This window comes from Acinetobacter sp. CY81 (assembly GCF_059515925.1).
The window spans coordinates 1-57671 of the sequence record NZ_JCAKNC010000007.1 but is presented as its reverse complement, the minus strand read 5'-3'; the positions used below and the strand labels follow the sequence as shown (position 1 = coordinate 57671).

Sequence of the window (57671 nt, the reverse complement as noted above, 5' to 3'; positions counted from 1 at the left end):
ATTTCTTGTGAGAAGATATAGGAAAATGTTTGAATTTATGATCAATAATACAAACACACTATTAAAAAATTTAAAAATAATCTAGAGGTTTAAAATGGCGGAAATTTTTGTTTATTCTAAAGAAACTCATCAAGTCATTCAAAATATTAAAGGTAATGGGGTTGGGATTTCTGAAAATTCTGTGATTGTTTTAAATATTAAAAAGGATGATGTTCTTAAAATTGAACGAATAGGAAACAATGTCGTTATTCATTTAAATAGTGGGGAGTTAATTACAATTGAAGACTATTTTAAATTTAATGACTGTAGTTTAGTTTTACATGATGATCAGCATAATATTTTGCTTGTAAATTTTACTGATAGTTCAGGTGCAATTATTGACCCTATCATTTATGAACCAATAGAAAATATCGAACCTTTATTATATGACGATAATTTTGCAGGACTCATTTTACCTTGGGCTGCTGGTGGAGTAGCTGCTGGTGGACTAGCTGCATTAGGAGGTTCTTCAGGTTCTAATGATTCTCAATCTGAAAATAAAGATGAAAATTCAATTACGGGTAATTTTCCCTCAAGGTTATCGGCTAAATTGAATTATGATTCAGGCACATCTGATAGCGATTCTATTAGTAATAAAGGTCAAATGGATATATCCGGTTTAGATGCTGACGCAATTTGGGAATATAGTATTGATGGTGGTAAAACTTGGATCAAGGGTATTGGCAGTAGTTTTGATTTAGCAGAAGGGCACTATGCCGCTGGTAAAATTCTTATTAAACAAACCAATACGAGTACAAATGTTAGTGTGATTACAACATTAACTGAAATTATCATCGATAAAACAATTGATCCGTTAACGGCTAGGCTGATTCAAGACACAGGTCCAAGCAATAACGACAATATTAGCCAAGATGGTACGATTAACGTGTCAGGAATCGAAGCTGGTGCAACCTGGTCATACAGCACAGATAATGGTCAAACTTGGGCAACTGGTACTGGTAATAGCTTCACTTTAGCTGAAGGTACGTACACTGCTGGACAACTACAAATCAAACAAGTCGATGTGGCGGGCAATGAAAGTCCAGTGACTAAGCTACCTGACATTACCATTTCATCCTCAGAAATTATCGCAGTTGATGATGCTCACAATACACAGCCATTTTACGAAATCGAACAAGAGTATTTCAACTATTCTGGAACCGATACTCAATCTTTAATTGTCAGTAAAGATCAATCAGGAAATGATTTAGCTAAAATTGATTTCAATCAATCTGAATTGGTAGGTTCAGCGCCAGATGGAGCAATAGAGCTTAACTATTCAGAATTAACCGTAAAAGCGAATACGTTGTTGCATTTAAGCTATTACTTAACAGAACCAGCAGGTGAAGTTTATCTAACCGTTGAAAAATTTGAGAATGGGGCTTGGGTTGTTGTATCTACAGGTCAGAAGTATACAAAAGCTGATTTCCCTTCATCCGATCAACCAGCAAAAATCGCTGTCTATAATAGTGAAAATGATGCAGGTCAGTTCCGTTTAGTGCTGAATGTTGATGATCAAAAAGCACCTGGTATTTCGATTGATCCACCTATTACAGGTGATGGTGATGATGATTGGTGGAACATGGCATCGGCCTCTATCACTCCAATGATTGCAAGAATGATGACACCTGCAGCTGCACAAGCGGAAGAGGATACAATACTTCCAGATGCACCATCAAATATATCTTTCAATGCTGACGGTACAGTATTAGAGGGTAATGCAGAGCCGGGTAGCTTGATTGAAGTACGCGAATATCCTCAAGGTAAGGTTGAAAAGACTATTACAGATCCAAATGGTAACTTTAGCATTGCTCTCTATAGAGCATTTACGAATGGGGAAGAGTTTGAAATAACAGCAACAGATCCTGCAGGTAATACATCACAGAAAAGTGTTATTATTGCACCAACTGGACCAAGTATTTCATCTAAAATTGATCAGGAACTCGGTGGTATTGTGAGCGGAATAACTGAACCGAATGCAAATATAGAAGTCAGAGATAAAGATTACAATTTGATCGATAGTGGTAAAGCAGATGAAAATGGTTTATTTACAATTCATTTATCACAGCCACAAGATAAAGGTCAGGAACTACAAGTAACGGCTACCAATGTGAGTGGATTGTCTTCATCTCCTGCTTTGATTCAAGGACCTACCATTAATAGCGTAATTTTTAATGATCAAAACAATGCGAGTAGTGCTTTATTTACCAACTATGAAATTAATGTTAAAGCGACAGATCTCAATTCTACAGGTACTGGAATTCAAGGGAACATTTTATTAAATGATGTAAATCTCGGTCATAACATCATTTTAACGCATGTTGGCAATACTCCAATAAGTGGTTCTACAGTCATTCCCTCACAACAAAATGCGGGGACTTTAATTATTAATGAAAAAGGTGAATATATTTATACAGGGATTGATCGCCAAGATTTGGGGAAAACAGAAACATTTAGCTATACCATTGCTGATGCAAATGATCCGACTCGTACAGCTCAAGCAGAGTTAAAAATTATGATTTCTGCTGAAGGCGTGATTATTGGAACAGCAGATAGTGGAGATGTAACCCTTGCGATAGGTGCGGATCGTGCTTATGCAAGTAGTTCTACTGATCAATATGTTTCAGGGGATGATATTTACGTCAGTCGTGGCGCAAATGAAACGATAAAATCAGGTTCAGGAAATGACACCCTCATTTTAAATTTATTGAATCAAACTGATGGTACTGGTGGAAATGGTCAGGATGTTTGGGAAAACTTTACACTTTATGATGCAGCAAGTTCAAACACAGATATCGACTTTATTGATGTACGCGGTTTACTAGAGAAAGTAAATGCAAATGAAAAAGAACTTCACATCAAAGATTATTTATCGACCAGAAAAGAAGGAAACGATACTGTTCTCTATGTGGATTTAGATGGATCGGGCTTTGGTCATGAAAGCACTAAATTACTGACACTTAAAAATGTAGATACGACGATTGATGACCTAATTAGTAATCATCAAATTTTATTTTAAATAATAGTTCATGAATTAAGAAAGAAGCCTCAGGGCTTCTTTTTTTGATGATATTTTAAGGGTATTTTAAGCTGTGTATTTTTAAATTGGAAAATCAATTCAAAAGTTAAACAGATGAATCATAGTCTCTTTATAAAAAAACAATTGCTATTACTGATAACTTCTTTTTTGATTTTAATCATCTTTTTTCCAATTTATGGCGAAGTAGACCTAAACTTGATCCAACCATGGATGAGTCCTCATGGTGAGTTTTTCTTAAAAAGTAATTGGTATTTAGACACTCTCAATCATCGCTATGTAAAACAACTGTTGATCATGGCTTATGTGAGTTTTCTTGGGCTTTGGATCGCTTCTTTCAAGTTCAAACAGTTTCAACAACATCGCACAACTTATCTTTATCTATTTCTCATGATCATTTTGTCGACGTCGGTGATTGGGATTTTAAAATCACAATCAGATCATGCATGTCCTTGGGACATGGTCGTTCCTTCAGGTAATTCATATACATGGCAATTCAATCAAATTGGAGGGCATTGCTTCCCAGGAGGTCATGCATCTACAGGTTTTGCTTTGTTAGTCGGTTATTTTGTTTATCGTGCCAAAAATCGTAGCCGAGCAATTTTTTACCTTGTTGCTGCATTGATTTTAGGGTTGGGTATGGGATGGGCACAAATGATGCGTGGTGCTCACTTTTTCAGCCATAACTTATGGACTGGCTGGATTATTTGGTTCATCAATGTATTGGTTTATACCTTAACGTATAGCTCTCTCAAAAATTCAGTATTTGAGAATAAATAACCGAAAATTTTATTTAAATGAAGGTTTTAAATCAATAGATTCATCACTAATCATGGTCAATTACTGATGAATCTTGAAATAAAATTAGGTGCCTTGATTTTAGGATACTGAGCTTTGTATAGATTGATTCTTTAAAGGAATCTGTACTATGACGTGCAGACCACCCAATTGTTTGCTCTGCTGAAAAATGATTTTGCCACCTAAACGCTCAGTTGCTTTATCAACAATTGAAAGCCCTAAACCGCTTCCAGTTTCTAAGTGCTGATGTACTCGATAAAAACGTTTCAGAATTTGATCATACTGTTCAGGTGGAATGCCTGGCCCGCTATCTTCAATATGAATTGTCGCTTGATCTTGTTCTAGAAATGCTGAAACGTTGATGATGCCTTGATTCGGAGTGTATTTAATCGCGTTATCAATCAAATTATAAATAATAGAATGCACAGCGGATTCTTGACTGAGTATTTTGACATCTTCTTGGCGCTCCATACCCAGATCGATTTCTTTTTCAATAGCAAGGTGAATCAGTTGTTCAACACACTGGACAGCCACTTCATTGATTAAAAAGTATCGTTCATGTTCTTGATTGAGTACAAAGGCATCTTGCTTGGCTAGACTTAAGAGTTGACTCACCAAATGTTGGATTCGTGCTAAGCCATGACTGAGTTTCATCAGAGAGGCATTATGGGGAAGTTCACGTAACAAAATTTGAGTCTGCAAATTTAAAGCCGTAATTGGCGTTCTCAGCTCATGAGCTGCATCAGCAACAAATTGTTTTTGTTCCAATTGTGCATCTGATATCCGTTGAAAAAGATGATTAATTTCTTGAATACTGGGCACGATTTCAATGGGATAACGATCACAACTAATCGGAGTCAATTCATTTGGTTTGCGTTCAATTAGTTCAGATTTAAAGTTTTCAATCGGTTTAAAACTACGCCGGATGATATAGCTGAGTCCCCAAATCGCAAATGGCATTATGATCAAATAGGGCAGAAACATATTCCAAGCCAGCTCAAGTGCCAAATTTTGACGAACTGATTTTTGTTGGCTAACTTGGATTTGTAGATCATTAAGCGGAAGAACGTAGGTTTGCCATTCACCATGAGATGTCGGCTGTACATAGAAGCCTGAGCTTTCTACAGGTTTAACTAATAACTGAAATTGATGATTTAAGTGATTATTATTTTGGTAAGGCCAAACATCTACGAATAAATCTTCTTCATGATAATGTTTAAGATGATCAAATTGCGATTGCACAGGTCTAGGGTTGAATTTAGCAACACGCTCAGCCAGATTGCGCATTTGCGCATTTAAAATTTCTTCAGTTTCCTCTAAAGCGATTCGATAGGCTGAAAAAACCAATAAACAACCCATTAACACACTAAATAGTGATGTATAGATAATCAGCTTTTTCTTAAGTGAATAGGGTTGATTTCTCATGATTTAACCGCTTCACTCCCAAGTCTATACCCTAAACCACGCACGTTACGGATGAAATTCTTCCCTAGTTTTGCACGTATATGATGAATATAGACCTCGATGGTATTACTACACACCTCGCTGTCTATGTCATACATTTTTTCTTCTAAATTAGATTTGGAAAAAATTTTATTAGGATGACTCATTAAAGGGATCAGTAAAGCCCATTCACGGTTTGAAAATTCAATGATTTCATTGTCAAAACGAGCGATATGTTGCTCAACATCTAAAGTGAGGTTGCCATAATGTAATTTTGGTGTTTGATCATTGATGGTGACTTTGGCACTACGGCGAATCAGAGCTTGGATTCGAGCCAAAAGCTCTTCAAATTCATAAGGTTTTACCAAATAATCATCTGCGCCCTGATTCAAACCTTCTACACGATTATGTAATTGATCACGTGCAGAAATAATTAAAACTGGCAAATTACTTTGACTTTGACGGATGTGTTTCAATACTTGCATGCCATCCATCATAGGTAAGCCTAAATCTAGTAAAACTACATCATAAGAATTTTCTGCAATTTTTTTTAAACCATCAAAACCGTTGTTGACCCACTCGACTTCAAAATGGTGATACTGCAGTAGTGTGAGCGTTGATTCTGCGATCATAAAGTCATCTTCTATAATTAAAATTTTATGCATGACTAAGCTCTCGGTGCAGTGGTCTTTTGACATTGCTGAAGCATATTTAAATGCGGGTCAGCGGTATTTGTTTTTATGCCTAATAAATTTATCAGAGTTGGGAATAAATTGTCTTGTGATAATGTTGATTTTTTCAGTTGTGATAGGCAATTCACATCTGAAGGTTGGTTTTCTTGCCATTGCTGTGAAAACCACATGAACATCGGAATGTGAGTTTGTTGAGATGGTGCTATAGCATAGGGTGCACCATGTAAATACAGACCACTTTCACCTGTGGATTCACCATGATCGGATAAGTACCAAAATGCAGTTTGATATTGTGATTTTTCATTTAATGCTCCAATCAATTGACTCAAAACATGATCTGTATAAAGAATTGAATTGTCATAGCTGTTCAGTAACTCTTCTTGACTACAGCCTTGAATCGCATTGGTATCACAGGTGGGTTTAAAACGTTGAAATTCAGTTGGACTACGTTTGTAATAAGCAGGTCCATGACTTCCCATTTGGTGTAATACGATCAGATGCGACTGTTGATCATTTTTAGGTAATTGTTTTAAATAATCTTTTAAGCTATCCACTAAAATTTCATCGAAGCATTCACCATCAGGGCTACACCATTTATCTTTTAATGTAGTGGGTATTTTAAATTGTTCAACGCGGTTGCATACATCTTTGCAGCCCGAATTATTGTCAATCCATGTCACTTTGTATCCAGCTCTTTGCGCGATATCTAATAACCCTTCACGATGATGCGCTAACTTCGAATCGTAGCTCTCACGGGTCATGCCTGAAAACATACACGGCACTGAAACTGCGGTTGCTGTCCCACAAGAACTGACATTCGAAAAGTTGATTAAGTCTAATTTAGACAGCTCAGGATTGGTTTGTTTTGCATAACCATTCAGCGAAAAACTTTCTGCACGAGCAGTTTCACCGACAACCAAAAGCATAATTTTAGGTTTTTTCGAGTTTGTAGCATTTTGAATGAGGTGTGCATCTTCACCATAATGAATCAATGGTAGGTTTTCTTGCGGTCTTTGTTTTTTATAATATGACCATGATGAACCAACGAAATTTTGTGGAGAAATCATTCCTTTTAAATCACGGTTTTCTCTAAAAATAGCCGCATAATCTACATAATAGGCAAAGACCAACCCCATTAATATGAGAACAGAAGCAACAATATGACTCATTTTTTTTAATAGAATCGGTTTGATATTTTCAGGTTTAATTTTGACTATAAACAGAACCATCAAAGGTAGAGCGATAAATAAAATCACCCAGATTAAAAAATTTAAATTCACTAGATCAAATGCTTCACTATGATCGGTTTGCATCATATTTTGGATTTGATCTGAGTTAATCACAGCCCCCAAGCTATTTACAAAGTACGCACTTAGACCGCCCAAAGTAATCCAAAAGAAAGAGAATAGCTTGGCATTAATTTTCCAGTGAATCATCTGAAAAATTAAATTGTATACTGAGATAATTACACCAGCTGAGGCAATGATAAATAAAAAGTATTGAAAGCCAGAATGTGGGGTTAATGCAGCGAGTTTTTCAAAAAATAAAAAATTGAGACCAATCGTGAGCCACACAGCCATACATAAATTAAATGTTGACAGTGAAACTGTCGGAATTTTTGATATTAGATTTAATTTTTTGAACATACTAAAAACATTAAAAATTTTGATTCACTCATGCTAAATAGCGAAACTTAAAATGTTCTTAATGATGATCTTATAAAAGTTGTCAGGTGCATTATTTTATTAGGGAGATAATACAGTTATGGCTGATCTCCTCAATTTGATTTTCTTTGAATATGACACCATCCCATTTTTGCATTTGTGCCATTAACCATATAAAGTCATTTGGATTGGGTGAAATGTCATCACCAACAAAACTCCGAATAATATTTTGAATCCCATGATATTTTTGCACATGAATGGTTTCAGAGCATTTAAAACGAATAATATTAAATTCGATTAGCAAACTCCAAACCTCATTAAAATTGTCTATTTTTTGCAGTTCTTGCTGTGCTTTTTGAATTGCATTACACATGGCTTTTAAGGTATTCGGATTTGATGTTGCCCATTCATCAGTGACGGCTAAAACCTTATCTGCAACAGTCGGAATAATTGCTTGGCTCGATAATATTTTATCTCCAATACCCATGACTTCAGCTTCAGTATTCCACGGTTCTCCGACACAAAATCCATCAATATGATGATTATTTAAAGCTTCCACCATATATGGTGGTGGCAAAGTTTGAAGTTGAATATTTTTTGCTAAATTTTCATCTGCTAAAGCAAACCATTCTCTTAAACAATAATGATGAATGGATTGTTTATATACATGTGCAAATTTAATCGTGTTTCTTAAATGTCTATCTTTTGACATGGCTTCAACGATTTTTTCTGCTGATATTAATGGAGCATCATCAATTTGAATCCCTAGCTCAAAGCATAATTTTTGGCTTAAAGTAATAAAAGCTCGATTTTGGCTTAAAACCAACGGTGTTTTGAGGGGAATACCCAATTGATCTTGCCCAATAGCTGCAGCAGGTAGCATGGCAGATAAACAATGCGCTGCGTCTAAAAAGCCAAATGCTAAACGATCTCTCAAACTTGCCCAAGATGCTTCATGCACCAATTCAACGTGTAGTCCAACGTCTTCAAAAAAACCACGATGTTTTGCCCATAACAGTGCAACACAATCGAGCAAAGGAATATAACCAATTTGGATCTGATTTTTTTCTAAATTTGACATCGTATTTATTCCTGATTTTTTGCCATTTTTAAAAATTTCATAGTTTGAGTAAGCATTGATTGTTGACGAATATCAGTTTTTAAATTGCGATTGAAGCAAAGCTTGAGCTTCGAGTAAACGGCGGGACATTTCTCCCATGGTCATTCGATGGCTCATTGCATTTTTCCTCAACAACTGAAAGGCTTGATCTTCCGTCAAGGTTTGCATTTGCATTAACAGGACTTTGGCTTTTTCGATGTCTTTACGGTCAGCCAGTTTGCACTTGGTTTCTGCTAAATCATTAATCAATTTTTTATGCTTTTTGAATTGCTCAATAGATATTTCTAAAATACTGTCTAATTTTGCTGGATCGATACCATCCACAATATAAGCGGTCACACCTGCATCTATGGCACTTCGAATCGTATCTTTATTGGAGTTTTTAGTAAAAAGTACTGTTGGTAAATCAAATTGACTGACACAGCTTTCTATAATATCTCGATGCGGATGATCCATATCCAATAAGATCACATCTGCATTCAAATGCTTTAAATCAGCACTATTCAGATGATCTATTGATAAACAAGCGACCACGTCAAAGTCGTGTTCAATTAAAGATTTTTGGATATATGAGGCACGTTCTAGATCGTCATCTATCAGTGCAATTTTTAGATTTGGCATATCGTTAGACAGGGAAGACCTGAGAATGCAAAGTACATCAATCCCTAAGCAAAAATTAGACCAAAAAAATAGGTTTTAAATTGATCTAATTTAGTTCATTTAGCGGTTATGGTTCACTGAAGGGATTCAATAAATTGCTCTATCTTTTACGGGTGCACTAAAAAGTGACTTTCATGTGCAGATTTAATGCAACTCTCTAAAGTCTTCATTTTTCAATTAAAGCCATACCCCTAAAATGATTGCTCTTGATTTAAACAGATAAAAATAAAATTAAAAAATAAATCATTGATAATATTGACTAAATATAAATAATTTTAAAGGTTGGCATAGTCTATGCATTTGTATTTGCAAGTCAAAGAAGACTTTAAAAATTTGTGATACGGCCAACGACGTCCGTTCTGATCGAGTTCATTACCATTTTGAGTAGTGAATAAACCAATACGTTCAGTTCAGGTGGAGACGGTTATGTCTACAAATTTGAATGCTAAAAAAGAAACTAAAATTAGTTTATTTAACTTCAGCAATGCCGCGATGAGAGCCTTCCACATGAGTTGGCTCGCATTTTTTGTCTGCTTCTTCGCATGGTTTGCTTGCGCACCTTTAATGCCTGTCATCGCAGGTGAGTTCAATTTAACCAAAGATCAAATCGCCAATATTAATATTGCAGCGGTTGCCATCACCATTCTTGTACGTCTCATCGTTGGACCACTGTGTGACAAATACGGTCCCCGTAAAACTTATACCGCATTGCTCATTCTTGGAAGTATTCCAGTATTTGGTGTGGCATCAGCAAATAGCTACGAGTCTTTCCTCTTTTTCCGTCTACTCATTGGAGCGATCGGTGCCAGTTTTGTGATCACGCAATATCACACCAGTATCATGTTTGCACCTAATGTGGTGGGGACCGCCAATGCTACAACAGCAGGTTGGGGGAATGCAGGGGGCGGTGCAACACAAGTGTTGATGCCACTCATGTTGGCAGCATTAGTAATGTTCGGTGTTGAACAAGCAATGGGTTGGAGAATTGCTTTAATCGTTCCGGGTGTATTGATGTTGATCGTTGGGGTGATGTATTGGAAATTTACACAAGATGCACCACAAGGCAATTTTAATGAATTACGTGAACAAGGCGTATCCGTTGGTTCAGACAAAAAAGGTGGTGTAGCGATTCTGATGCATGCTGCACGTAACTACCGTGTTTGGATTTTATTCGGTGCATATGCAGCATGCTTTGGTATTGAAATTTTCATTCATAACATTGTCGCAATGTACTACGTGGAAAACTTTAATTTTGGATTAAAAGAAGCAGGAATGGCAGCAGGTATTTTTGGACTGTTAGCACTATTTGCCCGCGCTCTGGGTGGCATTGTTTCGGATAAAGTTGCGACCAAAAAAGGCTTAGATGGTCGCACTAAAGTTTTATTTGCCATGATTTTAATGGAAGGCTTGTTTCTCGTCCTGTTCTCGCAAATGTCAACGCCGATGTTGGCTATCCTCGCAATGACAGTATTCGCTTTATTCACCCACATGGCATGTGGCGCAACCTATGCCTTGGTGCCATTTATTGATCGTGATGCATTGGGTGGTGTTGCAGGAATTATTGGGGCAGGTGGTAACGTCGGTGCAGTGGCAGCAGGTTTTCTATTGAAGGGCATGCTTGATATTCAAACCACGCTTATGGTTTTAGGCGGTCTGGTCGTGATTGCTGCAAGCTGTGTACTGATGATTCGTTTCTCGGTTGAGCATAAAGAAAAAGAACAACGCTTATATGAGCAAGCCATACATGAACGTAGCTTGGCTGAAGCACAAAATTCGTAATCAAAGATTTAGAGATTTAAAGAAAATTGGAGTAATGCTATGAAAATCATCATGATTGGCCACGGTATGGTCGGACACAAATTTATTGAATCATTGCTTGAACAAGCAGGAGACGACGTTGCAATTACGATTTTGGCAGAAGAGCCTCGCTTAGCCTACGATCGTGTTCATTTAACGGAATACTTTAGCGGTAAATCAGTGAAAGATTTAACCTTATGTCGAAGTGATTTTGCGGATGCATACGGAATAGATCTACGTTTAAGTACCAAAGTTGTTGAAATTGATCAAATCAATAAAACAGTTACAACCAATCATGGCGATGTTCTCAGTTTCGATAAGCTTGTTTTAGCTACAGGTTCATATGCATTTGTACCCCCTATTCCAGGAAATGACCGTGAAAACTGCTTCGTCTATCGCACTATTGATGATTTAGATGCGTTAAAACAAGCAAGTTTAAATGCAAAAAGTGGCGTAGTGATTGGAGGTGGTTTACTTGGACTAGAAGCAGCCAAAGCGCTGCGAGATTTAGATCTTGAAACACATGTCGTTGAATTTGCACCTCGTTTAATGGCGGTGCAAATTGATGACCTCGGTGGAAAGGTTCTTCGTTCAAAGATCGAAAATTTAGGTGTAAAAGTTCATACCCAAAAAGCGACTTCAAGTATTGAACAAGGTGTATCGACGACTCACTTAATGAAATTTGGTGATGGCAGTGAACTTGAAACTGATATCATTTTATTTTCAGCAGGGATTCGCCCTCGTGATGAATTAGCTCGCCAAAGTGGTCTGTCTATTGGTGAGCGTGGCGGTATTGTCATTAATGATTATTGCCAAACTTCAAATGCTGATATTTATGCCATTGGTGAATGTGCACTGTGGCAAAACAAAATTTATGGCTTAGTCGCTCCAGGCTATGATATGGCACGTATTGCGGCTAAACATGTCATGGAACAAGCATGTAATGAGTTTGCAGGTGCTGACATGAGTACCAAGTTGAAACTCATGGGTGTGGATGTTGCATCAGTTGGTGATGCACATGCAATGACACCGAATGCACTGAGTTATTTCTATGCCGATGAGGCAGCTCAAGTCTATAAAAAGATTGTGGTCAATCGCGATAAAACTCAGCTCTTAGGTGCAGTGCTCGTGGGTTGCGCTAAAGAATACAACGATCTGCTGCAAATGATGTTGAATGGATTGGAAATACCTGAAAATCCTGAAAGTTTAATTATGCCAGGCTTTGATCAAGCTTCTTCGAAAGCAGGTGGAAGCGGTGTAGATCTCTTGCCAGACAATGCAACGATTTGTTCATGCAATAACGTATCAAAAGCTGATATTTGTTCTGCAATCGCTGATGGTTCGACTTCACTCGGCGCTCTAAAAAAATGCACCAAAGCTGCAACAGCATGTGGAGGCTGTACGCCACTGGTTACGCAAGTACTTAAAGCCGAATTACAACGCCAAGGTGTGACTGTAAATAATCATCTGTGTGAGCACTTTGCATATTCACGCCAAGAGTTGTATCACTTGGTACGTGTCAATGAAATCAAAACTTTTGATGATTTAATTCAACAACATGGTCATGGTTTAGGTTGTGATATTTGTAAGCCAACAGTGGCAAATATCTTAGCTTCATGTTGGAATGATTTTGTGTTGAAACCGAGTCATGCAGGTTTGCAAGACAGTAATGATTACTACTTAGGCAACATCCAAAAAGATGGTTCTTACTCTGTAGTGCCTCGTATGGCTGGTGGTGAAGTTACCCCAGATGGCTTGATTGCCATTGGTCAAATTGCAAAAGAGTATGGTTTATATACCAAGCTTACAGGTGGTCAACGTGTCGATATGTTTGGTGCTCAAGTGCATCAACTGCCTGAAATTTGGGAAAAACTGATTGAAGCTGGTTTTGAGTCTGGACATGCCTATGGTAAGTCACTACGTACTGTAAAATCTTGCGTGGGTAGCACATGGTGCCGTTACGGCGTCGATGATTCTGTTGGTTTGGCCATTTTTCTTGAAAATCGCTATAAAGGAATGCGTTCACCACATAAAACAAAAATGGCGGTATCAGGCTGTACACGTGAATGTGCAGAAGCGCAAAGTAAAGATGTCGGTGTCATTGCAACAGAAAAAGGTTGGAACCTGTATGTCTGTGGTAATGGCGGCATGAAGCCTCGTCACGCGGAGCTACTTGCATCAGATTTAGATACCCAAACTCTGATTAAATATATTGACCGATTCTTTATGTTCTATATCCAAACAGCAGATCGTTTACAACGTACTTCGGTATGGCGTGACAATATGGAAGGTGGTTTGGATTATCTTAAAGACGTCATCGTTCATGATTCATTGGGGATTGCTGAAGAGCTTGAACGTCGTATGAGTCATGTGGTGGGCACTTATCAAGATGAATGGCGCACAGCGATTGAAGACCCAGAAGTACGCAAACGTTTCGTCAATTTCGTCAATACAAAAGCAGAAGCACAAAAAGATCCGCATATTCAATTTGCTGAAGTGCGTGGACAAATTCGCCCTAAAACCTTGGCTGAACGTGATTTAACACGTATTCCAGTGGTTGAAGCTTAATTAACCCTCAAGGAGAATATACATGACAATTTTAAAAGATATGAATGAACTTGAATGGGTTGATGTTTGTGATTTAGATCGGATCACACCAAATACGGGCGTAGGCGCTTTAATCCAAGATCAGCAAGTTGCCATTTTTCGTGTGGGTTCAGAAAAGCGTGTCTATGCGTTGAGTAATCAGGATCCATTTAGTAAAGCTTTTGTGATGTCACGTGGCATTGTCGGTGACCTGCAAGGTGAGCGTGTAGTGGCTTCGCCAATCTATAAACAACATTTTAGCTTGGCAACAGGGCGTTGTTTAGAAGACAAAGAACAGAAACTGTTGGTATTCCCAAACAAGATTGAAAATGGTCGTGTTTACGTGAGCCCAAGCCCTCAGAAAACGTATATTACCAATACAGGACCTTCTCAAGAAAAAATGAAATTGGTTCTGATTGGCAACGGTTTGGCAGGCATGCGCTGTTTAGAAGACCTATTAGATATGGCATCTGATCGTTATGAAATTACGGTCATTGGTGAGGAACCATGGGGCAACTACAACCGTATCATGTTGTCACCAGTATTATCTGGTGATAAAACCATTGACGACATTATGCTGCATACCCATGCGTGGTACGCTGAAAAAGGAATTCGACTGATCGCTGGAGACGCCGCTGTTCGTATAGATCGACCACGTAAACAAATCTATACCGAACAAGGAGTGGTGGTTGATTATGACCGTTTGATTCTTGCGACAGGCTCGAAACCGTTTGTTCCGCCGATTCCTGGTGCAGATTTAAAAGGCGTGATGAGCTTTCGAGATATTTATGACGTCAATACCATGCTCGATTATTGTGCGTCGCATAAAAATGCTGTCGTAATCGGTGGCGGTCTACTAGGTTTGGAAGCAGCCTATGGACTGAAACAGCGTGGCATGAATGTGACAGTTCTACATTTGACGGATCGTATAATGGATCGTCAGCTAGATGCTAAAGCCAGTACCATGTTAAAGGCATCAATCGAAGCGAAAGGCATTGAAATTATTACTGAAGCCAATACAGAAGCTCTACTAGGACAAGAGGGTCACGTTCAACAATTACGTTTAAAGGATGGACGTACATTGCCGGCAGATTTAGTGATCTTTGCTGTTGGTATCCGTCCAAATATGTCGCTTGCTCAAAGTGCAGGGCTACGCTGTAATCGCGGTGTATTGGTTAATGACACTATGCAGACGTTTGACCCAAGTATTTATGCTGTTGGCGAGTGTATTGAACATCGAAATCAAACTTTTGGTTTGGTTGAGCCATTGTGGGGACAAGCGTTCATTTGTGCATCACACTTGGCAGAACACGGTAGTTTGACATTTAAAGCGCCGACAGTTCCGACACAGCTTAAAGTGAGTGGTTGTGATGTGTTTTCAGCAGGACGAATTGATATAGAAGCAAGTGCACCAAAAGAGGATTTTGAAGATATCGTACTGAATGATGAAAAGCGTCAAATTTACAAGCGTATTATTATTCAAAAAGATAAAGTGATCGGTGCGGTACTTTTTGGAGATACTGAAGATGGGACTTGGTATGCAGAATTGATTGCAGATCAAACACCAATTTCATCCATTCGTAATAAACTTTTATTCGGAAAAGACTTTGCTTTAAAGAAGGCAAGTTAATCCTTAGCAAGGATTGAAGTTTTTATTTTAATCAGCATCTAAAAACAATATACAGTTGAAAATATAATATTAAAAAAGCCATTTTAAAATGGCTTTTTTAATGAGTGATTTTTAATGAATGATTTAATAAAGTAATGATTAATATGTTTTATAGGGTAAAAATTTTCCTGATAATATGACATTAACTCGATCACCATTTGGATTGTTTTCGCGTTGAATATCCATACTGAAATCAATCGCACTCATAATACCATCACCAAACTCTTCATGAATAAGCTCTTTGATGGTCGTACCATAAACACTCACGACTTCATACCAACGATAAATTAATGGGTCTGTTGGTACACTTGTTTCGAGTGATCCTTTATACGGCACGATTTGTAGCCAAGCGACTGCTTCATCTGTAAGGCCGAATATTTCACCAATAATTTCAGCTTGTTGTTTGTTAAAAGCCATTTGTCCCAAACATGCAGAAGTGACCCATTCTTTCGATAAGCCAATTTTTTCAGCGACATCTTTCCATTTTATCGATTTGAGTACTTTTGCAGAAATAATCATGTCTGTGACTTGTTGGCGATGCGTAATCATATTTAATTCATGAATATAAATTTATTAAGGTAATTGTTTTATGCAGTTTTTATACCAAAAAATATTAAAATATAAATATTATGTTGGTATATAAATTGCACTTTAAAAGTTGATTTATTTTTATCACGAATGAAGTTAAATAATATTTAATAGATTTTAATTGATGGGATTTTAAAATATCTAATCGTATTATTATGAGGTGAAAAATGTCGTATCTTGCTCCTGCAGAATTTGCAAAAAAAGTCGTCGATGCTGGTGAAGCAAAACTCCATATGGCGACACGTGATGTCGTCATTCGAGCCTTTATGGCGGGTGCAATTTTAGCTTTGGCTGCTGTATTTGCTGTGACTATTGCTGTGCAAACTGGTGTGCCTCTTATTGGTGCATTGTTATTTCCAGTTGGTTTTTGCATGCTTTATTTATTGGGCTACGACTTGCTCACAGGGGTTTTTGTACTTACACCTTTGGCTTGGCTTGATAAACGTCCTGGCGTGACTTGGAAAAGAATTTTAAAGAATTGGGGATGGGTGTTTTTAGGCAACTTTGCAGGTTGTTTAACCGTGGCTTTTTTAATGGCTATTGTTTATACCTATGGTTTTGCAGCAGAGCCGAATAAAGTTGGACTTGCGATTGCGCATATTGGAGAAGATCGTACTTTAGGCTATGCCGAATATGGTTTTGCTGGTTGGATGACGATTTTTATCCGTGGTATGTTGTGTAACTGGATGGTATCGTTGGGTGTAATTGGCGCCATGATGTCGACCACTGTTAGCGGAAAGTTCATTGCGATGTGGATGCCGATTATGCTGTTTTTTGCAATGGGCTTTGAGCACTCTGTCGTGAATATGTTCTTATTTCCATTTGCAATGATGATGGGTGGTGACTTCTCGATTATGGATTACTTTATTTGGAATGAGTTACCAGTAGTCTTGGGCAACTTAGTCGGTGGTTTAGCATTAACAGGTCTTGCACTTTACACCACGCACGTCCGTACAGCAGACCGTAAGGATTTCTAATTCTTACTTTTTATCATCATCAATAATACAGGATCAAGGATGATCCAATTTTAAGAGTGTAAGCTGATGAGCAAAAAATTAGCTGTTCTTTTAGGGCAATTTGCTGATAAAGGAGTAAAAGCAGAACAACAGGATTTTCATGGTGCAGGATTACCAGAGGGTTATATTCTAACTCAAAAAGGGATCGTCTGTGCTATTGCCGATGGAATCAGTAGCAGTAATGTGAGCCATATTGCGAGTGAGACAGCGGTATCCAGCTTTATTCAAGACTACTATTCGACACCTGATTCTTGGAGTGTAAAAACATCAGCAGAACGTGTGATTCGTTCGATCAACTCATGGCTTTATTCTCAAACACAGCAAAGTCAGGATAGATTTGATAAAGATCGTGGCTATGTGTGTACCTTTAGTAGTTTGGTACTTAAACATAATCAAGCCCATCTATTTCATATTGGAGATGCCCGAATATATCGCATTCAAAATGGATTAATGGAACAATTGACGACAGACCATCGGATTTCATTGTCATCACAACAAAGTTATCTTAGTCGTGCATTGGGTGTGGAAGCTAAAGTTGAAATTGATTATGTGAAGGTTCAGGTCTATCCAGAAGATATATTTTTACTCATGACAGATGGCGCTTATGAACATCTAAATCAGAACATTATTTTGAAAAAAATAGAAGAAACTGAAGATTTAAATCAAACTGCACAACAATTAATTGCCCATGCTTTAGAACATGGCAGTCAAGATAATTTAAGTATTCAAATTCTAAAGGTTGATGATGTCAGTCTAGATTTGGCTACCTTAGAACCCAATACGAGTGAACTGAAAATTATTCCTGAACTCAGTTTGGGGGATGTTTTAGATGGTTTCTCTATTGAGAAAGTACTTCATCAAAGTCATCGAAGTCGTTTGTACCTTGCAATTGATCAGCTCACACAAAATAAAGTGGTATTGAAAACTCTATCTACTGAATTACAGCAGCAACCCGCAGCGATTGAACGTTTCATTTTGGAAGAGTGGGTAGCAAAGCGCATAGATAACCGATATGTCATGCACGCTTATGATCAACAGCGCCCCAAAACTTACCTATATCAGACATTTGAATTCCTTGAAGGGCAAAGCTTGGGGCAATGGTTGAATCAACGTGAAGCTAAACTTGAGTTGGATGAGGTTGTGAATATCATTGAACAGCTTGCTAAAGGCCTGAATGCGTTTCACCGCTTAGAAATGCTTCATCAAGATATTCGTCCTGAAAATGTCATGATCAATGCGAATGGGAAGCTTAAGTTGATTGATTTTGGTTCGGTCGCAGTGAAAAGTTTAAGCGAATTAAAACAAAACAATACAGTTGAAGGGCTAGGCACATTGGCTTATATGGCTCCCGAGTATTTTATAGGTTTATCCGCTACAGAGCGATCGGATCAATATTCATTGGCAGTACTTGCATATTATTTATTGAGTGGTCAGCTGCCTTATGGAACTGATGTGGCAAAGTGCACTGCAAAAAAACAACTTAAACAAGTGACTTATCAAGCTTTAGATACATACCGACCAGATGTTCCTTATTGGTTCGAGGGCACATTAAAAAAAGCATTAAATCTTGATCATAATCAAAGGTTTCATACGCTTTCTGAATTTGTTTATGAGCTTAAAAATCCAAATCACAGCTACAAAAAAAAGCAAACTAAAAGTCAGTTAGATCAAGACCCTGTAGGTTTTTGGAGAAACTTGTCGTTTCTATTAATCGCATTGATCATTGGGTATTTTTTATGGCTATATATTTAGCATTATTGAAAAATAAGCGTACTAAATTGGCATAATCATTGCTTCATTGAGTATGTAAGCCAATGTAGGCTGACATACATTTTAAAACGGCCAACGACGTCCGTTCTGATCGAAAGTTAAAGCAGAAACTTTAACTTTTTAAACCCTGTGTTTAATTCAGTGAGGAAATCGTCGTGAGTAGATTTTTATACCTAAAAAATATTTTAGAACCCAAAAAATTAACATTTAAATCAACTTTTCTAACTTCATTTATCGCTGAACAGAATTCTTTATTTTTTTCATATACAAAGTTCAATCATCAACGATTTGAATTGTTTCAAACATTCATATTTCTTGATTTGAAAGATAAAAAGGAGTGGTTATGAATACTATTCCAATGGTAGAGCTTAATACTTCTTCAAATTCAACAAGTCAAATTACACAAACCACGTGCCCATACTGTGGTGTCGGATGTGGTGTGACGGCGAAAGTGACTGAAACGGCATTCGGGCAAAAAGTCACAGTTGAAGGTGATGTTCATCATCCATCTAATTATGGAAAATTATGTATTAAAGGAAGCAATTTAGCGGATACATTGGGCTTGGAAAGTAGAGTTTTACATCCGATGTTAGGGCGTAAACAAGAGCGCTTTCAAACAAATTGGGACACTGCTACAACAATGATTGCCAATAAATTTCAACACATCATCAATGAGTATGGTGCTGAAAGTATTGGATTTTATGTTTCTGGACAGTTGTTGACCGAAGACTATTACGTGGTCAATAAATTTGTTAAAGGCTATTTGGGTACAGCCAATATCGATACCAACTCTCGATTATGTATGTCTTCTGTCGTGGCTGCACATAAACGGGCATTTGGTGAAGATTTGGTGCCTGCAAGTTATGAAGATTTTGAGCACACTGAGATGGTGGTCTTGGTCGGTTCAAATACCGCTTGGTGTCACCCTGTATTGTATCAACGCATCATGCAAGCAAAAGAGTCACGTGGCTTATATGTGGTGTTGATTGACCCTCGTTTCACTGCGACCTGTGAAAGTGCGGACTTACATTTACCCATTTTACCCGGTCAAGATGTTGCACTGTTTAATGGTCTATTGCAGCACTTAGAACAAAATGGCTGTAGCGATCACGACTTTATTACAAAATATACCCAAGGTTTAGCAACGGCTTTAGAAAGTAGTCAACCTGAACTTTCAGTTGAAGCTGTGGCTGAGCGTACAGGCATTGCACTCGAAAAATTAACCCAATTTTATGCAAAATTTGCAGACACTGAAAAAGTGATGACGCTTTTTTCCATGGGGGTAAATCAGTCATCTCAAGGCGTAGATAAAGCTAATAGCATTATCAATTGTCATTTACTGACAGGTAAAATTGGAAAATTAGGAGCAGCACCATTTTCCATGACTGGACAGCCAAATGCGATGGGGGGGCGTGAAGTGGGTGGGCTCGCCAATATGCTCGCTAGTCATATGGATTTAGATAATCCAAACCATCAACAATTGGTGCAAAACTTTTGGCAAAGTCCGACTATTGCCAAGCAAGTCGGTTTAAAAGCTGTTGATCTTTTTCATGCTGTAGAAGCTGGGAAAATCAAAGCCATTTGGATTATGGCAACTAATCCTGTCGTCAGTTTACCCGATGCAGATCAGGTTAAACGTGCATTAGAAAAGTGTGAATTTGTGGTGGTGTCTGATATCTGTTTAGACACAGATACAACGCAATATGCAGATGTTTTATTACCTGCATTGGGTTGGGGAGAGAAAGACGGTACGGTGACCAATTCTGAGCGTCGTATTTCACGGCAAAAGGCTTTTCTAGAAGAACCTGGTGAAGCGAAAGCAGATTGGTGGTCGATTGCTCAAGTGGCGCAAAAAATGGCATTTACAGGTTTTGAGTTTAAAAACAGTTATGACATTTTTTTAGAGCATGCCCGTTTATCAGCATATGAAAATGCTACTTTAGATGAACGAGAACACGTTGAAAATTATCGTTATTTTAATTTAAACGGTTTAACACAATTAGGTATTGAAGAATACGATACCTTAAAACCAACTCAATGGCCTGTATGGGATAAAAACCAAAGCGATACAAAAGTTTCACGATTATTCTCAGACGGAAAATTTAGTCACGCAGATGGTAAGGCAAAATTTATTGCAACATTAGCAAAAGATCCGATTCATCAAATTTCAGCAGAATATCCATTGATTTTAAATACAGGGCGGATTCGTGATCAGTGGCATACCATGAGTCGTACAGGACTATCTGCTAATTTAGCCAATCACCGAGCTGAACCATATTGTGAAATTCACCCTAATGATGCACTAAAATACGGCATACGTGATACGGCTTTGCTAGAAGTACGATCTAAATGGGGGGTATCTGTTTTAAGAGCACAGGTGAGTAACGACATTCGTCGAGGTCAAGTGTTTGCACCTATTCATTGGAATGATCAGGTCGCCTCGGATGCCAGAATTGGTAAAGTGGTCAATCCTGTGGTTGATCCAATTTCAGGTGAACCTGAGTTTAAACATACTCCTGTGATGATTCAGCCATTTTATACGCATTGGCAAGGCGTGCTATATGTCCGCAGTGGATTTGAGTCTTATACAGAAAAATCCATTCAGAACACCGTTTGGTGGACTAAAATTAGAACCTCTCATGCCTTTCGCTATGAGCTAGCTGATCGTCAAAAGTTGAGTACGACAACCGAACAGTTAAAAACATTTTTACCTTTTACTGATGAAGAGTTTGAATGGCTTAATTTGGAAGATCAGTCTGCACAAATCTCTCACAGTATCGTGCTGAAAAATGGTGTGCTAATCGCAAGTTTATATATTGCTCCTACAGGTTTATTACCTGATCGAGACTGGGTGGCAAGCTTATTTAAACGTGAGCGTATAAGTGCAATGCACCGTAAAGCCTTACTTGCAGGCCAAGCGATGTCCATGAGTAATAATGATGGCCCACTGGTTTGTAGTTGTTTTAAAGTAGGTAAAAATAAAATTATTCAAACCATTAAAGAGAACAATATTAATAATGAAAAACAGGTCACTGCATGCCTAAAAGCAGGTGGAAATTGTGGCTCTTGCTTACCTGAAATACGTGGATTAATTAAATCATGTCAAACGGAGTATGCAGAATGAATAGACAAGTACTTTCCGATACAACTTATGCAAAAACGGATGTGGTGATTTTGGCGGGTGGGCAAGCACGTCGAATGAATGGCATCAATAAATTACTGCAAAAATTTGATAATAAAATTCAATTGATCAAAATTCATCAACACTTCAAATCACGAGCAAACCAAGTTTGGGTGAATAGTCACCGTGATCATTTTATTTATGAACAGATCATTCCTTCTATTCAATTTTTTCCAGATGATGAAGTGGGCTTTCAAGGTCCTTTGATGGGAATGAAAAGTGCATGGTCACGTGTACAGTCTGACTATGTACTATTTGTACCTTGCGACGTGACCTACATCCCTAAAAAGGTCATTTCATGTTTGCATCAAGCGATTCAGCGGAATCCACTTTGTGAAGTGGCAGTCGTTGAGGTGAATGGAAAAGCTTTATATCCGTTTTGTTTATTGAAACGCAGTAGTCTTGTAACCATTGAAAAACATCTAGAATGCAATCAACGAAGTTTAAAGCACTGTTTTGCAGAAATGCATATGCAATTGGCCAGTTTTAAAAATCGGACTCTATTTTTTCATAGTATCAATTCCTTTGACGAGCTACAGCAGCATCAACAATTAAATTTCCTCTAATTCAAATCTTATTTATCACAGCTCAAATTGGATTTGGGCTATTTAACGATGAGTTATAAATTCAAAATTGAAAGCAAAGCTCAAAGTTGGAACACTTTTTGCAATTTAAATTGCATGTAAATAGGGCGTCATATGAAGGCTGTGCCATAACAGCGCAATCGACGCCATGGATAATACGATGAATAGCATGACACAAATCAATCAGCGAGGCATGTTCCAAGATCAATTTGGACGGCAAAAGCGCAAGCTCCGTATTTCAGTGACGGATCGTTGTAATTTTAAATGTGTTTATTGTATGCCCGAACATCCAGAATGGATGAATAAAAAAGAATTACTCAGTTTTGAAGAACTATATGCTTTTTGCCATTTTATGGTGCAACACGGCGTTGAACAGATTCGCATCACAGGTGGTGAACCACTGATGCGACATGGCGTTGTAAATTTTATTCAACAATTACAACAACTCAAAAGTTTAGGACTGAAACGTATATCAATGACGACAAATGGTCATTATTTGGTGCAGTTTGCAGAGCAACTTAAACAAGCAGGATTAGATGATCTCAATATCAGCTTAGACAGTTTGGATCCTACACAATTTAAGCAATTAACAAAGCAAGTTTTGGAACCTGTTTTAGATGGAATTCAAGCTGCAAAGCTAGCAGGTCTGCGGATTAAGATTAATACTGTGCTGATGAAAGGGATGAATGAAAATCAAATCATTCCTTTGGTGAAATGGGCACATTCGCATCATTTTGAGCCACGTTTTATTGAATTCATGCCACTCGATGGCGACCAAAAATGGGCTAAACAGAGCGTGGTCAGTGAACAAGAAATTTTGAATTGTTTGTCTAGTGAATTTGATGTCACCACTCAACAAAGGAAAGGGGCTGATCCTGCACGTCGTTTTGTGGTGAATGGTCAATATGTCGGCATTATTTCAACCATAAGTAATTCATTTTGTGACACATGTGACCGCTTAAGAATGAATGCTCAAGGTGAGTTTTTTAATTGCTTATTTGCGCAAAAAGGGTTGCGACTTAAAGCGGAAATTCAGCAACTGCTGAATCAAGATCCAGTTGCTCAATTACAATCTCAATTGGATTTACAAAATAAGCTAGGCGTCTATATCTGGAACAAAGCCAAAGGCTACCAAGCACTTCAAACAGAATTAGAAAAAATGAACCCTATCCATGTTTCTCATGCACGCAAGATCAGTATGCACATGATTGGAGGTTAAAAATGACGGAATTATTAAGCAAAATATTGACTATTAAGATTGAATCCTTTGGTGCGATTCAACGTCACTTACCTGAAGATTTGAGCCTGCAATGTAAAGCTGAATCAAATGTCGAAGAGATACTCACTCAAGTTATTCAAACTTACCCGGAGGCTGAAAATTTAATTGAGCGCTGTGCTTGTGCCATCGGGGAAGACATGATTAACCGTCAAACAGTGATCTCACATGATGCTGTAATTGTGCTGTTATCACCTGTTGCAGGAGGCTGAAAATGTTTCTGAAAGAGTTTAATCGAATTCAAGATATCCCACTTTTACAAGATATCTTTGATGGTATTCAATGTTTTCCTGAATGTGGTGGTATTGGGATCTTTGTAGGTACGGTACGAAACCATCATCAAGGTCGAGCTGTGAAAGCCTTGAAATACACGGCTTATAGACCTGTTGCCGAAAAAATGATTCGACAAATTGAGCAAGAGGTTCAGCAGAAATATGGCGTGTCTTATGTACGAGTTGTCCATCGTATAGGTGCACTAGATATTGGTGATACAGCAATTATTGCGATGGCATATGCACCACATCGTCGTGAAGCTTTTGAAGCTTGTGAGGAAGCTGTGGAACGCGTGAAGCATGAAGTTCCTGTCTGGAAAGAAGAGTTTTATACGGATGGAAGTAGCCAGTTTGTCGAAGGGTGCTGTATCCGTAAAGACCAAGATAAGCAGCCATCTCATTTAAAGCATATGCAAATGAAAACACATCAGCAATATTCACAATTAGATCGACAGCAACATCATGAGCATTGCACCCATGTAAAACAGAACAGTCCAATTGAAAGTGAACAGTTGCTTTAACGAACTGTAGAGCAGACTGCCAATTGAGATGAAAAGTTTCTTTCAAAAATGCTAAGGCAACATACGATTAAATAGGAAAAATGCATGAAAAATGTGGGCATGAAAGCAGAAAGTTACCGTACAGCAATTGCGATCGGCACATTGCATGCACCACCGCATTGCATAGAACTGTTACGTCATGGCAATACTGAAAAGGGGGATGCGCTGAAAACAGCCAGAATAGCCGGTATTTTGGGTGCAAAACGCACGGATGAGCTCATTCCACTCTGTCATCCTTTACCGATTTACCGTGCCGATGTTGAATATGAACTGTTTGATGCACATGTGGAAATTTCTGCAGTGGTGGAAACAATCGGACCAACTGGTGTCGAAATGGAAGCATTAACAGCAGTCAGTTTGGCAGGATTAACCCTATATGACATGCTGAAACCGCATTGTGAACCTGAAGATTTGCTGTTGGATGGTATTAAATTACAAATGAAAAAAGGGGGTAAATCCCATTTTACTCGGGTGTTAAAAGATAGTTTGACCGCATCCGTGATTGTACTTTCTGATACGGTTGCATCAGGTAAAAAGCCTGATACAGCAGGGCAAAATGTATTTGAAATCCTAGAAGAAGCGAATTTTGTCGATATCCATTACCAAGTGATACCTGACAATCCAGAACAACTTTCGGCACTCATTCAGCAACAAAAAAACAAATATCCATTTATTGTGACTGTTGGTGGAACAGGCTTAGGTCCGAAAGACTTAACCGTAGAAACCATACAACCTTTATTACAACGTGAAATTCCAGGATTAATGGAAGCATCCCGTAGTTTTGGACAAAAACGTACCCCTTATGCCGCATTAAGTCGTGGTGTGGCTGGATATATTGATTCTAGCTTAGTGATGACTTTACCGGGTAGTCGTCAAGGTGCAAAAGAATCCTTGATTGCGGTGCTTCCTGCATTGGTGCATTTATTTGATGTGCAAAAAAATATTCCGCATCAAGGGGGGTATTTATGAATCAAAGTTTAAATTCTGAAATCACGGCTTTATCGTCTCCTACCTCACACGATGGATGTGGCGCTGAAAAGGGATTGATCACTGTCGATCAAGCTTTAAAGTTGATGTTGGATCACACGCAAAGTCTGTCTACAGAATCTTTGGCTTTAAATCAGGCTTTAAATCGATATTTGGCACAGGATATTTATTCTGAAATTGAGCTCCCGCTATTTTCACAAAGTGCAGTCGATGGCTATGCCATTTTTACAGGTTTACAAACTGAACCTGTAGGCACTCAATTTGAACTGATCGGAGAAATCCGAGCAGGGCAAACGGCAGATATTCAGCTTAAACAAGGGCAGGCGGTTCGAATTTTTACAGGAGCAAAGATTCCTGAAAATACGACGACTGTTGCTCGCCAAGAAATTGTGCAAGTCAATAAATTGTTGGATTCGACTCAAATTGAATTGACTGATGCACTTCATATACATGCAGATATCCGTGATGTTGGTGAAGAAGTATCACTGGGTCAGTTACTTGCTGAAGCAGGACAATGTCTTAATGTCGGTGCAATTGCGGCGCTGAGCATGGCAGGTGTAAAAGCAGTCGAAGTTTTTCAATATCCCAAAATTGCAGTTGTGGTTACAGGAGATGAAGTCGCTGAAAATGTCGAGGATTTAGCTTCAGGAAAAATCTTTGATGCAAATGCACCACTCATTCAATCTTGGTTTCATTCGAAAAATCAAAACGTTGAACTCATGCATGTAGCTGATACTGAACTAGCAGTGACGGAACTTTTTGAGCGACTTAAAAATGAATATGACATCATTCTCACCACTGGTGGTGTTTCAGTAGGAGATTATGATTTTGTTAGACCAGTGGCTCTGAGTTCTGGTTTTGAGCAAATCTTTTGGAAAGTTAAACAGAAGCCAGGCAAACCTATATTTTTTGCTGATTACCCAAAAAATGACAAATCTCATTGTTATTTATTAGGTTTACCTGGGAATCCAGGGGCAGTTTATGTAGGCATGCAAATATATGTCACGACATTGTTAAAAGCATTACAGGGTCAAAAAAGCTTACCTGAATGGTTTATTGGCATTATTCAACACGGTTTGAAATCAGATGCACGCGAACGTTTTTTGAGAATGTCTGCCACGTTTCAACAAGGTAGGTTGGTTCTGAATAGTTTGCCGAAACAGCAGTCGCATATGTTAAGTAACTTGATGCAAGCGAATTGTCTTGTACTGATTCCAGCTGGTCAAGACATAGCGGAAGGAACTGAGTTACAAGGGTTATTGATCTAATTGCTTAATTTTATTAACCCGATTTTGACAGCATGACTTTTAACAAAGTTAAATTGGATTTGATCTGTATGAAACAAGTTGTTTTGACCATCTCACTTTTGTTGAGTGCAACCTTTTGTGAGGCAGGTACGGTCAGGGTATATGCTGCTGCGAGTTTAACGGATGCTTTAAATGATATTGCACAGTTATATCAATCGCAGAATCCGCAAACGAAGGTGATTCAAATTTTAGGTGCATCATCAACTTTAGCTCGGCAAGTTGAGTTAGGTGCACCTGCTGATCTGTATTTTTCGGCAGATCAAGCATGGATGGATTATTTGGTTTCGAAAAATAAGATTTCAAAATCACAGGTTAAACCCTTTTTATTCAATGAAATTGTTGTTGTGAGCGGTTTGAAAAATCGCTATGGATTTAAGCCTTCAACACAATTTAATTTTGCAAAATCATTTAAAGGTTATCTTTGTACAGGTGAAATGCAATCGGTTCCGATAGGAAAATACGCCAAGCAGAGTCTGACTTATTTCAATTGGCTAAAGCCTTTGCAAGGACGCATCGTTTCAACAGAAGATGTCCGTTCGGCGCTTGCCTTTGTAGAAAGAGGTGAGTGTGAAGTAGGTATTGTTTATAAAACAGATGCACTTGCCGGTAAAAAAGTAAAGATTATTGGAACATTTCCACATGATTCCCATCAAGCGGTGATATATCCGATAGCCCTTACACAGCAGGGTGTTCAAAGTGCGGAAGCACTCAAACTATATCGTTTCATTTCTAATAGTAATCAAGCCAAACAAATTTTTAAAAAATATGGTTTTAAGTACTGATTTCAATAATTAAGGTTAGGAATGAAATTCTAGCTAAAAGCCAGAGGTCATATGGAACTGAGTGTAGAAGAGTGGAATGCACTATTGCTATCAGCCAAAGTGGCAGGCTTTGCAACACTCATCAGTTTGCCTTTTGCTATTCTTTTGGCTTGGTTTTTAGCAAGATATCAATTTAGATTCAAATATATCGTAGAAGCCCTACTACAAATGCCTTTGGTATTGCCACCTGTTGTTTTGGGTTATTTGCTTTTGATTAGCTTTGGTACGCAAGGTTGGATCGGGCAGTTTCTTTATCAGTTTGGGATTCAACTTGCTTTTAATTGGAAGGGTGCTGTTTTAGCATCAATCATTGTCGCATTTCCCTTAATGGTGCAACCGATTCGTTTGTCTTTTCAGATGATTAATCGTGAACTTGAAATCGTTGCAGGTTCATTGGGAGCAAGTCCTTTTAAGGTTTTTTTGAGTATCAGCCTGCCTTTGTCACTGCCTGGTATTTTAATTGGAAGTATTTTGTGTTTTAGCCGAAGCTTGGGGGAATTTGGGGCGACGATTACTTTTGTAGGCAATATTCCTGATGAAACCCGTACGATTCCGATCGCTATCTATACCTTAATTCAACAACCAAATGGTGAGCAAATGGCCATGCGTTTGGTTGTTTTGTCCTTAATTTTGGCTTTTTCATCACTCATCGCAAATTACTGGATCATGCAGAAATATCATAAAAAATTAGGTGATCACTCATGTTAAAGTGCGCATTTGAATATAACAAAGATGACTTCATCCTCGATGTCAACTTAAACGTAGAAAACCAAGTTATTGGTATTCAAGGGACTTCAGGCATAGGAAAAACCACATTTTTAAAAAATATATTAGGGATACTGAACCCAAAATCTGGATGGATTGAATTAAATGAGCGCATTATTTTTCATGAAATACAAAACATTGAAGTGCCTATGCATCAACGAAATATTGCTTTAATCTTTCAAAATGCACTGCTATTTCCTCATTTAAATGTAGTCGAAAATCTAAAATACGTACAAAACTTTAAAAAAACTAAAAAAAACAGCGACACTACCTTACAGCCAATCAATTTTGAGTTTGAAAAAGTCGTTAAAATTTTACAGTTAGAAGAATTACTCCATCGAAAATCACATCAGCTATCAGGCGGAGAAGCCCAGAGAGTGTCCATTAGTCGTGCATTGATGTCTTCACCTCAATTGTTGTTACTTGATGAACCACTCTCAGGCTTAGATTTTAGTTTGAGAACGCAAATTTTAGACTTTCTCAATCAGATCAATCAGGACTTCAAATTGCCAATGATTTATGTCACTCATCATGCTGAGGAATTACATCATTTGAATGCTGAAATATATCGTCTCAGTTTAGATGAAAAAAACCATCGAATTTTACATAAAGTCGTTGATCAAGTCTGAAACCAATATTTTAGTTGCTAATCTCAATTTAGAAGCTATCTGACTGATTCGCCTATTTCCAAACAGCTTTATGGATATCAATTTGTGTAGGTATGAGTTTTTCTTGAAAGAAATAATCTGCAATTTTCTGTTGGCTTTGAATCACACTCTCATCAATCACTTTAATACTGATATCCGAAGGACGTTTATCTAAGGCTTTTTTAGCAATGTTTTTATCTTGTCCAATGGCTGCTGCATAATATTGAATAGTTTGCTCAGGGTATTTTACCGTCCAAGCATTTGCCTCATTACTTGCATTGATGAATTGTGGGATGGATTGAGGATTTGATTTTAGATAATTGGGATTCGCCACATAGAATTGGTAGGTTTGAGGAAATGCAGAGGCATCAATGAGCGTTCTCACTTGTCCATCACGTTCAATGACGCTGAGAAATGGATCCCAACTGATCCACGCATCTACAGACTTTTGATCAAATGCAGCACGGGCATCGGCTGGCGGTAGCCAAACAGGTTGTATGTCTTGCCAGCCTAAACCCGCTTGAATCAAAATTTTACCTAGTAAATCATGTGCTGCAGAGCCTTTTTGAAGGGCAATTCGTTTGCCTTTAAGTTGGTTTAAAGTTTGAATTGAACTTGTTTCAGGTACGATCAGTGCAATGGATTTTGGTGGCACAGCTTCATAAGCGACATACGCAATCGATTTGTTGGCTGATTGTGCAAAAATAGGTGGGATATTGCCGACAAAGCCATAATCCAGTGAACCTGCAGAAAGTGCTTCAAGTAGTTGAGGACCTGCAGGAAACTCTTTCCAACGAATTTCAGTGTTCGGGAATTGTTTTTCTAATAGTTTTTCTTCTCGTGCAATCAAAAGTGTCAGGGATGATTTTTGAAAACCAACAGTTAAAGTTTTAGTTTCATTCTGATTTTTTTGAGTAGTGCTTGCATGCTCAGTCTCTGATTTTTGACATGCACTGAGTGAAAAACTAAAAAACAAAATCCCTGTGAGTGTTAAATATTTATGAGAAGTTAGCATGCTCAATCCATTTTAAAGTATTAATTTTTAGCCACATTATTAGAATCACTTTATGAATCAAAATAAAAAAAATCGAAAAAATTAAATGAAAAAATGATAAGTAAACTTTTTTGAGCTGAGTAATAGATGTATTCATTTATTTTAATCGCTTCAATGTTTTAAATCGAAGCAGTGCATAAGTTATGCATTTTTATCTATTTTAAGGATTAAATTTCATCAGGTAGGCTGTAAAAAAAACTTAGCAAATAATCAGGGAAATAATGATGAGCAGCCTTACGCAACTTTCTCAAGCCATACATGATGCGCCACGTTGGCATTTAGCAAATTCATTAAAAGAGCCAAGTGAAATACGTATCGAGCCATTAACCGATGAAGCATTAGGTGCCGTTGTTTATGGGCTTGATGCACGTAAAGCACAATCAGGTGAAACTATTTTCAAATTAAAACAAGCTTTGGCTGAGCATCTAATTTTAATTTTTAAAAAGCAAAGTTTAGATGATTTACAACTGTTGGCATTTGCAAGTTATTTTGGGGCGATTTTTCGTCCAAGTGCAGATAACCCAGTTTTAGGAAGTGCAGAGGATACAGGTACACCACCAGATGTTGTTCCTGTTTCAAATGCTGTAGGGCAAGGTGACTATACGGGCAATGGTGAGTTAACGCCTCATGCAGATCATCAGTGGACACCCACGCCTTCATTTGGTTCTTTGTTATATGCCATAGAATTACCCAAAGATGGAGGCAAGACTACATGGTTTAACACCATTAAGGCTTATGACGCTCTAGACGATGACTTAAAACAGCATTTAATCGGATTGCAGCTCATTACTTACAATCCATTTGTACGTGCACAAAGTAATAATGGGCAACGTAATTACGCTGTCGATACACCATATTATCGCTTTAAAGATCAGCCAATTATCGGTCATGCTTATCCACATCCATTGGTGAGAACACATCCTGAGTCAGGACGAAAAGCACTCTGGTTGAATACTCGATCAGAAGTGGAATTGGTTAATTATGATGATCAAGCAGGTAGTCAGTTGATTGCAGACTTGCGTGAACATTTGTTAAAGGATGAATTCAATTATCAGCATCAGTGGGAAACAGGTGACATTGTCTTTTGGGATAATCAAGTGACATTACATTCTCGTGAACCTTTTCCAGCGGATCAACGTCGTTTATTAAAGCGTGTGAGCTTGGCTGGAGGACGTCCATTTTAAAGTATGGATATTGAACTTCAGTATGATTCGAAGCGAGTGTTAGGTATTCAATTTTTGAGTATTTAAAACTTTTAGGTGTCAAAAAATAAAGAGCAACCTTGTAGCCAAGATTGCTCTTTCATTAATAGACGAATAAACGGCAGTATTTAGCTATGATCAGCAACGAACTTTGCGCGTGCCGCATGGAGTTTCTTATAACTGTCAATTAAACGTAAATGACGGTCTAGACCTTCAAGTTTGGTACTGGTTTCAGCCAAACCATAGAAACGAATATCGCCTTCGATAGAGCCAATCACAGCATTCATACGTTCATCACCAAACATACGGCGGAAGTTGTATTCGTACTCAGACAATTCCATATCGTCATCTAATTCAACTTCAAGTACGACGTTCATGCATTGATAGAACAGACCGCGTTCAACTGTATTGGTGTTGTATTGTAAGAAGGCTTCGACTAAATCTTTCGCTTCTTCGAACTCTTTTAAAGCAAGATTAATCAAAAGCTTAAGCTCGAGAATGGTCAATTGACCCCATTCAGTATTGTCATCAAACTCAATACCAATCAAAGTTTTGATTTCAGTATAGTCATCCGAATCACATTCTTCTAAACGTTCGAGCAATGCCTCTAAAGCATCATCATCTAAACGGTGAATGTTGAGAATGTCTTCACGGAAAGCTAATGCTTTATTGGTATTGTCCCAAACTAAATCTTCAACCAAATAAACTTCAGAATAGCCAGGTACTAAAATACGACATGCTGTTGCACCTAAATGCTTATACACCGCCATATAAACTTCTTTGTCCATATCTTTCAAGATATTAAACAATTTCTCAGCTTCATCGGCATTTGAGTTTTCACCTTCAGATGTGAAATCCCATTCTACAAAGTCATAATCTGAATTTGAGCTAAAGAAGCGCCATGACACCACGCCACTCGAATCGATAAAATGTTCTACAAAGTTATTCGGTTCAGTTACTGCATTTGAGCTAAAGGTTGGTTTTGGTAAATCATTTAGACCTTCAAAACTACGACCTTGAAGTAATTCAGTTAAGCTACGTTCCAATGCAACTTCAAAATTAGGATGCGCACCAAAAGAAGCAAAAACACCGCCTGTACGTGGATTCATGAGCGTCACACACATGACAGGGAATTGACCACCCAATGATGCATCTTTCACAAGAACAGGGAAACCTTGTTTTTCTAAGCCTTGAATACCTGCAACGATTTTTGGATATTTTGCAATCACATCTGCAGGTACATCTGGAAGTGTAATTTCACCTTCCAAAATTTCTTTTTTCACAGCACGTTCAAAAATCTCTGAAAGACACTGAACTTGAGCTTCTGCCAAGGTATTACCAGCGCTCATACCATTTGAAAGGTATAGGTTTTCAATCAAATTTGAAGGGAAGTAGACCGTTTCACCATCAGACTGACGTACAAAAGGCAATGAACAAATACCACGCTCAGTATTCCCTGAGTTTGTGTCATATAAATGCGTACCCAAAAGTTCATCTTCAGGATCATAGATATCTAAAGTATATTCATCTAAAACTTCTTCAGGCAATTCACCTTCAGGCCCTGGTTGGAACCATTTTTCATCTGGGTAATGAACAAATTCAGCATTGGCAATGTCTTCACCCCAAAACTGATCGTTATAGAAGAAGTTACAGTTCAAACGCTCAATGAACTCACCTAAAGCAGATGCCAAAGCACTTTCTTTGGTTGAGCCTTTACCATTGGTAAAGCACATTGGTGATTGTGCATCACGGATATGTAAAGACCATACATTCGGTACAATATTACGCCACGAAGCAATTTCGATTTTCATGCCTAGGCCTGCAAGAATCGCAGACATATTGGCAATGGTTTCTTCTAACGGTAAGTCTTTACCTGTAATAATCGTTTTGCTTTCAGATGCAAGAGCAGGAATCAGCAATGCTTGCGAATCAGCATCAATGCTTTCAACTTCTTCAATAATAAATTCAGGACCTGTTTGAATCACTTTTTTAACGGTGCAACGGTCGATCGATCTTAAAATACCTTGACGGTCTTTTTCAGAAATATCAGCAGGTAATTCAATTTGAATTTTAAAAATTTGTTTATAGCGATTTTCAGGATCAACAATATTATTTTGAGAAAGGCGAATGTTGTCAGTCGGAATGTCGCGTGCAGCGCAATATACTTTAACAAAGTAAGCTGCACATAATGCTGAAGATGCAAGAAAATAATCAAAAGGACCGGGAGCAGAACCATCACCTTTATAACGGATAGGTTGGTCAGCGATTACTGAAAAGTCATCGAACTTGGCTTCTTGTCGAAGATTGTCAAGGTAATTGACTTTGATTTCCATGAAGGCACCTGAAAGTTGTTATCGGTCAAACTTGAGCGTTAACACTGAAAATAAAAAACTAAGCCGAATCATAGAGCAGAAAGGGACTTAAAACTGGGTGAGAGGCTAGCCTAATGCTAGGAACTCTACGGATATGGCTGGATATTATAGAGAGATTTTGACGTATTGATAACTTTAGAATGTATTTCTCTGAAAAAGAACTGATTTACAAAGTCTGCACTGACAGGATTGTAATCAAAGCACTTAATAAAATAGGTAAATTAAAATCAGCAATTGAAAATATAGATTCAGCATAATTGATGTAAATGAACATATGCTGTCGATTGATGAAATTGGAACCGTTGATGTTTCAATGAGCTGCTAAGAGTGAATAACAGATGAATCGAGTGAATCTAAAGAAACTTAAAATACAGCAAAGCAACGAAAAATGGTCCAAAGAACAAGATATCTATTTGATTGAAAATAATCATCTAGCAATAGAAATTTTGTCAGAAAAATTGAACTTCACACATGAAGAAATCGTGGAAAGACGACAAATACTAGGTTTGATTAGACGAACGAAACAACTTAAGAAATTGCAGTTCTGATGTTTATATGTATTGGTGCAAACTAAAACAAGACTGAACTTATAAAAGTTCAGTCTTGATCAGATATTTATTTAAGACACAAAATCGTAGATGGCTTGGTTAAATGCTTTCGCATCTTCAATATTTGAAATGTGCGATGCATTGATTTCAAATAAAGCGCTACTACGGATTTTGTTCACCATATATTGACCATCTTTTACTGTCGTTACAGGATCTTTAGAACCTGCAATCACCAATACAGGAATGTTGATGCCTTGAATTTGGTCTCTTAAGTCTGCAACTGCGAGGGCTTCACAACAGCTTGCATAGCCTTCAGGACTGCCTTGGGCTAAATTGTTAGAAAGCTGATCTACAATTTTGGCATTTTTTTTAATAAATCCTTCTGTGAACCAACGTGTTGCCGCTGTAGATGCAATCGGCTCTAAACCTTGTTCACGAACTAAACTTGCTCGGTCTTTCCAAGCCTGTTCTTGACCAATCTGAGCTGCAGTATTTGCTACGATGACATGTTCAAATCGTTCAGGGTGGTTAATCGCCAACCATTGACCTGTTAAGCCCCCCATGGAAATACCACAAAAGTTTGCTTTATCAATATGCAGATGATCCATCAGGTGAATCACATCTTCACCAAGTAACTCAATGGAATAAGGGCCTTGTGGTGCTGAAGATTGACCATGACCACGGGTGTCATAGCAGATCATATAAAAATCTTTCTTTAAGGCATCTAACTGTGGTTGCCACATGCTGAATTGAGTACCTAAAGAATTAGAAAAAATGAGCGCAGGTTTAGTATGATCACCAAAGGTTTGGTAATTGATTGAAGCTTGATTTGACGTAAATGTAGGCATTTTAATGATCCTCAACTCTCCCTCAATCCCTCCTTGTATAAAGAAGGAAGAAAGAGTTTTTAATGGTTAAACTCTTTCTATAATCAAAGCGATACCTTGACCCACACCAATACACATGGAACATATCGCATATTTTCCACCTGTTGCTTCTAGCTGATTCAATGCTGTTGTCACAAGTCGTGCACCAGATGCTCCCAGTGGATGACCAATCGCGATGGCTCCACCGTTTGGGTTCACACGAGCTTCATCATCGGTTAAGCCTAAATCACGTGTCACAGCAAGCGCTTGAGCAGCAAAAGCTTCATTTAGCTCAATGACATCCATCTGATCTAAAGTTAAACCTGTTTGAGCGAGCAACTTTTTGATGGCAGGTGTAGGGCCAAAGCCCATAATACGGGGTTCAACTCCGACCACCGTTGCACCTATCACTTTGGCACGTGGTTTTAGATTATATTGTTGAACAGCATCATCCGAAGCGATCAGTAGTGCCGCAGCACCATCATTAATTCCAGAAGCATTACCTGCCGTAACCGTACCGTCTGCTTTCACCACAGGTTTGAGTTTATTTAAACCTTCTAAAGTGGTTGAAGCTCGTGGATGCTCATCCGTATCGATGATTACAGGGTCACCTTTACGCTGTGGAATCACCACAGGAATGATTTCATGGGCAAAGAAACCCTTTTTTTGTGCAGTAGCCATGCGTTGTTGGCTCGTTAAGGCAAATTTGTCTTGATCTTCACGATTGATCTTAAACTGTTCTGCCACGTTCTCAGCGGTTTGCGGCATGGTTTCAACACCATACAGTTCTTTTAACTTTGGATTGATAAAACGCCAACCCATAGTGGTGTCTTCTATCTTTTGACTACGACCAAAAGCAGTTTCAGATTTTCCCATGACAAAAGGTGCACGAGACATACTCTCTACACCACCTGCAATGATTAAATCGGCTTCACCTGCTTTAATTGCACGTGCTGCCATTGAGATTGCATCGAGTGATGATCCACACAAACGGTTCACTGTAGTTGCAGGAACTTGGTAGGGTACACCTGCGAGCAGTGCAGACATACGCCCCACATTACGGTTGTCTTCACCTGCTTGATTGGCACAGCCATAGATGATGTCATCTACCTTTTCCCAATTCACAGTTGGGTTGCGTTCCATTAATGCTTTAATTGGAAGTGCACCTAAGTCATCTGCACGCACAGGTGCAAGTCCGCCTGCATAGCGACCAAAAGGCGTACGGATAGCATCGATAATGTATGCGTTTTTCATGTTTTTATCCTCTAATCTGCCTTAACCCTGAGTCGCATCAATCAGCTTTGCACCTGTCATCGACTGCAATTCTTCAAAAGTCAGCCCTTCAACTTTTTCAATGACTTTCATTCCTTCAGCTGTCACATCAATGACACATAGGTCGGTATAAATACGATCCACGCATTTCAAGCCTGTAGCAGGATACGTGAGTTCAGCCACGATCTTTGGTTCGCCTTTTTTAGTCACATGATCTGTAGTGATAAAGACCTTTTTTGCACCGACAGCCAAATCCATTGCTCCACCAACAGCAGGTATGGCATCAGGCGCACCAGTATGCCAATTGGCTAGATCACCATTTTCAGCCACTTGGAAAGCACCTAAGACAGCGATATCTAGGTGACCACCACGCATCATGGCAAATGAATCGCCATGATGGAAAAATGCTCCACCTGTCAGCATGGTGACAAACTCTTTGCCTGCATTGATGAGTTCAGGATCTTCTTCACCTTTAGCAGGAGGAGGACCGAATGCGAGAAGACCATTTTCAGAGTGGAGAAATACATCCTTATCCGAAGGCAGATAGCTTGCGATTTTGGTTGGTAATCCAATGCCCAAGTTCACATAAGCACCATCAGGAATATCTTGTGCAACACGTTCAGCAATTTGATCACGGTTTAATTTGATATAGCTCATTTTTATTATCCTCTCGTGATTAAGCTGATTGTTCTAACTGTGTTGAACCCACAGCGACGACATGTTGAACAAAAATACCAGGTGTAATGATATGTTCTGGATCCAATACCCCAAGTTCTACAACTTCAGATACTTGAGCAATTGTGACATCTGCAGCCATCGCCATAATTGGTCCAAAGTTACGAGCAGATTTGTTATAAACCAAATTGCCCCAACGATCGCCTTGATGTGCTTTAATCAGTGCGAAATCAGCTTTGATCGGATTTTCTAAAACAAAATCTTTCCCTTCATAGTTGAGTGTCGGTTTACCTTCTGCCAGTGTTGTTCCGAAACCTGTTGGGGTATAGATCGGACCTAGACCCATACCTGCAGCTTGAATACGACAAGCCAAGTTACCTTGTGGTACCAGTTCTAATTCGATTTTTCCTGCACGGTATAGCTCATCAAAGACATAAGAGTCTGACTGGCGCGGGAAAGAACAAATAATTTTACGTACTGCACCAGCTTTAAGCAGTTTAGCTAAGCCATAGTCACCATTTCCTGCATTGTTATTCACAATAATCAGATCTTTGATTCCAAGTTCGATTAATCCATCAATCAGTTCTGCAGGCTGACCTGCTGTACCAAAACCACCGATCATGATGGTTGAACCATCTTTAATTTGAGAGAGGGCTTCTTTCAAAGAAGCTGTTGTTTTATCAATCATAATCTTTCCTAATTTTGTAGAATTTGACGAATCATCTGATCTGTTATCGATTTGGGTTGTTGGTTTGGGGTGTAGCTGTTGAGCTTTCAGTTTTAGTTTCAGTTCTTGGCTCAGATTGGGGCTGCGGTTTTGTTAAAATAAAATGAGCAAGTACGCCAATACAGATGCCCCAAAAAACTGAGCTTAATCCCAGAAAATGCATACCTGATGCCGTAGCTAAAAAAGTGATGAGCGCTGCATCACGCTGACCTTCATCTTTCATAGCAGTCGTGATATTCAGAGCAATGGCACCGAGCAGTGCGAGTCCTGCAAGCGCAGCCACAAGTTCTTTGGGTAATAAACTAAATAGCATGACAATACTGCCTGCAAACAAACCTCCTAAAATATAGAAAAGACCGTTTGCAATACCTGCGATGTATCGTTTTTCTTTGAGTTCATGCGCATCCTTACCCATACACAGTGCAGCTGTGATGGATGCGAGAACAATGGTGATCCCACCTACACATGCCACAGCGAGTGATGCGATGCTAGTAACTGTGATAATGGGCTTGGCAGGCGTGTCATATCCACTCAGTTTCATAATCGCCATGCCTGGTAAGAATTGACCACTCAAACTGACTAAAATCAATGGAATCGCTAAATTCAGCATACTGTTGACTGTCCACTCAGGACTGATCCATTGAGGAATGGCCAAACTGAAATCAACATCCACAGGGTTCATCGTACCCATAAGCAAGCTCAGAATAAGACCTGCGACTAATACCCAAATCATGCTGTAGCGAGGGGATATACGTTTAGATATCAGGAACACCAACAACATGCCAAAGACGATTAAAGGCATGCTATCTGTCGCTGTGAAAAGTCCTAAACCAAACTGAAATAAAATTCCTGCCATCATCGCTGCTGCGATTGATTGCGGAATCCATTTGAGCAATTTGTCGAAATAGCCACTGATACCAATAATTAAAATCACCACTGCTGCAGTGATATACGCTGCCACAGCTTCATTGAGTGAAATATTGGGAAAAAGGGTGACCAGTAAAGCTGTACCAGGTGCAGACCAAGCCGTAATTACAGGTGTTTTGTATTTGATGGATAGAAAAATACCTGCAATAGCTGCACCAATAGAGATCCCCCAAATCCATGAAATCATCATGCTCGGTTCGACATTGGCTTTTTGAGCTGCCTGAAAAAAGATAATTAAAGGGCCAGAATATGAAATCAACACAGCTAAAAATCCTGCAACTGTTGCTGATAATGACCAATCATTTTTCAAGGTTTGAAACAGGTTCGCCATTGGATTTGCCTCCGTGCCTTCAATGATCCTGTAAAGTAAAGACCAGGTTTAACCCTGATCGCCACCGCCAACAGGAACAACCGTACCTGTGATATAAGATGATTCATCCGATGCAAGAAATGTAATGGCATTGACTTGTTCTTGAATCGTGCCATAACGTCCCATAAATGAACGGTCAATGGTTTGATCAACCACTTCTTGCATCCACGCTTGATCTTGCTCAGAAAGGGGTTGGGTATTACGCAATACCACACGTGGCGGTGCTTCTGTACCGCCTGTTGCAACCGCGTTGACCCGAATACCATCTTGAGCATGTGCAAAAGCCATCGATTTAGTAAAACTATTTACGCCACCTTTGGCTGCCGAATAAGGCAAGCGGTTAATCCCAAGTGTGGCAATGGAAGAGACATTGACAATCACACCTGCTTGTTGTTTCTGCATATGAGGTAACACTGCACGACAGCTCCACAGTGTCGGGAAGAGTGAGCGATTGATTTCTTTGATGATTTCTTCTTCACTAAACTCAGTAAAAGGTTTCATCCAAATCGCGCCACCGACATTGTTGATCATTACATCAACACGACCATAGTGATCAATTGCCTTTTGCACTACAGCTTGTGCACCTGCATAGGTTTCTAAATCTGCCAAGACCACAACAGCTTCACCACCATTGGCTTGAATGTCGTTTAGTGTTTTTTCAACATAATCAGCACGATCTGCTAAAACAACTTTTCCACCTTCGAGCGCAACTTGAAGTGCAACGCCTTGTCCGATGCCTTGAGCCGCACCGGTCACGATCACGACTTTGTCTTGGAATCTTTGAGCATTTGCCATGGTTCTTATACTCACTTAATTCGCAGAGAATTTTTCGAATAAGAAGTTTGCAGGTTTAACACCTTCAGTATCTAACCAACCACGTACTGCATCGACCATTGGAACAGGGCCACAGAGGTAGACATCCACATCGCCACCATTGAGCCATTCATTTTCAATGTGACCTGTCACATAACCTTTACGCCCATGTGCAGAATCAGGGCTTGCAACGACTGTACGGTATTCGAACCATGGTAATTTATTTTGTAATTCATCTAATTTTTCTAATGCGACCAAATCAAAATCATTGGTTACACCAAAAACTAAACGTACTGGATGTTCAGCGCCTTTTTCTTCAAGGACTTGTAACATCGACATAAAAGGGGCAATTCCTGTACCACCTGCAAGCATCACCACAGGGCGTACAACATTTCTTAAATAGAAACTACCAAAGGGTCCTGTAAAGGTCATTTTGTCGCCCACTTGAGCTGTGGCACTTAAAAACTCACTCATTTTTCCATTGGGTACATTACGTACCACGAAACCTGTTAAACGATTCCCAGGTTTCGAACTAAATGAATAAGAACGAGTTTCTGTTGTCGACGGCAAACCAACATTGACATATTGACCTGCTAAAAACTGAATATCTGGCTGACCTTCATCGAGCTGAATATCAAAAGTAATCGTTGAATCGGAGAGTTTTTCAACTTTAGCGAGTGTGCCTTCAAAAGCATGAATTTGAGTTTTACAGACATCTGAAGACGCTTGAATTTGGAATACAGCATCAGAAGTAGGTTTACATTGGCACGCTAAAATATAGCCTTCAGCTGCTTCCTCTGGTGTTAAAGCATCTTCAATATAAGTTTCTTCAGGCATATCAAAAGTACCAGACTCACAAAATGCACGGCATGTACCGCAAGCACCATCTCGGCAGTCTAGTGGAATGTTAATTTTCTGACGGTAAGCTGCATCAGAAAGGCTTTCACCTTGGGTGACAGTAATGAAACGAGTTACGCCATCTTCAAATTGAAGTGCAACATTATGGTTTGACATGGCTGAATATCCTTTTAACAATCTTTTTAAATGGCCTTTCAAACATCGTTCCTGATGACTGAAAGGCTGACCTTGCGTTTGCTGTGGCTACGTCTTATAGGTGATAGATATCAATCACTTGATTGATATAGTCATTTTTGAGGACGACATATTTGTTCAGAATTTTTGGTTGTTCGCCTGAAAAATCAATTTCATAACGAGACATACCAAAATAGCTGTACGACGTCTTGTATCTAAAACTTAACGTGTTCCAGTTAAAGCGAACCGTTAGCTTGTCGCCATCACGTTCAATCACTTCAATATTGTTAATGTTGTGGCTAGTACGTGTGTCTGGCATGGTGGCAGAAGAACGTTCTGTTTTAATACGGAATACACGGTCTTCTAAACCTTGACGATCAGGATAATAAATCAATGAAATTTCAGACTGAGGATCCGTAGTGAGTTGATCATCATCATCCCAAGCAGGCATCCAAAAAGAAGCCGATGGGGCATAGCATTCAATCCAATCATCCCATTGTTCATCATCCAAGAAACGAGCTTCTTGAAATAAGAATTGTGAAATCTTTTCAATCGATGCTTTTTCTAAGTGAGTAGTGGCATTCATGCGATTTCTCCCATGGCAGCAGCTTCTGTTTCAGCTAACTCTTTTTCAGCTTGAATGGCTTTTTTCATGCTGTGTAACCAATATTGGTGTTGTGCAAGATACAAACCTTCATCTTCAGTTTTAATGCCACTCAAAATAGGTTTTAGTCCAATTTCATTTGCAGCATCATCTGGTCCATGGATCCAATGTTTTGAACCACGGCACATGTCATTCCATTCAAGTTCAATCCCTGCATAGCCTGCTTGGCATGCACGGAATTCTTCTAAGTCATCAGGTGTCGCCATACCTGAAGCATTAAAGAAGTCTTCATATTGGCGAATACGGCGTGCACGTGCTTCAACATCTTCACCTACAGGGGCGATACAGTAGATGGTTACTTCTGTTTTATTGACTGAAATTGGGCGTAATACACGGATTTGAGAACCGAATTGATCCATCAAATACACATTTGGATAGAGGCAAAGGTTACGAGAGCGCTCGATCATCCACTTCGACATTGGCGCACCAAACTCAGCAGTGTATTCATCTGCTTTGCTAAAGTTTGGGCGGTCTTCAGGGTTTGCCCATTGTGTCCAAAGGAGCATATGACCATGTTCAAAACCGTAAGAGCCACCGCCTTGTTTACCCCAAGAGCCTGCACTCATGGCACGAATATTATCCGCAGCTTGTGCTTCTTTACGGTGTTGAGTCGTCGCAGCATAGTTCCAATGTACAGCGGATACGTGGTAACCATCTGCGCCATTTTCAGCAGTCAGTTTCCAGTTGCCTTCATAGGTATAGCTTGAAGATCCGCGAAGTACTTCTAAACCTTGATCTGACTGACCGACAATCATGTCGATAATCTTCGTTGTTTCACCTAAAAACGCTTCAAGTGATGGCACATCAGCATTCAGGCTACCAAACAAGAAACCTTTATAGCTTTCAAAGCGTGCAACTTTTTTCAAGTCATGAGAACCATCTTGGTTAAAGCAATCTGAATAACCGGCATCTGATGGATCTTTTACTTTCAGTAATTTTCCTGAGTTATTAAATGTCCAACCGTGGAATGGGCAAGTGTAGGTCGCCTTATTGCCTTTTTTATGACGGCAAAGCTGTGCACCACGGTGTGAACATGCATTGATCATTGCATTGAGTTCACCTTGACGATTACGCGCGATAATGATGGGTTGACGACCAATATGTGTGGTGTAAAAGTCATTATTATTCGGAATTTGGCTTTCATGTGCCAGATATACCCAGTTGCCTTCAAAGATATATTTCATCTCAAGGTCGAACATGGATTGATCTGTAAATACAGAGCGATGAAGTTTAAATTCGCCACTTTCAAAATCGTCAACTAAAAGTTCGTCTATACGATCAAGATGGCTGGTATTAATAACTGGAATACGTGGCATATCCGTTCTCCGACTTTCCAAATTTGGCTAAGTCACTGAGATTTAATGTATTGATCATGAATATGTATGACCTAAAATCTCAGTTTCCTTTGGGCAATGATTTATAGGGAATTAAGCACTTGCGCGACGGCGTTCAACTTCTGTTGAAGGTGCAGTAGTTTTTTCTTTAACCAGTTCCACATTGAAGGTGATGTGTTTGAATGGACCATCAACACCACGACGTGAACTTTCAGCAGGATCAGTTACATCAAAGGCAGTCGCAACTAGACCTTCACGTGTTGCAAATGCAAAGTCATCCCACAGGTACTTATCACCTTCAATATTGAATTGAGTGGTTAGCTTGCGGTAACCAGGTGCTGAAATAAAGTAATGAACATGCGAAGGACGATTACCATGACGACCTAGTTTGTCCAATACAAATTGAGTCGTACCTTTAGGCGGGCAACCGTAGCCAACAGGCATAGTGGTTTGCGCGACATACTGACCTTTGGCATCACTTAAAATAGTACGGCGGAGGTTAAAATCAGATTGAGATTTATCAAAGAATGAATAATTACCAAGACTGTTGGCATGCCAAATTTCAACTTTAGCACCTTCAATAACTTTGCCTTCAGTATCAGTCACTGTGCCTTCGATAAATAACGTAGGGATCTTTCCTGCTTCAGAACCATCATCCATACGTGCAAAACCTACTGATTCGGGAGCGCCTGCAACATATAGCGGACCTTCGATGGTACGTGGTGTACCGCCGTGAATACCCGCCTTGGCATCAGCTTCATCTGCACGTAAATCTAAATAGTGTTCTAGACCAAGACCTGCAGCCAAAAGCCCTAATTCGTTGGCTTGACCTGCATCAGTGAAATATTCCAAACCTTTCCAAAGTTCTGATTGAGAAATATCAAGATCCTCAATTGCTTGAAATAAATCACCCAATAAACGGACAGTGATTTGTTGTACACGTGTATCGACAGGGCCTGTAGCAGTGTCTACGTTCATTGTTTTAACCAGAGTATCAATCTCTTGACGATTCATACTATTTCTCCTTAAGTATGCTTGTATTTTGGGTGGCTGATGTAAGTTGCTTTACATCTGGCTGCCACATTCCTTCTTTACTTGATAAAAATTACATCTATTGATATGGCTTTTAAAAAATTACTTATCGATCATCATCTCGAACTGAAGATGGATGACGATTCAAGGCCATCACTTCTATATTCATGTACGGATAAAGGGGAAGCCCTTGTAAAATACTGTGCAACTCTTCATTGCTTTCAACATCAAAAATACTGATATTTGAATATTGGCCGGTGATACGCCAAATATGACGCCACTTGCCTTGCTGCTGTAATTCCTGTGAATAGGCTTTTTCAACAGCTTTAATTTCATTGACTTGTTCTGCTGGCATATCCAGTGGGATATTAACGTCCATTCGTACTTGAAATAACATTGGAAACTCCTTGTAGATCTCTCAATATTGGGGTTCATCCGTTTACAAACGGCGTAAGTTCTCGATTTTGTTTTCATCCAATTCAATACCTAAGCCTGCTGTTTTAGGTACAGCTAACTGAAAGTTTTGGTATTGAAGGGGCGTTTTTAAAATTTCTTCAGTCAGCAAGAGTGGGCCAAACAACTCTGTGCCATACGTTAAGCTTTCAAAGGTAGAAAAAGCATGTGCCGAAGCAATTGTGCCTACTGAACCTTCGAGCATGGTGCCGCCGTATAAATCAATACCTGCAAGTTGTGCAATCTTATGTACTTCACAACCTTCAATCAGACCACCAGACTGTGCGACTTTTACTGCAAAAACTGATGCTGCATTTCGTTTCGCTAATTGATAAGCACTGTTTGGACCCATTAAAGATTCATCCGCCATAATTGCGATATCAAAACGACGAGTTAAGCGTTGCATCGCATCAATGTTGTCAATCGCACAAGGTTGTTCGATTAAATCAATACCACCGTCTTGTAATAGCTGAATGCCTTTAATGGCTTGTAGTTCTGACCATGCTCGATTGACATCAACGCGGATAGAAATGTCAGCACCTAATGCTTTTTTAATGGCTAAAACATGTTCCACATCAGCTTCTACAGCTCGTGAGCCAATTTTTAACTTAAAAATATTGTGACGTTTCAGCTCAATCATTTTTTGAGCTTCAACAATGTCTTTTTCCGTATTGCCTGATGCCAACACCCAAAGGACTGGAACGCTGTCACGTAAACGACCACCCAATAACTCACTGACTGGCAGACCCAAACGTTGGGCTTGAATATCAAGTAATGCGGTTTGGATGGCACATTTCGCAAAACGGTTGCCATTAATATGCTTTTTAATAGTTGCTAGTGTTTGAGCGACATTCAAACCAGCTAAAGTTTTAAGTAAAGGTACGAAGTAAGTTTCGATATTAACTTTGATACTTTCTGGACTTTCTTCACCGTAGCCGAGCCCACCAATCGTGGTCGCTTCGCCCCAACCGATAAATCCATCTTCAGTGCAGACTTTAACCAAAACCAATGTTTGAGTTTGCATGGTCGCCACCGCCATCTTATGAGGACGGATGGTTGGAATTTCGACGAGCATTGTTTCAATTGATTTATACATCTTGACTCTTCGCAACCTTGCGTTGTGTACCTGATGTGATATACCTTAAAAGAATAAATATATGCTGTCGAACACCTAATTAGCATTTTAATATACTTAAAAGGTATTTAATTAAGTGAGGATTTGGAGAGAATGAAATGGAATTAAGACATCTTCGCTACTATGTAGCAGTTGTAGAAGAGCAAAGCTTTACTAAGGCTGCGGAGAAATTGTTTATTGCACAACCCCCTTTGAGCCGTCAGATCCAAAATTTAGAGGCGGAACTGGGTACTCAGCTTTTCGAACGAGGCAGTCGACCATTAAAGACAACTGAAGCAGGTCAATTTTTTTATCAGCATGCGGTTAAACTTTTGTCTAATGCTGAAGAAATTAAAACCATGACACAACGTGTTGGTATGGTTGAAAAGACCATTACTATGGGTTTTGTTGGGTCACTGCTTTATGGCTTATTACCTAAAATTGTCTATTTATTTAGACAGCAACATCCAAATTTGAAAATTGAATTGATTGAAATGAGTACCAAAGACCAAATTCAATCTTTGAAAGAAGGTCGTATTGATGTTGGATTTGGACGTTTACGTATTTCAGATCCGGCAATAAGACGTGTTTTACTTCGAGAAGAGCCATTGATGGTTGCGGTTCATTCAAGTCATCCTTTTGCACTGCAAACCGCAGGGGTGTATTTAGCCGATATCGTTGAAGAAAACTTATTTATCTATCCTAGCCAAGCAAAACCAAATTTTTCGACACAAGTTCGTGGGCTTTTCTCTGAACATGGGCTTGATCCCAAAAATTTAAAAGAAGTCCGTGAGATTCAATTGGCATTGGGTTTGACTGCTGCGGGTGAAGGCATTTGTGTTGTACCTAGAAGTGCGAAAACGATTCAATTACCGCATTTACACTTCATACCTTTATTGGATGATGCCGCCGTGAGTCCCATTTTCTTAGCGCTTCGTTCAATGGATGAAAGTGAAGATATTCGTTCACTGTTTGATTGTATTTACCAAGTCTATGATCTTGAAGCAATTAAGTATGATCGAGCAGTGATATAAGTAATGGTTTTAATCAAGCTATAAACATAATATCCAAAAGTATCTAACTTTAAACTTACTTATAGTTTGTCTATAGATAAAATATAGTTAAAGATGATAATAGAGGAATATACATACTGATGGTCTCATTCAGACCATTTATCATGAATTACTCTAAAAAACAGGAGTAAATTGATACGGATGCAGAGCATCAAATTTTAGCTAATGGATTGATTAATAACAGACAGCGTACAAATAAACTTTAAAGGTATAAATATAGAGCAATTCGGTTTTGGACAATAAAAATACTTTGCTTCATTGTTCGTGACATACAAACATTCACGAGCAGGAGCATTAAAGTGAATACACATCCAATAAATATCAACACGGTGGTTGATGAAGCTAAATTTACACCCTTTCATTGGAGTGTGCTGATTTGGTGTTTACTGATTATTATCTTTGATGGCTATGATCTGGTCATTTACGGTGTGGCTTTACCTCTTTTAATGCAAGAGTGGGGTTTAAGTAATGTTCAAGCAGGATTACTTGCGAGCACAGCGCTATTTGGCATGATGTTCGGTGCGATGAGTTTTGGAACGCTGTCCGATAAAATTGGTCGTAAAAAAACCATCATGATCTGTGTGGCAATTTTTAGTGGATTTACATTCCTAGGTGCATTTGCCAAATCGCCGACTGAGTTTGGTGTTTTACGCTTTCTTGCGGGTTTAGGCATTGGTGGTGTAATGCCAAATGTCGTTGCACTCATGACAGAGTACGCACCTAAGCGTATTCGTAGCACATTAGTTGCGGTGATGTTCAGTGGTTATGCCATTGGTGGTATGGCATCTGCATTATTAGGCTCATTTTTAGTGGTGGATTATGGTTGGAAAATCATGTTCTATATCGCCGTTATTCCATTGCTTGCATTGCCTTTGTTATGGAAATTTCTACCTGAATCCCTCATGTTTATGACCCAAAAAGGCGAAACAGAAAAAGTTCGCGCTGTGGTTCATAAAATTGCACCTGAATTAAATATCCCAAGCACTGCAACCTTTAAATTGGATGAACCTGTTGCAGGTGATGAAGCGCCATTACGTGCTTTATTTCAGCAAGGTCGTATGTTTAGTACGTTGATGTTTTGGGTGGCATTCTTCATGTGCTTACTCATGGTTTACGCACTTGGAAGCTGGTTACCAAAACTCATGATCCAAGCAGGCTATTCATTGGGCGCAAGTATGTTGTTCCTTTTCGCCCTAAATATTGGAGGCATGATAGGTGCAATCGGAGGCGGTGTTCTCGCTGATAAATTCCATCTTAAACCTGTATTAACCATCATGTTTACTGTCGGTGCAATTGCATTGATCTTATTGGGATATAACAGCCCGCAAGCTGTGCTGTATGGTTTGATTGCCGTTGCTGGTGCAGCAACGATTGGTTCACAAATCTTACTCTATACCTTTGTGGCACAGTTTTATCCTGCTGCGGTACGTTCTACAGGTATGGGATGGGCATCAGGTATTGGTCGAATCGGTGCAATTGTCGGACCAGTCTTGACTGGAGCATTATTGACACTTGAACTTCCACATCAAATGAACTTCTTAGTGATTGCGATTCCAGGTGTGATTGCAGCATTGGCAATCTTTATGGTGAATCTGCGTGCATCGGTTGAGGGTGAAAAAGTTAAACAACCTGATTTGGTTGTAAGCCCTAAACAGACAGCTCATTAAGCGAGGAATGCCTACATCACAACGGTGTAGGCTGGCTTCTATTCATCAGCAAGATCTGTAAATACTATTCAAATGCAATAAATGAAGAATATTTACCACAAATTTTGGTTCATTCTTTGAATCGTTAGACTTTGATCGAAATTGAATCAATATTTGTAGGCAATCGGCTTCTTTGGAACTAAGTTATTTTTCATAAATCATTTTAGATGAAACATTTATTTATTTTCATCGCTTGTTTTAAATCAACAAAGTCAGGATTGACTTAATATACATAGGATATGTACCGATGAATCAATTTAAAAAAAATAGTCTCACTATTGCTCTAGGATTAAGTGTGGTGAGTTATGTACAGGCAGATACCAAAACCTCTGTTGCTGTACAGCAAAGTCAGCAAGCTGAAGTTAATCAGCTTAGAGCAGAAGTAAAAGAACTTCGCAATTTACTCGAGCAATTTACTCAAACTCAGCAAAAACAAGCAGTGCAATTACAACACGTTCAGCAACAGCCGATAGAGACGACAAATGCTCAAAAGGCACAGAAACCTAATGGAATGGGTTTAACACTAGCGGGCTCTGAAATTAATTTTTACGGCAATGTCCGTATGGATGCTCAGTATCAAGCTGAGGGTGGTTTACAAGCACGTCTTTATAACCAAATTAGTAGTGTACCTATTGAAGCAATTGCCGAAAGAAGTGATGAATTTAAGTCAACGCTGTCAGCAACGCGTATCGGTTTGGATTTTAAAACACCGGTCACAGGGAAAGACGTATCTGGGAAGATTGAAGTTGATTTCTTAGGTGGTGCGAATTTCGATAACTTACGGATTCGTCATGCTTATGTGAACTATGACAATTGGTTAATTGGTCAAACATGGTCGAATTTTGCTGTTCCAGACTATATGCCTGAAACGATTGACGCACTGGCTTTTGTCGGTGGCTCGGTTAAACGGACACCACAAGTCCGTTATAAACATACATTTAATCCAAATACAAACTTGATCACAGCCGTTGAAGACCCTAAAGATAGTTCTATTAGCATGCGTATGCCTGCGTTAACCACTCGTTTAAATCATAAAGTCAATGACGAGCTGTCGTTAAGTGGTCGTGCAATGACACATGAAAAAAGAATAGACAGTGAGGAAAAGTGGGCTTGGGGTGTCGGTATTGGTGCGAAATATGACTTTAGCCCTCAGACCAGTTTGAAAGCAGATTATTACCATGTCAAAGGGGATAGTAGCTTTGTTTCATGGGCAAATAGTGGCGTACTCAAAACTGCATCAGGAGATTTGGTACAAAATGAATTTGACTCAATCACAGTTGGTGTTACTCAAAAGTTCAATGACAAATTAAGAGGAACTTTAGGTTATGGCTTTATGAAGTTTAATGAGGATCAAGACTATCTTGGCACTGTTGCCAATAAAACAGCATCGAATAAAGAACTTTGGCAAGCTTGGGCAAATATGTTCTATAACCCAGTTAAACCGATTAGTTTAGGTGTGGAATATGTATATGGTGAACGAACTGCTTTAGCCCCAGCAGTAAATGGGCAAGATACAGGTATCGACAATCGCGTGAACGCCGTAGCTATTTATAATTTTTAAAAACTGAATATTGGGAATGAATTAAGCTTTAAGTTTGAATCACTTTTTTTTCAATATAACTCTAAGCCCATGAATAAAGTTTTATTCATGGGCTTTTCATGATTAATCAAAGCATTCAATTTTAAATAGCAACTGATGAATGAATAAATAGAGCATAAGAAGTATGGAAACATAAGGAAACCTTACAAATAGCGTAATTTTTTATGATTTATGACTGATCAAATTGTTCTTAAATATTTCAATGTAATTTTTCTATATTTTATAAATTACTGTTTTCAAATTAAAAAGAAGAAATTACTCATTGAATCGAATCATGATCTTTACAAAAGGAGGGTTTGGCTAAATTTCACTCAATGCAATAGTGGAAATAATACTGATAGGAGTAGAAGAAATGCCTAACTTGTTGAAAGAGCGTTTAGTTTATGTCCTCAATAGAGATAATAACAATTACTTAGAAATGGTAAATTTTTTTTTAGATCCTGATATTTCTTTATTTGATAAAGAAAAAAAATCGACTCAATTTTTAAAAAATGAATTTGAACTTTTAAATGACGCTAATACTGATATTGATTTTCCTCAGTCTTTGTCTGAAATTAAACAATGGACTGCCTATAAGCAGCAACATATTTATTCTGAATATAAAGCCTATTTAAATAGAAGACAAAATGGGCAACATCGTGAATATTTCAATTCAGTCAGTCATGTTTTTGAATTTTTAATTAAAATTGCACCTGTAAAAAAGGTTGATGGCGCTTGGCTGTATAGTTTAACCAATTATTGGAGTGATGCTGATTTCAGAGAACTGATTAGCATCTATTTAGAAGAGTTAGGACAAGGGTTGGCTCGAGCAAATCATGTCAAACTGTATAACGATTTACTCCAATCTTTAGGCTTAGAACATTTTGAAGGTTTTCTTGAGGATCGTTATTACCATCAACCTGCGATTCAACTGGCGCTGAGTTATGCATCGCCTGAATTTATTCCTGAAATTGTCGGCTTCAATTTAGGTTATGAGCAATTACCATTACATCTACTCATTACAAATTATGAGTTAAAAGAGTTGGGGATTGATTCGCATTATTTTAATGTCCATATTACGATTGATAATCATGATTCTGGGCATGCAGCTCAGTCCATCCAAGCTGTTGAAAAAATTGCTCAAAAATATAAAAATAAAGACGAATTTTACCACAAGCTTAGAAGAGGTTATGCGCTCAATGATCGAGGTGTTTCTTCAACTCAAATTGTAAAAGATTTAAATCTCAATGAAATGATCATCAATATTTTTAAAAGAAAAGCATTGGTAGGACGCTATGTGCACAACGATAAATGTAAGTTCATGGAGAAAACAATTAATCAGTGGTTAAACGATCCTGAACAAATTTCAAATTTTTTAGACATATTAAAAGATAAAAATTGGATCAAAACAGGGGAAGACCCTGAACTCAGTCGCTTTTGGACAATGATTAATGATGTTGATGGGAAAATGTATGGCGTTTTTAATTCTGCTGAAAAGCAAATGATTTATGATTGGATCGATAATGCAACATATGCAGAATACTCAAAAGAAAAGAAGAATATCTCCATCACTCATCCTGAATTACATGATTATTCTTTTGCTTATTTGGGAGATGAACAGCTGAAGGAGCTTAAAAGAAAGATTGAGTTAGAATCGAATATTGCTTCTAAAGTGAATACATTGATTCCATACCTTGCACCTCATCTCCATCATACTGAAGTTGGACTATGGAGTACTTATCAATACGTTCGTTATTTATTTCCGCAATTGATTATGAAAGCTCATATTTAATATTTTAATTGATTCTTGAATCACATAAGGTCTGGAATAGTATTAATCAACATGAGTAAAACTCATCTTTTACTGAATTTATATCGTTTTACTCATGTTTTGATTCGCGCTTAAATACACCCATTGAGAAATATTAACTTTTAAGATTTGGGTGGCGGATTATTATGAGTACTAAATTTGCATGTTCAATTAAGCGCATTCGTTTTGACGAAAACTATCAACCTGCTAATAACACACGTCTAACCACAAACTTTGCCAATTTGGCACGTGGTGAAAGTCGTGAAGAAAATCTTCGCCGTACGCTTGCGATGATTAATAATCGCTTTAATAGCTTAGCAAGTGTAGATAACCCAAATTCAGATCGCTATTCATTAGAGATTGACATTATTTCTGCTGAGCTTGATGTAGAGGGTAATGGTCAAACTTTCCCATTTATTGAAACGCTTAAAAGTACCATTATTGACCATAAAACCAATGAACGTATTGAAGGCATGATTGGTAATAGTTTTTCATCGTATGTCCGTGATTATGATTTTAGTGTGGTATTGCCTCAGTTAGGTTGTGGCGTAGGTGAAAAACCTGAGACCTTTGGTGATTTACATGGCAAGCTTTATCAACATTTAGTGAACTCAGAAGTATTTAAAGCAGAGTTTAACAAGCAACCTGTGATTTGTTTGAGTGTTTCAACCTCTAAAACCTATTTCCGTACTGCCAATGTACACCCCGTTTTAGGTGTGGAATATACCAATGATGAATATTCACGTACTGATGAATACTTTGCCAAAATGGGCTTACGTGTACGTTATTTCAAACCGGCAAATGGCAATGCACCTTTAGCATTCTATTTCGCAGGTGATTTATTACGTGATTACACTGATTTTGAGCTGATTAGTGCAATTGCAACAATGGAAAGCTTCCAACGCATTTATCGTCCTGAAATTTATAACACCAATTCACCAGCAGGTTTAGTGTACAAGCCAAGTTTAAGCTATACAGATTACTCACTTACACGCATTGTGTATGACCGTGTTGAGCGTGGTCAATTGGCAGTTAAGCAGGGCAAGTGGACAGAACAGAACTTTATCAAGCCATATCAAAACATTTTAAATGAATGGGCGGCTAACTTTACTGTAAATACTGCTGATCAATACCAAGCGGCTTAATACATCAAATTGATATACAGATTTACGAATTTAGAGAAAGAAGATTAGAAATGGCGCTTTTAAAACCAAAAACTTTACTCCCAACATCAACAGCAGGCAGCTTACCAAAACCATCATGGTTGGCAGAGCCTGAAAAATTATGGTCAGCTTGGAAGCTCGAAGGTGAAGATCTTCTACAAGCAAAACGTGATGCACTTAGCTTATCGCTACATGAGCAATTACAAGCAGGTATTGATATCGTATCTGATGGTGAGCAAACTCGTCAGCACTTTGTCACTACCTTTATTGAGCATCTTGAAGGGGTCGATTTCGAGAAGCGTGAAACCATGCGTATTCGTAATCGGTATGATGCAAGCGTGCCATCTGTGGTCGGTGAAGTTTCACGTAAACAACCTGTGTTTATTGAAGATGCAAAATTCTTACGTAGCCAAACCAATCAACCAATCAAATGGGCACTCCCTGGCCCGATGACGATGATTGATACGCTTTTTGATGATCACTACAAGAGCCGTGAAAAATTGGCATGGGAATTTGCCAAAATCCTGAATCAAGAAGCTTTAGAGTTAGAAGCATCAGGCGTGGATATTATCCAATTTGATGAACCTGCATTTAACGTATTTTTTGATGAAGTCAATGATTGGGGCATTCCAACGCTAGAACGTGCGCTTGAAGGCTTAAAGTGTGAAACGGCAGTTCATATTTGCTACGGTTATGGTATTAAAGCCAATACTGATTGGAAAAAGACTCTAGGCAATGAATGGCGTCAATATGAAGAATCTTTCCCGAAACTACAACAATCTAAGCTCGATATTATCTCGCTTGAATGCCAAAACTCTCGCGTGCCTATGGATTTAATTGAACTCATCCGTGGTAAAAAAGTGATGGTTGGTGCGATTGATGTAGCAACTAACACAGTTGAAACCGCTGAAGAAGTAGCAAATACACTGCGTAAAGCCTTGCAATTTGTAGATGCTGATAAACTTTATCCTTCAACCAACTGTGGCATGGCACCACTTCCACGTGAGGTTGCACGGGGTAAACTCAATGCCTTAAGCGCTGGCGCAGAAATTATTCGTAAAGAACTCGCTGCGCAATAACACTGGTTTTCAAATGATTAAAGGGTAAGATCATTACCCTTTATTTTCATAAAAATCGAAAACTCGATTTAGGATAAAAGAGATGATTGAATCAACCGACTTTAGAAATGCAATGTCGTTACTTACGACCGCAGTTAATGTAATTACCACAGAAGGTGAGGATGGCATGCATGGCTTTACCGCATCTGCTGTGTGTAGCGTGACGGATACACCTCCCACTTTATTGGTCTGTATGAATCAATCTTCTCGTTCACATACACATTTTGTTGATAATAAGATTTTAAGTGTCAATGTCTTAGGTGCACAGCATGAAAAAATCTCGAACGCCTTTGCCTCAAGTAAATTAAGTTCCGAAGATCGTTTTAAACTTGGGGCTTGGACAACATTAGAAACAGGTTCACCGATTTTAGAAGATGCTTTGGTCAGTTTTGATTGTGAGATTGAGCAAATACAAGAAGTTGGTACGCATAGCATATTTATGTGTCGTGTAGTTGCAATCAAACAAAGTCAGCAAGATGAAAGTTTGGTGTATTTTAATCGTGTCTATCATCAAGTTGGGCAAGTAGAAACGGCCTAAATTTGTACGATAATCCTTGTTAAATTCATCTCAAATTTTGAAATAAATATCCTGTGAAATTCATCATTTTTAGCTATTGGTGCGTTTGTAGATTTTGCCGCAGGGCTTTTTGTAGGCGGCGATACAATTATTGATCCACAGATCAAAAGCCTACATCGAGTACGATTTGATTATAAATGATCATTTTGCATGAGTATTAACAAATCAAGAGTAATCTGTATTCACCATTTTCAAAGGGTGCTCTATGTACGCAGGGTAGGACTTGTTGTGTAGGGTGATCAACAGCTAAACGCCAAAGATGTCCTGTTCCCAAGTTTACTAGGTTTGCATCAGGTTTAGGTTGATAATGCAAATCAAAAAAGTATTCTTCAAGAAAATCATCAAATTCAGCATCTGACCCATCATGTAAATCTTTCAATTTAGCTCTAATTTCTGGAATTAAAATCTTTTGCTGAACTTGATCATTAGCGATGATGTCACTTGAAGCGCCGTGATATGTACACAAAAAAGTATCGGTTTCAATGGGTGAGCGATCCACATGAAATGAATATACATCTGTTGAAATGAAATCTAATTCATCATCTCGATCATAATTTTTGAGTAAATTTAAAGATGGTGAAGCCCCAAAATCAGTTAAAAAATGTATATCTTGTAAAATAATTTTTCTAGCTAGCTCACCATTTTGTGTGAGTTCTAAGGCTAAAAGGTCTTGAACAGAAATTTCTGCAATATTTTCATCTAATTCGAGTTTATCTATAATCTCTTTAAAATCTCCAACTAAATTTCTAAACCAACATATCGCATTCATATTTCCTTTGAAATGTGAATGCACAAGTTCAGGAAAGCTTGAAACTAGGCTGATTTGATCATTGTTAGAAAAAATATTGTTCATAGAAATTACATAAAAACTTTGTTGCATGATACATGTCGGTTAAAGAAATATAGATTGGTATAAAATATTATGCTGAGACTAGATTTTTAATAGCTAAGATTTTTGTTTGGCTTTTTGGCGTAATACATATAAATATAAGCTTTCTACTTTTTCACGTGCCCATGGTGTAGTGCGCAAGAATCGTAATGATGATTTAACACTTGGATCTATGCAAAAACATCTAATTTCAATTTTACGACTTAAGCCTTCAAAGCCATCATAGTAATCCAATAATTCATCCAAAATGTCTGCAAGTTTTTTGCCGTGTAAAGGGTCATTGGAGGTGTTCATAATAGATTAACAACATTTGAGGAGGCCATTATTATAACCTAAGCGAGTTGGAAAATGAGAGGGCTGGAATTTAAACCTTTAATATAGAAAATTACGGCTTATTTTCTAGTTTTAACTTTATTAAAAATTTTTAAATGTTGAAATTCTAATAATTATGGGACATTGAAAATTGCAGGACAAACACATGTACGTAGGCAACTTGTATAATCTTTTATTTAACATAATATACATTATGCGAAATCATATTGTTAGAACCCATTTAAATTGTCTATATTCTCACCAATAAAAATGTCTAGTTTATGATGGTTTTTATCATCATGGACTGGATATAAAATATAGATGCTGATCACTATGTCTGATAAAGAAATTCAACGTCTTGCAGTTCTGCAAGAGGTTCGAGATCATCGTATTACCCAAGTCCGTGCTGCTGAAATCCTGAATCTTTCCACTCGTCAAATTACCCGGTTATTGCAGAAGCTCCATCAAGACGGTGTTTCAGGTCTGGCGCATGCCAGTCGTGGTCACCCGGGTCATCATCGCCATGATGAGTTATTAAAATCAAAGTGCCTTTCCATTATTTCTGAACATCTGCTCGGATTTGGACCCACCTTGGCGCATGAGAAGCTCAGCAGCATGTTTGACCTGAATATCCCTGTAGAAACGCTTCGGCGCTGGATGACTGCAAATGAGCTCTGGATTCCGCGATCCAAACGTCTAAAACGCCCATATCAGCCACGCTATAACCGGGATTGCTTGGGTGAGCTGATTCAGATTGATGGCTCATATCATGACTGGTTTGAAGGCCGAGCCGCCAAATGCTGCTTGCTGGTTTATATCGATGATGCCACTGGAAAGCTGTTGCATCTGCGCTTTTGTGAAGCGGAAACGACCTTTGATTACATGCTTTCAACCCGAGCCTACATTGAGCAATATGGGAAGCCCTTGGCCTTTTATAGCGATAAACACTCGGTATTCCGAGTCAATCAGAAATCGAGCCAAGACAGCAAGATCACGCAATTTGGGCGGATTCTGAACGAGTTAAACATTGATATTATCTTCGCCAACTCACCACAGGCCAAAGGCCGCGTAGAACGAGCGAATAGAACCCTTCAGGACCGTTTGATCAAGGAGATGCGCCTAGAAGGCATCGGTTCGATTGCTGAAGCCAATGCATGGCTACCCTGCTTTATTGAGCATTTCAATCAGAGGTTCGCCAAATGTGCGAGAAACTCAAAGAATTTACATCGGCCCTTAACCGAATCTGATCTTGAACTGGATGATATTTTTACCTGGCAGGAACCGCGTAAGGTCACCAAGAATCTAACCCTGACCTATGACAAATGTATTTATATGCTTGAACCGACTGAATTAAACCAGAAATTAGTTGGGCAATATATTTCATTTCTAGAGTATCCGGATGGGACTGTGGCCCTCATGCATCAAGGACGAAAGCTCAACTACAGCATCTTCAATAAATTGGCTGGGCTACAGCAAAATGAGATTGTTGAAAATAAACGTTTAGGTTCAGTTCTAGCGCATATTCAACAGCAGCATGAAGCATTGGAAAAACAGAATAAACGTTCAAGAACAAACAAAAGTATGCCAAGTCGTAAAGCTCAGAAAGCCGGTATTGAACAAAGAAAGTTGAATCCTGTGCTTGACTCTTGTCGTTAAAAACAGGACATTTTAAATGGTTTATCGCATAGACATTTTAATTGGTGAATACCA

49 protein-coding genes are annotated in these 57671 nt (G+C 38.6%); 27 read left to right on the top strand and 22 right to left on the bottom strand.

Annotated features, from left to right (window positions below):
• Positions 1 to 94 precede the first annotated feature (94 nt).
• Both AC5YDM_RS09675 and AC5YDM_RS09670 read left to right on the top strand, forming a co-directional pair.
• On the top strand, positions 95 to 3058 hold the full coding sequence (locus tag AC5YDM_RS09675; protein ID WP_496151902.1) for an Ig-like domain-containing protein: 2964 nt from the start codon (positions 95 to 97) through the stop codon (positions 3056 to 3058).
• 114 nt (positions 3059 to 3172) lie between these two features.
• Positions 3173 to 3856 (top strand): phosphatase PAP2 family protein, encoded by a 684-nt coding sequence (locus AC5YDM_RS09670; RefSeq protein ID WP_496151901.1) that lies wholly within the window; start codon positions 3173 to 3175, stop codon positions 3854 to 3856.
• Positions 3857 to 3955: 99 nt separating this feature from the next.
• Here the strand turns inward: AC5YDM_RS09670 and AC5YDM_RS09665 are convergent, their stop codons facing one another.
• The 5 genes from AC5YDM_RS09665 to AC5YDM_RS09645 form a co-directional block, all read right to left on the bottom strand.
• On the bottom strand, positions 3956 to 5299 hold the full coding sequence (locus AC5YDM_RS09665; RefSeq protein ID WP_496151900.1) for a sensor histidine kinase: 1344 nt from the start codon (positions 5297 to 5299) through the stop codon (positions 3956 to 3958).
• The gene (locus AC5YDM_RS09660) at positions 5296 to 5982 is read right to left on the bottom strand and encodes a response regulator transcription factor (protein WP_496151899.1); all 687 of its coding nucleotides are present in this window, start codon (positions 5980 to 5982) and stop codon (positions 5296 to 5298) included. Before AC5YDM_RS09660 ends, AC5YDM_RS09665 begins: the two co-directional genes overlap by 4 nt.
• A gap of 2 nt (positions 5983 to 5984) precedes the next feature.
• Entirely contained in the window at positions 5985 to 7655 is a 1671-nt protein-coding gene (locus tag AC5YDM_RS09655; protein ID WP_496151898.1) for a phosphoethanolamine transferase, read from the bottom strand.
• A gap of 91 nt (positions 7656 to 7746) precedes the next feature.
• Positions 7747 to 8754 (bottom strand): ABC transporter substrate-binding protein, encoded by a 1008-nt coding sequence (locus tag AC5YDM_RS09650; protein ID WP_496151897.1) that lies wholly within the window; start codon positions 8752 to 8754, stop codon positions 7747 to 7749.
• Between the two features lie 72 nt (positions 8755 to 8826).
• Entirely contained in the window at positions 8827 to 9414 is a 588-nt protein-coding gene (locus AC5YDM_RS09645) for an ANTAR domain-containing response regulator (protein WP_496151896.1), read from the bottom strand.
• Positions 9415 to 9879: 465 nt separating this feature from the next.
• Between AC5YDM_RS09645 and AC5YDM_RS09640 the strand changes: the two genes are divergently transcribed.
• From AC5YDM_RS09640 to nirD, 3 genes are read left to right on the top strand one after another with little or no spacing between them, the layout of a single operon-like run.
• Complete coding sequence (locus tag AC5YDM_RS09640; RefSeq protein WP_496151895.1) at positions 9880 to 11232, top strand: MFS transporter; 1353 nt, start codon at positions 9880 to 9882, stop codon at positions 11230 to 11232.
• A 39-nt stretch (positions 11233 to 11271) separates the two neighbouring features.
• Entirely contained in the window at positions 11272 to 13818 is a 2547-nt protein-coding gene (gene nirB, locus AC5YDM_RS09635; RefSeq protein WP_496151894.1) for a nitrite reductase large subunit NirB, read from the top strand.
• A 22-nt stretch (positions 13819 to 13840) separates the two neighbouring features.
• On the top strand, positions 13841 to 15466 hold the full coding sequence (gene nirD, locus AC5YDM_RS09630; RefSeq protein WP_496151893.1) for a nitrite reductase small subunit NirD: 1626 nt from the start codon (positions 13841 to 13843) through the stop codon (positions 15464 to 15466).
• Between the two features lie 138 nt (positions 15467 to 15604).
• Here nirD and cynS read toward each other — a convergent pair whose 3' ends face one another.
• Positions 15605 to 16054 (bottom strand): cyanase, encoded by a 450-nt coding sequence (cynS, locus tag AC5YDM_RS09625; protein ID WP_496151892.1) that lies wholly within the window; start codon positions 16052 to 16054, stop codon positions 15605 to 15607.
• A gap of 206 nt (positions 16055 to 16260) precedes the next feature.
• On the opposite strand from cynS, the gene AC5YDM_RS09620 reads away from it, so the two are divergent.
• From AC5YDM_RS09620 to AC5YDM_RS09565, 12 genes are all read left to right on the top strand, one after another.
• Positions 16261 to 17070, top strand: a complete 810-nt coding sequence (locus tag AC5YDM_RS09620; protein WP_496151890.1) for a formate/nitrite transporter family protein — start codon at positions 16261 to 16263, stop codon at positions 17068 to 17070.
• 66 nt (positions 17071 to 17136) lie between these two features.
• On the top strand, positions 17137 to 18861 hold the full coding sequence (locus AC5YDM_RS09615; RefSeq protein WP_496151889.1) for a bifunctional protein-serine/threonine kinase/phosphatase: 1725 nt from the start codon (positions 17137 to 17139) through the stop codon (positions 18859 to 18861).
• 361 nt (positions 18862 to 19222) lie between these two features.
• Entirely contained in the window at positions 19223 to 22003 is a 2781-nt protein-coding gene (locus tag AC5YDM_RS09610) for a molybdopterin-dependent oxidoreductase (protein WP_496151888.1), read from the top strand.
• Entirely contained in the window at positions 21979 to 22626 is a 648-nt protein-coding gene (locus AC5YDM_RS09605; protein WP_496151887.1) for an NTP transferase domain-containing protein, read from the top strand. Before AC5YDM_RS09610 ends, AC5YDM_RS09605 begins: the two co-directional genes overlap by 25 nt.
• A gap of 178 nt (positions 22627 to 22804) precedes the next feature.
• Positions 22805 to 23863, top strand: coding sequence for a GTP 3',8-cyclase MoaA (gene moaA, locus AC5YDM_RS09600; RefSeq protein ID WP_496151886.1), 1059 nt, complete (start codon positions 22805 to 22807; stop codon positions 23861 to 23863).
• 2 nt (positions 23864 to 23865) lie between these two features.
• Positions 23866 to 24132, top strand: a complete 267-nt coding sequence (locus AC5YDM_RS09595) for a MoaD/ThiS family protein (protein ID WP_496151885.1) — start codon at positions 23866 to 23868, stop codon at positions 24130 to 24132.
• Positions 24133 to 24134: 2 nt separating this feature from the next.
• The gene (locus AC5YDM_RS09590; RefSeq protein WP_496151884.1) at positions 24135 to 24713 is read left to right on the top strand and encodes a molybdenum cofactor biosynthesis protein MoaE; all 579 of its coding nucleotides are present in this window, start codon (positions 24135 to 24137) and stop codon (positions 24711 to 24713) included.
• 84 nt (positions 24714 to 24797) lie between these two features.
• Entirely contained in the window at positions 24798 to 25721 is a 924-nt protein-coding gene (gene moaCB, locus AC5YDM_RS09585; protein WP_496151883.1) for a bifunctional molybdenum cofactor biosynthesis protein MoaC/MoaB, read from the top strand.
• On the top strand, positions 25718 to 27007 hold the full coding sequence (locus AC5YDM_RS09580; RefSeq protein WP_496151882.1) for a molybdopterin molybdotransferase MoeA: 1290 nt from the start codon (positions 25718 to 25720) through the stop codon (positions 27005 to 27007). Before moaCB ends, AC5YDM_RS09580 begins: the two co-directional genes overlap by 4 nt.
• A gap of 68 nt (positions 27008 to 27075) precedes the next feature.
• Positions 27076 to 27828, top strand: coding sequence for a molybdate ABC transporter substrate-binding protein (gene modA / locus AC5YDM_RS09575; protein WP_496151881.1), 753 nt, complete (start codon positions 27076 to 27078; stop codon positions 27826 to 27828).
• 51 nt (positions 27829 to 27879) lie between these two features.
• Positions 27880 to 28575 carry a molybdate ABC transporter permease subunit gene (modB, locus tag AC5YDM_RS09570; protein WP_496151880.1) on the top strand — a complete coding sequence of 232 codons (696 nt, stop codon included), beginning with the start codon at positions 27880 to 27882 and terminating at the stop codon, positions 28573 to 28575.
• Complete coding sequence (locus AC5YDM_RS09565) at positions 28569 to 29261, top strand: ATP-binding cassette domain-containing protein (protein WP_496151879.1); 693 nt, start codon at positions 28569 to 28571, stop codon at positions 29259 to 29261. The genes modB and AC5YDM_RS09565 overlap by 7 nt, the downstream gene beginning before the upstream one ends.
• Before the next feature lie 52 nt (positions 29262 to 29313).
• On the opposite strand, the gene AC5YDM_RS09560 is transcribed toward AC5YDM_RS09565, so the two are convergent.
• Complete coding sequence (locus AC5YDM_RS09560; RefSeq protein WP_496151878.1) at positions 29314 to 30294, bottom strand: aliphatic sulfonate ABC transporter substrate-binding protein; 981 nt, start codon at positions 30292 to 30294, stop codon at positions 29314 to 29316.
• Between the two features lie 263 nt (positions 30295 to 30557).
• Between AC5YDM_RS09560 and AC5YDM_RS09555 the strand changes: the two genes are divergently transcribed.
• Positions 30558 to 31517: a TauD/TfdA dioxygenase family protein gene (locus AC5YDM_RS09555; RefSeq protein ID WP_496151877.1), complete on the top strand. Its 960-nt coding sequence runs from the start codon at positions 30558 to 30560 to the stop codon at positions 31515 to 31517.
• Between the two features lie 146 nt (positions 31518 to 31663).
• On the opposite strand, the gene AC5YDM_RS09550 is transcribed toward AC5YDM_RS09555, so the two are convergent.
• Positions 31664 to 33868 carry an OsmC domain/YcaO domain-containing protein gene (locus AC5YDM_RS09550; protein ID WP_496151876.1) on the bottom strand — a complete coding sequence of 735 codons (2205 nt, stop codon included), beginning with the start codon at positions 33866 to 33868 and terminating at the stop codon, positions 31664 to 31666.
• A gap of 377 nt (positions 33869 to 34245) precedes the next feature.
• On the opposite strand from AC5YDM_RS09550, the gene AC5YDM_RS09545 reads away from it, so the two are divergent.
• Positions 34246 to 34455, top strand: a complete 210-nt coding sequence (locus AC5YDM_RS09545) for a hypothetical protein (protein ID WP_496151875.1) — start codon at positions 34246 to 34248, stop codon at positions 34453 to 34455.
• Between the two features lie 71 nt (positions 34456 to 34526).
• On the opposite strand, the gene pcaD is transcribed toward AC5YDM_RS09545, so the two are convergent.
• From pcaD to AC5YDM_RS09485, 12 genes are all read right to left on the bottom strand, one after another.
• Entirely contained in the window at positions 34527 to 35303 is a 777-nt protein-coding gene (gene pcaD, locus AC5YDM_RS09540) for a 3-oxoadipate enol-lactonase (protein ID WP_496151874.1), read from the bottom strand.
• A 66-nt stretch (positions 35304 to 35369) separates the two neighbouring features.
• Positions 35370 to 36575, bottom strand: coding sequence for a 3-oxoadipyl-CoA thiolase (pcaF, locus tag AC5YDM_RS09535; protein WP_496151873.1), 1206 nt, complete (start codon positions 36573 to 36575; stop codon positions 35370 to 35372).
• Between the two features lie 21 nt (positions 36576 to 36596).
• Complete coding sequence (locus tag AC5YDM_RS09530) at positions 36597 to 37250, bottom strand: 3-oxoacid CoA-transferase subunit B (protein ID WP_496151872.1); 654 nt, start codon at positions 37248 to 37250, stop codon at positions 36597 to 36599.
• Positions 37251 to 37269: 19 nt separating this feature from the next.
• Positions 37270 to 37956, bottom strand: coding sequence for a 3-oxoacid CoA-transferase subunit A (locus AC5YDM_RS09525; RefSeq protein ID WP_496151871.1), 687 nt, complete (start codon positions 37954 to 37956; stop codon positions 37270 to 37272).
• A gap of 43 nt (positions 37957 to 37999) precedes the next feature.
• On the bottom strand, positions 38000 to 39253 hold the full coding sequence (gene benE, locus AC5YDM_RS09520; RefSeq protein WP_496151870.1) for a benzoate/H(+) symporter BenE: 1254 nt from the start codon (positions 39251 to 39253) through the stop codon (positions 38000 to 38002).
• 48 nt (positions 39254 to 39301) lie between these two features.
• Complete coding sequence (locus tag AC5YDM_RS09515; protein ID WP_496151869.1) at positions 39302 to 40087, bottom strand: 1,6-dihydroxycyclohexa-2,4-diene-1-carboxylate dehydrogenase; 786 nt, start codon at positions 40085 to 40087, stop codon at positions 39302 to 39304.
• A gap of 15 nt (positions 40088 to 40102) precedes the next feature.
• Complete coding sequence (benC, locus tag AC5YDM_RS09510; protein ID WP_496151868.1) at positions 40103 to 41119, bottom strand: benzoate 1,2-dioxygenase electron transfer component BenC; 1017 nt, start codon at positions 41117 to 41119, stop codon at positions 40103 to 40105.
• Between the two features lie 94 nt (positions 41120 to 41213).
• Positions 41214 to 41723 (bottom strand): benzoate 1,2-dioxygenase small subunit, encoded by a 510-nt coding sequence (gene benB, locus AC5YDM_RS09505; protein ID WP_496151867.1) that lies wholly within the window; start codon positions 41721 to 41723, stop codon positions 41214 to 41216.
• A complete protein-coding gene (benA, locus tag AC5YDM_RS09500) occupies positions 41720 to 43117 on the bottom strand; it encodes a benzoate 1,2-dioxygenase large subunit (RefSeq protein WP_496151866.1) in 1398 nt (465 codons plus the stop codon). Before benA ends, benB begins: the two co-directional genes overlap by 4 nt.
• A gap of 111 nt (positions 43118 to 43228) precedes the next feature.
• Positions 43229 to 44149, bottom strand: a complete 921-nt coding sequence (gene catA / locus AC5YDM_RS09495; RefSeq protein ID WP_496151865.1) for a catechol 1,2-dioxygenase — start codon at positions 44147 to 44149, stop codon at positions 43229 to 43231.
• A 124-nt stretch (positions 44150 to 44273) separates the two neighbouring features.
• Positions 44274 to 44564 carry a muconolactone Delta-isomerase gene (gene catC, locus AC5YDM_RS09490; RefSeq protein ID WP_496151864.1) on the bottom strand — a complete coding sequence of 97 codons (291 nt, stop codon included), beginning with the start codon at positions 44562 to 44564 and terminating at the stop codon, positions 44274 to 44276.
• Positions 44565 to 44606: 42 nt separating this feature from the next.
• Entirely contained in the window at positions 44607 to 45716 is a 1110-nt protein-coding gene (locus tag AC5YDM_RS09485; RefSeq protein WP_496151863.1) for a muconate/chloromuconate family cycloisomerase, read from the bottom strand.
• A gap of 137 nt (positions 45717 to 45853) precedes the next feature.
• Here AC5YDM_RS09485 and AC5YDM_RS09480 point away from each other — a divergent pair, with 137 nt between their 5' ends.
• From AC5YDM_RS09480 to AC5YDM_RS09450, 7 genes are all read left to right on the top strand, one after another.
• Positions 45854 to 46768: a LysR substrate-binding domain-containing protein gene (locus tag AC5YDM_RS09480; protein WP_496151862.1), complete on the top strand. Its 915-nt coding sequence runs from the start codon at positions 45854 to 45856 to the stop codon at positions 46766 to 46768.
• Between the two features lie 338 nt (positions 46769 to 47106).
• Positions 47107 to 48474, top strand: coding sequence for an aromatic acid/H+ symport family MFS transporter (locus tag AC5YDM_RS09475; RefSeq protein WP_496151861.1), 1368 nt, complete (start codon positions 47107 to 47109; stop codon positions 48472 to 48474).
• 286 nt (positions 48475 to 48760) lie between these two features.
• Entirely contained in the window at positions 48761 to 50074 is a 1314-nt protein-coding gene (locus tag AC5YDM_RS09470; protein ID WP_496151860.1) for a DcaP family trimeric outer membrane transporter, read from the top strand.
• 391 nt (positions 50075 to 50465) lie between these two features.
• The gene (locus tag AC5YDM_RS09465) at positions 50466 to 51884 is read left to right on the top strand and encodes an iron-containing redox enzyme family protein (RefSeq protein ID WP_496151859.1); all 1419 of its coding nucleotides are present in this window, start codon (positions 50466 to 50468) and stop codon (positions 51882 to 51884) included.
• Positions 51885 to 52048: 164 nt separating this feature from the next.
• Positions 52049 to 53047: a putative oxygenase MesX gene (locus AC5YDM_RS09460; RefSeq protein ID WP_496151858.1), complete on the top strand. Its 999-nt coding sequence runs from the start codon at positions 52049 to 52051 to the stop codon at positions 53045 to 53047.
• Between the two features lie 50 nt (positions 53048 to 53097).
• Complete coding sequence (locus tag AC5YDM_RS09455) at positions 53098 to 54144, top strand: methionine synthase (protein ID WP_496151857.1); 1047 nt, start codon at positions 53098 to 53100, stop codon at positions 54142 to 54144.
• Between the two features lie 82 nt (positions 54145 to 54226).
• The gene (locus AC5YDM_RS09450) at positions 54227 to 54721 is read left to right on the top strand and encodes a flavin reductase (RefSeq protein ID WP_496151856.1); all 495 of its coding nucleotides are present in this window, start codon (positions 54227 to 54229) and stop codon (positions 54719 to 54721) included.
• A 196-nt stretch (positions 54722 to 54917) separates the two neighbouring features.
• Here the strand turns inward: AC5YDM_RS09450 and AC5YDM_RS09445 are convergent, their stop codons facing one another.
• Both AC5YDM_RS09445 and AC5YDM_RS09440 read right to left on the bottom strand, forming a co-directional pair.
• Positions 54918 to 55613, bottom strand: coding sequence for a DUF1826 domain-containing protein (locus AC5YDM_RS09445; RefSeq protein ID WP_496151970.1), 696 nt, complete (start codon positions 55611 to 55613; stop codon positions 54918 to 54920).
• 93 nt (positions 55614 to 55706) lie between these two features.
• The gene (locus AC5YDM_RS09440; protein WP_241270971.1) at positions 55707 to 55943 is read right to left on the bottom strand and encodes a VF530 family protein; all 237 of its coding nucleotides are present in this window, start codon (positions 55941 to 55943) and stop codon (positions 55707 to 55709) included.
• Between the two features lie 339 nt (positions 55944 to 56282).
• Here AC5YDM_RS09440 and AC5YDM_RS09435 point away from each other — a divergent pair, with 339 nt between their 5' ends.
• Complete coding sequence (locus tag AC5YDM_RS09435) at positions 56283 to 57617, top strand: ISNCY family transposase (RefSeq protein WP_496151848.1); 1335 nt, start codon at positions 56283 to 56285, stop codon at positions 57615 to 57617.
• Positions 57618 to 57671 lie beyond the last annotated feature (54 nt).

Excerpts from the sequence above, each read along its gene's own strand:
- AC5YDM_RS09675 (WP_496151902.1), top strand. The coding sequence starts at position 95 with ATGGCGGAAATTTTTGTTTATTCTAAAGAAACTCATCAAGTCATTCAA.
- AC5YDM_RS09670 (WP_496151901.1), top strand. The coding sequence starts at position 3,173 with ATGAATCATAGTCTCTTTATAAAAAAACAATTGCTATTACTGATAACT.
- AC5YDM_RS09665 (WP_496151900.1), bottom strand. The coding sequence starts at position 5,299 with ATGAGAAATCAACCCTATTCACTTAAGAAAAAGCTGATTATCTATACA.
- AC5YDM_RS09660 (WP_496151899.1), bottom strand. The coding sequence starts at position 5,982 with ATGCATAAAATTTTAATTATAGAAGATGACTTTATGATCGCAGAATCA.
- AC5YDM_RS09655 (WP_496151898.1), bottom strand. The coding sequence starts at position 7,655 with ATGTTCAAAAAATTAAATCTAATATCAAAAATTCCGACAGTTTCACTG.
- AC5YDM_RS09650 (WP_496151897.1), bottom strand. The coding sequence starts at position 8,754 with ATGTCAAATTTAGAAAAAAATCAGATCCAAATTGGTTATATTCCTTTG.
- AC5YDM_RS09645 (WP_496151896.1), bottom strand. The coding sequence starts at position 9,414 with ATGCCAAATCTAAAAATTGCACTGATAGATGACGATCTAGAACGTGCC.
- AC5YDM_RS09640 (WP_496151895.1), top strand. The coding sequence starts at position 9,880 with ATGTCTACAAATTTGAATGCTAAAAAAGAAACTAAAATTAGTTTATTT.
- nirB (WP_496151894.1), top strand. The coding sequence starts at position 11,272 with ATGAAAATCATCATGATTGGCCACGGTATGGTCGGACACAAATTTATT.
- nirD (WP_496151893.1), top strand. The coding sequence starts at position 13,841 with ATGACAATTTTAAAAGATATGAATGAACTTGAATGGGTTGATGTTTGT.
- cynS (WP_496151892.1), bottom strand. The coding sequence starts at position 16,054 with ATGATTACGCATCGCCAACAAGTCACAGACATGATTATTTCTGCAAAA.
- AC5YDM_RS09620 (WP_496151890.1), top strand. The coding sequence starts at position 16,261 with ATGTCGTATCTTGCTCCTGCAGAATTTGCAAAAAAAGTCGTCGATGCT.
- AC5YDM_RS09615 (WP_496151889.1), top strand. The coding sequence starts at position 17,137 with ATGAGCAAAAAATTAGCTGTTCTTTTAGGGCAATTTGCTGATAAAGGA.
- AC5YDM_RS09610 (WP_496151888.1), top strand. The coding sequence starts at position 19,223 with ATGAATACTATTCCAATGGTAGAGCTTAATACTTCTTCAAATTCAACA.
- AC5YDM_RS09605 (WP_496151887.1), top strand. The coding sequence starts at position 21,979 with ATGTCAAACGGAGTATGCAGAATGAATAGACAAGTACTTTCCGATACA.
- moaA (WP_496151886.1), top strand. The coding sequence starts at position 22,805 with ATGAATAGCATGACACAAATCAATCAGCGAGGCATGTTCCAAGATCAA.
- AC5YDM_RS09595 (WP_496151885.1), top strand. The coding sequence starts at position 23,866 with ATGACGGAATTATTAAGCAAAATATTGACTATTAAGATTGAATCCTTT.
- AC5YDM_RS09590 (WP_496151884.1), top strand. The coding sequence starts at position 24,135 with ATGTTTCTGAAAGAGTTTAATCGAATTCAAGATATCCCACTTTTACAA.
- moaCB (WP_496151883.1), top strand. The coding sequence starts at position 24,798 with ATGAAAAATGTGGGCATGAAAGCAGAAAGTTACCGTACAGCAATTGCG.
- AC5YDM_RS09580 (WP_496151882.1), top strand. The coding sequence starts at position 25,718 with ATGAATCAAAGTTTAAATTCTGAAATCACGGCTTTATCGTCTCCTACC.
- modA (WP_496151881.1), top strand. The coding sequence starts at position 27,076 with ATGAAACAAGTTGTTTTGACCATCTCACTTTTGTTGAGTGCAACCTTT.
- modB (WP_496151880.1), top strand. The coding sequence starts at position 27,880 with ATGGAACTGAGTGTAGAAGAGTGGAATGCACTATTGCTATCAGCCAAA.
- AC5YDM_RS09565 (WP_496151879.1), top strand. The coding sequence starts at position 28,569 with ATGTTAAAGTGCGCATTTGAATATAACAAAGATGACTTCATCCTCGAT.
- AC5YDM_RS09560 (WP_496151878.1), bottom strand. The coding sequence starts at position 30,294 with ATGCTAACTTCTCATAAATATTTAACACTCACAGGGATTTTGTTTTTT.
- AC5YDM_RS09555 (WP_496151877.1), top strand. The coding sequence starts at position 30,558 with ATGAGCAGCCTTACGCAACTTTCTCAAGCCATACATGATGCGCCACGT.
- AC5YDM_RS09550 (WP_496151876.1), bottom strand. The coding sequence starts at position 33,868 with ATGGAAATCAAAGTCAATTACCTTGACAATCTTCGACAAGAAGCCAAG.
- AC5YDM_RS09545 (WP_496151875.1), top strand. The coding sequence starts at position 34,246 with ATGAATCGAGTGAATCTAAAGAAACTTAAAATACAGCAAAGCAACGAA.
- pcaD (WP_496151874.1), bottom strand. The coding sequence starts at position 35,303 with ATGCCTACATTTACGTCAAATCAAGCTTCAATCAATTACCAAACCTTT.
- pcaF (WP_496151873.1), bottom strand. The coding sequence starts at position 36,575 with ATGAAAAACGCATACATTATCGATGCTATCCGTACGCCTTTTGGTCGC.
- AC5YDM_RS09530 (WP_496151872.1), bottom strand. The coding sequence starts at position 37,250 with ATGAGCTATATCAAATTAAACCGTGATCAAATTGCTGAACGTGTTGCA.
- AC5YDM_RS09525 (WP_496151871.1), bottom strand. The coding sequence starts at position 37,956 with ATGATTGATAAAACAACAGCTTCTTTGAAAGAAGCCCTCTCTCAAATT.
- benE (WP_496151870.1), bottom strand. The coding sequence starts at position 39,253 with ATGGCGAACCTGTTTCAAACCTTGAAAAATGATTGGTCATTATCAGCA.
- AC5YDM_RS09515 (WP_496151869.1), bottom strand. The coding sequence starts at position 40,087 with ATGGCAAATGCTCAAAGATTCCAAGACAAAGTCGTGATCGTGACCGGT.
- benC (WP_496151868.1), bottom strand. The coding sequence starts at position 41,119 with ATGTCAAACCATAATGTTGCACTTCAATTTGAAGATGGCGTAACTCGT.
- benB (WP_496151867.1), bottom strand. The coding sequence starts at position 41,723 with ATGAATGCCACTACTCACTTAGAAAAAGCATCGATTGAAAAGATTTCA.
- benA (WP_496151866.1), bottom strand. The coding sequence starts at position 43,117 with ATGCCACGTATTCCAGTTATTAATACCAGCCATCTTGATCGTATAGAC.
- catA (WP_496151865.1), bottom strand. The coding sequence starts at position 44,149 with ATGAATCGTCAAGAGATTGATACTCTGGTTAAAACAATGAACGTAGAC.
- catC (WP_496151864.1), bottom strand. The coding sequence starts at position 44,564 with ATGTTATTTCAAGTACGAATGGACGTTAATATCCCACTGGATATGCCA.
- AC5YDM_RS09485 (WP_496151863.1), bottom strand. The coding sequence starts at position 45,716 with ATGTATAAATCAATTGAAACAATGCTCGTCGAAATTCCAACCATCCGT.
- AC5YDM_RS09480 (WP_496151862.1), top strand. The coding sequence starts at position 45,854 with ATGGAATTAAGACATCTTCGCTACTATGTAGCAGTTGTAGAAGAGCAA.
- AC5YDM_RS09470 (WP_496151860.1), top strand. The coding sequence starts at position 48,761 with ATGAATCAATTTAAAAAAAATAGTCTCACTATTGCTCTAGGATTAAGT.
- AC5YDM_RS09465 (WP_496151859.1), top strand. The coding sequence starts at position 50,466 with ATGCCTAACTTGTTGAAAGAGCGTTTAGTTTATGTCCTCAATAGAGAT.
- AC5YDM_RS09460 (WP_496151858.1), top strand. The coding sequence starts at position 52,049 with ATGAGTACTAAATTTGCATGTTCAATTAAGCGCATTCGTTTTGACGAA.
- AC5YDM_RS09455 (WP_496151857.1), top strand. The coding sequence starts at position 53,098 with ATGGCGCTTTTAAAACCAAAAACTTTACTCCCAACATCAACAGCAGGC.
- AC5YDM_RS09450 (WP_496151856.1), top strand. The coding sequence starts at position 54,227 with ATGATTGAATCAACCGACTTTAGAAATGCAATGTCGTTACTTACGACC.
- AC5YDM_RS09445 (WP_496151970.1), bottom strand. The coding sequence starts at position 55,613 with ATGAACAATATTTTTTCTAACAATGATCAAATCAGCCTAGTTTCAAGC.
- AC5YDM_RS09440 (WP_241270971.1), bottom strand. The coding sequence starts at position 55,943 with ATGAACACCTCCAATGACCCTTTACACGGCAAAAAACTTGCAGACATT.
- AC5YDM_RS09435 (WP_496151848.1), top strand. The coding sequence starts at position 56,283 with ATGCTGATCACTATGTCTGATAAAGAAATTCAACGTCTTGCAGTTCTG.